Genomic DNA, 56,784 nt, shown 5'->3' on the forward strand with positions numbered 1-56,784 from the left:
GGCCAATGGCTGAAGTTCAGTTCTGACGGCGAGGCGGCACCGCCGCCGCGCGTTACATTGTCAATCGCCGACTGCGAGGCCTATTTCAAGGCCGCCGACGATTTCCATGCCCGAGTTGCTCAGTCCTTCGCGTCGACCGGNATGCTCGTGATCGAGTATGAAAGGCTACTTCACCAACCAAGCGCCTGCNTGGCAACGGTTTGGGCGTTCCTGGGGGTCCCAGCGCTTCAGCTGTCTGGTAGCGCCATGCTTCAGCGCCAAGAAACGCGACCGCTAGACCAAACCGTACAGAACTTTCATGAGCTGCGGCGGCACTTCGCAGACGGACCTTACGAACGATTCTTTGAGGTTGGTGAGGCCTGATTCGCGGTCAGTAGCGGCGAACGTCGGCGTAATTTGTCGTTTGTGAAGAACGTTTCTGAGCACCGTTTTTACGCAAGGTGTGGGTGCGATAGGTGGCGACAGAGTATCCATAACAGGCCACGTAAAAGTTCCGCGAGCCAGCGTCGGAGCAGGCTGAAGTTGTAGCCGGCGGCGGTGAGCACGGCGTTGATGCGGTCGCCGTCGCGGCCGTTGAGATGGTTACGGCGTATCCGGTGGTCGTCCTTGAGATGGCCGATCACAGGGCTTGACGGCGGCGCGACGCCGCATCTCGCGACGGATCGCTTTGGTGACACGGCGAACCTGGCCGCGGATCCAGACCTTGAACCGGTCGGGATAGTTGTAGCCGCGGTAGCTCCTTGTCGCCGTGGATGCGGCGCGCTGCAACACCTGTGAGCTTTTCGAGGTCGGCGATGACGGGACGGAGCGTGTGGCCGTCATAGGGATTGCCGTGCAGGGCCCTGGCATGGAGCACAAACTGCCTGCCTTTGGGCGCGGTGGCAGGCGTGGCAATCGAGACTTTGCAACCAATCTATGGACCACGCCCGCGTTGCAAGAGGAATCAACAAAAGGATGTAGCGATCTGCGCCAATCTATCCGGCTCCAATTTGAGGCTGTCGCCTCAAGCCAATATGGATATCCGCCCACTCCTGTCCTCAATAACTCGACGGCCTCGACAAGGGGCACATGGCTGCGAACCAGGCTTCAGAAGTGTCGGTGGAACCGTTTCTCCATTTGTCTTTTCCGTCTCGCAAACCTCGGCGGGATATTGTGCCTTTCCGATTGAGATCGTGGATCCTTCTTCCCTTCCCGGTCGTGTGTCCTAGGCGGTCTGGCCTAAGAAATTGGCGTCGTAGTCACGGCCCTTTGCGAGCATGCTCCAGGCCATGCGCGCGAGTTTTGTGGCCAAGGCGACAACCAGTACATTCGAGTGGAGCCGCTTGGACGCTGCTTCCAACCAGGCTCCAAACCCGTGCCTGGACCAAGTCTGGCGCCTCAGAAGCACGGCTCTGGCCCCTTGAATGAAGAGCGTTCGCAGGTACCGGTTGCCGCGCCTCGATATGCGGCCGAGAATGGTTCGATCGCCGGTCGAGAATTGTTTCGGTACCAGACCAAGCCATGCCGCAAAGTCGCGGCCCTTGCGAAAAGCATCGCCAGTCCCGATTGCGGCGAGCATCGCGCTTGAGATGATCGGTCCGACGCCCGGCGCAGTCATCAGCCGATGACAGTGTGCATCCTGCTCGGCGAGCTCGTTGATTTCTTTCGTAATTGATGTAACCCGCCGGTCGAGATAGCGCCAGTCCTCGACCAAGTCCTGAACGAGCTGAACTACTCGAGGCGACAGGTTATCCGAGAGCATCGAGAGAAGTTGAGGAAGCGCCAATCGGAGTGCTGCCGTTCCCTGCCGAACCGGCAGCCCTCGCTCGAGTAGAAAGCCCCGGATTTGATTGATGACCGCTGTTCGCTGCGTCACCAGTCGACTGCGAACTCTGTGGAGCGTCTGCAAATCGACGCGTGAGAGCCGTCCTCGGACACTTCATCTTCACCTTCATACATGCACTTCCCGACGGTAACGGTCGAACAGGACGCTTTCTCATGAATGTCATGATGGTATCGGGAGGACTGCCTTGGACCATCATCCCGGTCGACAGACGCGACGAATACATGAAGGCATTGGAGAGCGCGAGCGTACAAGGCAACATCGCTTCGTTCGCGGCTTTCCTGGCAGATTGCTGCCGGCTTGAACCACCTCCTCCGCGGCGGAGCCGTCCGGGAGAAGTTCAGGCACCGGCTAAACTCGACTAAGCAAGCGCGCGGGGATGCTCTGGTCTGTGGTTGCCGCGATGATCGCCGCGATCATCGCCCTGACCGGCGTCATCGGGATCAGGGAGCGCATCGCGATCATCATCAGGGGCATCGGCATGCTGATCATCGCCACCAGCAGCAGCAGCAGACGTCGCCCAAACTGAGTATTGGGCCACGATCGAATCGGGGTGGGAATCGAGTTCGCCTATGATCTCGCGATTGAGCGCGCTTAGGGAACCTCATGAGCTTCGGTCGCGCAATGGACGAGCAGTCACTAAAAAGATAGCCCACTTCCAGAGTAACCTTGGCCTCGATAAGCCCCGCCGGTCCCCGGCGGGGCTTATCGGTTGCCTGCATGGTTGATGCGCCCTTCAGAACCGCGATTTTTGCGCCCGAGAGTAGCTAGTGAACGCACTTCCACCGGGTTCGCTCCACTCGTTCGGCTCAACCTCGGCCTGTGCCGGATCCATCTTGATTATGTTGACTGAAGTCCGTCAAAGGGACGCGCTGTCGTCTTTGATCCGCCACCTTGCGACGTTCTGTTCTCGATGAGCACCTCGCCTTCATGCATGATCTGGCTAAGGCGCAAGTCAGCGGATGCGGTTGAGCGAGGGACGAGCCAGGAAGGCGCCGAGTTGGAGAATTTCCCAACACCCATCTTTCCGATCAAACTGAACGTGGGAATTGAGCTCAATGTTGAAAATTGTAGCGGTAGCGGCAATTTTCGTAGGAGAAGCCCTTTCAATAATCGCCGAATTGATCGCCTCAAAGAAATTTGGAACGGCGAGTGGGCCTCTGACAACACTTCTGCCGATGTTCCTGCTGGTAACGTTGGGCGGCATCCTGCTCGTCTCTGGATACGCCCTCGGCTACATGCATCTCAAAAACATTTGGATAATTGTCGCGATATCGGTGGGATCGATTTTAGTGGTGGAGCCGATCCTCACATTTCTGCTGTTCCGCGACGTGCCTACAACCGGCTCACTGATCGGGCTGGTTTGCGGCGCGGTGGGCACGCTCGCAGCGATTTTCTTATAAACGCTAGTTTGGTCGGAGTTCAATTGGCTGGCTTGGGCGAGATAGGTGATGGAACTGAAAAGGTCGGCGCGGCAGGCTCGGCACTCGCTGGGGAGGCTCGCGTTGGTCGAGAAGGTGGCGGCTTTGGACCGAACGGTGTCCGCCGTTACCCGCTTTAGATCGCGCGTCTTCGGCGCGCCTGTCTCGTGCGCCAACCACCTTGGTCTGACAACGCAGGTACCCGTTCGTCGGGTTTATCTGACCTCGGGTCCTTCTCGCGAACTCCGGCTCGGCATGCAAGTCGCCCTTTCTCCGTTGAGGGATGCGCTCGGCGCGCGCGCCTGATCGGGACTACAGCCCCCAGGCCGCCAAGCCTGTCGTAAAAAAAGCGGAAACGGTTGCCGCGCGTAGCCGCGCTGCGGCTCCGGTCCGCACCAATCCCGCCCATGTCCGGCCTGTGTCGGCCTACGCCGACACTGACCTGCGTCTCCGGCCGCGCATACGAGATGCTCGCCCTTTGTCCTACAGCGAAAAAATGATGGATCACCCCCGATACGCTACGCGCGGTCGCCTCGATTCCGACCGCGACCGACTGCACAATCGTGGCAAAGCGCACCGCCGTTTGGACCACCGCCGAGCTGATGCCGGCCTCCCGCAGCGTTTTCTCACGAGCGTCCATGCAGCCGCCGCAACCATTTGCCGGGAAGACTGCCTGCGACCACCACTTGAAATTGACCCTGTCCACGACGGGGTTTGCGACAACGTTCGCGCGTAACCGCACCGGCATCGCCTTGTATTCCGGATTGGATGCGAGGTGAACGAAGCGGTAGTAAACCTTGTTCACCGCCATCACGGCAGCCGCACATTTCGCTGCTGCGATCGCCGCTGGCGTGATTACGACGGCCGCCGCGGATTTCATCGCCTCTATGACACTGAGTTGCGGGTCGCAATCGCGCTCGCCAGCAACAGGCCGTATTTGCTTTGCGGTAAAAAGCGTCTCATCGGTCATCGTCGGCGCCGGAGTCTGACGTCCTTGGCACAATCCGGAATTTGATCCCTCAACTGCTCGAGATTGACATGTTGCCTCAGGCGACTTTCAGCGTCTCGCCGCCGATTTCGCGATTGCAGGGGCAGAGCGCATCGGTCTGCAGCGCGTCCAGAACCCGTAGCGTGTCGCCCGGGCTGCGGCCGACATTCAGGTTGGTCGCATAGACATGCTGGATCGTATTCTTCGGATCGACGATGAACGTGTAGCGATGGGCGACGCCCTCAGGCGAGCGCACGCCAAGGCCATCGACAAGGGCGCCTTTGGAGTCAGCAAATTGCCAGATCGGAAGGTGATGCAGGTCCTTGTGCTCGCGGCGCCAAGCGAGCTTGCAGAATTCGTTGTCGGTTGAGCCGCCAAGCACGATCGCATCGCGATCGGCGAAGTCCTTGGATAGCCGGGCAAACTCGGCGATTTCGGTCGGGCAGACGAAGGTGAAATCCTTGGGGTAGAAGAAAATGATTTTCCATTTTTCGGGAAAGCTCTCTTGAGTTAACGTCTCGAACGCGCTCTGCCCCTTCTCTTCCTGCAGGTGAAAGCCAGGCTTCACGCCCGTGACTTCGAACGACGGCAACTTACTTCCAATTCCAAGCATGTGTGTCCTCTCAGGGTTGCTTCGCGTGGAAGCAGTGGTCCGCCTTCATCGAAGCAATCGACATGCCACTCGATCTTGCGGTTTAGACCGGCGGAAATGCAACACAGGTTCTGATTGGTTTGAGAGTTCCGGAGAACCGATCGGGGAGGGACCAGCACTTCAATGCTGTGGGGCGAGCCGGGTTGGCGGCCTGACGAAGACCTGCACATTCGAGCGTCAACATCATCTGGTGAATGGAAGGCAGAGGACACCCCGAAACGCCGTTGCATTCCCATTCGGGCGCTTGATGGGTACACGGATTTGGCGGCCATGGCCTGTGGCATGTGTTTTCTCCTTAACCTGCTTTCGCTCCGGCAAAAGCGCTTGCTGCGATCGCCTGGACTTAGTCGAAACGACTTGCTCGGGTGGGGCGCGCCGAGCGATCACGCGAGCGATCCGCGAGAAAGAAACGTTCTGCGAGGCTGTCCTCGGCATCGGTGATCGAGTCGTCTCAGATTGGTGACGCTCGCGAGGGGACTTCAAGTGCGGCTGCAGGAGTGTAGCACGGAGTTGTATCCTACCAAAACAAGGAGGCGACAACATGCTACTTTGTGTAGCAAGATGCTTTGCGAGCGTTCGGAATGAAATAGTGTCCCACACCGCTCGTGATTCGGAGCAGTTGGATGATCACGCCGGTTCGACGGAACTGGAGTCCCAAGGTATTATTCAATGCTTTGACGCCGGCGATGTTCGCTGCCGAGCCATCTGTTGTGCGCGCGCGTTGGGACAAGTTGTGGCCGGATTTGTATACGGAATATGACGCGAGGCATTTGAAAGAAGAACTGTCCATTCGTAGCTTGATCGTTACCGACGAAGCTAAGGCATTCTTTGACGCCTGGGCCGCGGACGAAGAGCGTCACACTGATGGCTTCGTCCAAATCATAGAACTCGTCGCTGGCGGATCCGAAGAGAATCTCCGGGAGATGTTGAACGATCGATCGCATGATTTTAGTTCGATCAGTGAATACTTGAAAGACGAATTCTCTCTAATGGTTATGATCGCATTTGATGAAATGTGTACTTGCCACGCCTATGCTACGGAAAGGGAGTTTTATGTCAGACTTCGGAACGACAGATTCCTTCGCTGGCTGAGAGAAGTGATCGCCGACGAGGCGGTTCACTCGACGAATGCGGTTAACGTTATCCGCGCCCGCTACGACGACCGTATCCGCGAAGTCGGCCCAATCCTCGACAGTCTGATCAGTGGCTTCGCCGATGATCCTCCTTACGCCGGCACCTTCGTTCTGGATTACTTCGGCGGGTCCTATACGAAGGAGCTTTTTGCCAAGTGCCGCGCCACGATCCTGAGAAATATTACTAAGCCACTCACGACCGCAGAGCGAAACAGACCGAAGCGTCGGCCAATTTGACCTCAACGCCGTCGCGCCCCGCTTGCGGAGGTTTCCAACGCCGAGGCCCAGCTCGCCCCGTCGGCTTGTAGATGACCGGCTGCCGCACAGCAAATAGCGAATGTCGAATGGCGCCGTTGCTTATAGGATCGACGGAGTGCTGTCTCAGTCTTATTGCTGAGTTCGCAGACCCAATTTGTTCGCCAGACGTTGGATCTGCGATGAGCCTGCCCTTGGCGTTGCAGACGCTGGGAATTTTACCCAGCTGCCGATCCCCATTTCTTCGGTGATGACCGTGTACCGCAGTGAGCTCGTCCGCGCGTAACAGCTTGGCGAGGCTTACCGCATCGCGCCGGTTCGTCTTCACTCGATCGCCTGCCTTCTTCGGAATGAGCGAGGGGGCGACCACCAGGCAGTCATGGCCGAGGCTCTTGAGCAGTCTGTAGAGGCCATATCCTGTCGGCCCTGCTTCGTAGCATAACGTCAAACGACAGCATTTCGCTGCAAGCTTTGCCACCAGCTTTCGGATCGCCGCCTCCGTAGCAGGAAACTCCCCCAGATACCGGACCTCGCCGCCACGGCCGCTATCAGCAATTGCTACCGAATTACGCAATTTTGACGTATCGATTCCGACAAAGGCCTCGGTATGATGACCCACGACTCGCCCTCCTTGTTTGAGGCTCTGCCCGGTCCATCCGGGTAACCCTCGTCGCAACATCGAGGGTGAGTCGCCTCATTTTGTGGAGGGGACATACAGTCTAATGGTAGGGCCCGCGGGAAAGCGGAAAGCTGTCGCGCATCTTATGGTGGCTCACGGGACGAGCGAACGGCGGGCGTGTAGCCATCAGCTGTTGCCGCATGACCATCAGATTTCGCAGGAGGTCGCCGACATTCTGGCAAGTCTTGCGCGCGAGAATCGCGCTATTTCTCCGCCGCCTGCAAGAATATTTCGACAAGGCGCTCGCATCGGACATCCTTCTGCTGCACAATCCAGCGCGTCGGGCGAATTTCGAGGTGCTGCGATCCAGTGAAACGCGGAGCGTTCTCGTCGAAATGGGTTCATGTCGAATAAAGCCGACGAACTGCTGCTGCAATCAGATCATCATCGAGCCAGCGTCGTTGCGGCGCTTAGGATCGGTCTTGAGGTTTTGCGTACGACAGACCACGACGTTCTAAGTGCCGCAATTGCCGCGGCTCCGCCTCGCTGGATGTGGGGACGACTGTCCGCGAAGCGCCCAAGGCATTGGGGATAAACCGCAATCAGTAGCGTGACGCGCTTGAAAGCCGAGCCGGCTCGCGCTACCGAGATACAATGTTATAACATAACATTGCATCTCGGTAGCCCCATGGATCGTCATACCGCTCCGGTTGCTAGATGCGCAGGTGAGAACGGGATGTCAGTAGACGGTGCAGGATGGACCGACGAGCGTATTGAACGGCTGAAGTCTCTTTGGGCGGGAGGACTAAGCGCCAGTCAGATCGCTGCCGAGCTTGGCGGCGTCACGCGAAACGCCGTGATCGGGAAGGTTCACCGTCTCGGTCTTTCTCGCCGTGTGACCACCGCGACGAAACCGCGAGCCCCGCGTTCATCCCGTCTCCAGCAATCATCACGGTTTGGTCCCATGGCCAGCGTTCGGCATCGCGGCAATCTGGCCTTGGCCTCGCCCGAGATCGACTATGTCGATGAGCAGGTAGAGGTCACAGCAGAGATCGTGCCACTGGCCCGATATCTCACTCTGGCAGAGCTTGAGCCGAGTTCATGCCGCTGGCCCATCGGGGATCCGGCCTCGCCGGAGTTTCGGTTTTGCGGTGCGCCGGCGCTTCCGGGTGAAAGCTATTGCAGGGCGTGTGCGCGCAAGGCCTATCAAACAACGACCCCACGCTCATCCATCTCTGGACAGCGCTTCAAAACGGGGCGTGGGTTCAGGCCGTAAGTGGACGTTAATCCGCGCACCACGTCCCATACCATGGGTCGGGTACTGTGCGGAGAGTTCTGTAAAAAGCTGAGAGGCTGAAGCGGCCTTGAGTCCTTCGGCTTGCCGATTGGCGACGTCCCGAGCTTTAAGCGCGATATTCCAGGGGTCGTTGCGCGGATCAGCCGCGATCTGTTTTTGGCCGATCTTCCGGCGCACGCGGCACGCATTAATGGGCCGATCGCCAAGGATTTCGCTCTCTCTCTCTCTCTCTCTCTCTCTCTCTACGCGTCAGCGGTCTGGCACTCCCCGTACACTGTCGCGGCGGAATGGTGGAGATGACGTGGATCAAGGATCCTGCACAGAGCAGCTTGCGTTTCGCTGTTACCGCTTCCGCGAAAGAAGCTATTTCCCGCGCAGTTCAAACTTTGGAAGCTATTTCCGAAAGCCTTGCGTTAGCATCATCGAACTGAACACGAAGTTGCATTGAGGCGGCTTCGACTGGAACGACCCGGCAGACGCGATTGCCGCCAAAGCCCGGTGGCAGTCTAGCAAGAGGACCAATCAGAACCTCAATCGTCTTCACTCCGCCATCGCTTCCGCGATCGGCAAACGGCGGAGCCTTGTCCAAATTTGGGGTCGCGGTCTTGGGGAACATGACATGACGGACTCAATCGCCATCGACAACGTCATTCCGCGCGCTGACATTGTCAAGCGGTCGGCGCGCATTGGCGCCGAAATCCGGAACATCAAGCTTTCCGGGAATCTCCCGGACCAGACGATCGCGGCGATCAACCAGGTTCTGCTTGAACACAAGGTCATCTTCTTCCGCGATCAGGGCCACCTCGACGACGCCGAGCAGGAGCGCTTTGCCGTCCGACTCGGAAAACTTGTGCCGCATCCGACCGTCGGTGCCACCAAGGGAACCGCATCGATCCTCGAGCTCGACTCCGCCCGCGGCGGCGGCCGCGCCGACCAGTGGCACACGGACGTCACCTTCGTCGACGCCTATCCAAAAATCTCCGTCCTGCGCGGCGTCGTGATTCCCGAGTTCGGTGGCGACACGATCTGGTCGAACACGGCGGCGGCCTATCTCGATCTGCCGGCGCCGCTCCGCAAGCTCGCGGACGAGCTGTGGGCGGTGCATAGCAACGCCTACGACTACGCGGTCAAGACTCGCGCGAGCGAAGCCGACAGGAAGCATTTCGAGGAGGTCTTCACCGGCACGATCTACGAGACCGAGCATCCTGTCGTCCGCGTTCATCCCGAAACCGACGAGCGGACGCTGGTGCTCGGCAATTTCGTCCAGCGCTTCGTCGGCCTGTCGAAATACGACAGCCAGAAGCTGTTCGACCTGTTCCAGTCGCACGTTACCGCGCCGGAGAACACCGTGCGGTGGAGCTGGCGGCAAGGAGATGTGGTGATCTGGGACAACCGCGCCACCCAGCATTATGCCGTCAATGACTACGGCGACCAGCACCGCGTTGTGCGGCGTGCCACCTTCGACGGCGATGTGCCGGTCTCGATCGATGGCCGCAAAAGCGTGACCTGTATCAAGGCCACCAAGCCGCAGGCGAAGGCCGCCTAGACCATCAGCGACACGAGGGTGACAATCATGAGAATTCAATCGTTGCGCCGGATGACGTCCGGCGCACTCTCGAAGGCTCGTCGACTGGGCCTAGCCGGCATCGCGACGATGGGGCTGATGGGTGCTACCATGGCCGAGCCGCCGCTCGAAAAGACCGAGGTCCGGTACCAGGGCTGGGCCGGCCAGGTGACATTCGTCGAGCTGGCGGACGATCTTGGCTACCTCGCGCCGCTCAAGCTCAAATGGGTCGGCAACACCATCAGTGGACCGCAGGACATCCAGACCGTAGTCACCGGCGACATCGATATTGGCGGCGCGTTCTATGGTGCGATCATCAAGCTGATCGCGGCGAAGGCACCCATCAAGGCGGTAGTCGGCTACTATGGATCCGACGACAACACCTACAACGGCTACTACGTGAAGGAGGACAGCCCGATCAAGACCGCGCGCGATCTGATCGGCAAGAAGGTCGCGGTCAACACGCTCGGCGCTCACCTCGAGTTCGTGTTGCGGGAATATCTCGCCCGAAACGGCCTGACGCCCGCCGAGGCCAAGCAGGTGACGCTGGTCGCGATTCCTCCCGTTACCGGCGAACAGGCGCTAAGGCAAGGGCAGGTCGAAGTCACCACGCTGAGCGGAATCCTTCGCGACAAGGCGCTCGATCGCGGCGGCATTCGCAGACTGTTTGCCGACACTGATCTGTTCGACAATTTCACCGGCGGCTCCTACGTCCTGCGCGACAAGTTCATCAAGGACAATCCAACACCTCCGTAAACTGATCGAAGGTGTGTCGCGTGCCATCGCATGGGCGCAGATAACCCCGCCGGAGGAGGTCCGCGCCCGCTTCGAGCGCGTTATCGCCGAGCGCAAGCGCAACGAGGACTCAACGCCAATCAAATATTGGAAGAGCACCGGTGTCGCGACCAAGGGCGGAGTGATCGGCGACGCCGAGCTTCAGGTGTGGATCGACTGGCTGGTCAAGGACGGTCTGCTCAAGCAGGACCAGCTCAAGCCGTCCGATCTTTATACCAACGAGTTCAACTATTTCCGTTCGGGCAAGACCGCGGAGGCCAAATGACAAATGCCAAGATCCGCTTCGAGCATGTGCGGAAGGAGTTTTTGGTCCGCGGCAAGGATGGCGGGCCGGCGCAACGCTTCACTGCGCTGGACGACATCACGCTGGACGTTCGTGACGGCGAATTTCTGGCGCTGGTCGGTCCGAGCGGCTGCGGCAAGTCGACGTTGCTGGACCTGCTTGGCGGTCTGACACCACCAAGCAGCGGGCGCATCCTGCTCGATGGCAAGCCGATCGAAAGACCGGCGCGTGATCGCGGCATCGTCTTCCAGCAATATGCGCTGTTCCCCTGGCGCACGGCCGCCGAGAATGTCGCGTTTGGGCTCGACATTGCGGGGCTGAGGACGAGGGAGCGGCGCGAGAGAGCGCTGCATTATCTCGATCTGGTTGGGCTATCGGGGTTCGCGGACAGATATCCGCACGAGCTCTCCGGCGGCATGAAACAGCGCGTCGCGATCGCCCGGAGCCTCGCCTACGATCCCGAGGTGCTGCTGATGGACGAGCCGTTCGCAGCTCTCGATCCCCAGACGCGCGAAACGCTCCAGGGCGAGCTGCTGCGGATCTGGCGCAGAACGGGAAAGACGATCCTCTTCATAACGCACGGAATCGACGAGGCCGTCGTTCTTGGCCAGCGGGTTGCGGTGATGACCTCGCGTCCCGGCTGCATCAAGGAGGTCGTGGACGTTCCCGGCGAAATGCACAGCGAGACCGAGGACGTCCGCTCGTTTCCGCAATTCGGGCGCGTGCGCCACGACGTCTGGTCATTGCTGCGCGATGAGGTCCTGAAGGCGCAGGGATCGCAGCTTCCCGCAGCGGGCGAACGCGTACGAGCCAAGACTACAAAGGAGTTGGCGCATGTCTAATCTGGAGATGCTGACGCTTCTGGAGCTGGCGGAGGGGCGACCAAAAGACCATGCTGCGCAACGCGCGAGCTCGTTGGCTGACGCGTCCAGCGGCCTCGCGCAGCGGTTCGGAGCACTTGGTCAACGGTCCCTGCTGCTGGTGTTGTTACTGGCCGTCTGGGAAGCCGCGCCACGTCTGGGGCTCGTGGACGTGACGTTCCTGCCGCCGTTCTCCGAGGTGATCGCTGCAGGCTGGCAGCTCGCGCAGACCGGCGAGCTTTACGACGACGTCGGCGCGAGCCTGCTGCGGGCCCTCAGTGGATTCCTGATCGCCGTCGGCCTGATGGTGCCGCTGGGTCTGCTCACGGGATGGTACGCGCGGCTCGGTGAAGTCCTCAACCAGATCATCGAGATTGCGCGGAATACGGCACCTCTGGCGCTGTTGCCGGTGTTCATCCTGCTGCTTGGCATCGGCGAGCTGTCGAAGGTCAGTCATGGTGATCTATAGCTGCGCCTGGCCTTTGCTCCTGAACACGATCGCGGCCGTCCGGCAGGTCGATCCGCTTCTGGTCAGGTCGGCGCGGACGATGGGCGCGACGCCGAGCCAGCTGTTCCGCAAGGTGATCCTGCCGGCGTCCTTGCCGACGATCTTCGTCGGGATTCGCCTGGCCAGCGCCTCCGCGATGCTGGTGCTGGTGGCCTCCGAGATGGTCGGCGCGAAATCTGGGCTCGGCTATTCATCATCAACAGCCAATACAGCTTCCTGATCCCGCCGATGTATTTCGGGATCCTCGGGATCACCGTGATCGGCCTTGTCTTCAACGCCATCCTCGAGGCGCTGGAACGCCGGCTGATGCGCTGGAAGGCGCCGGCTGTCTAGACCTGCTTGTTGCGCGCCATGGCCTGCGTCACGATGCTGTTCGGCGGCACGTCCTGGGTCACCCAGACATTGCCGCCGATGGTCGAGCCCCGGCCGATCGTGATCCGGCCGAGGATGGTCGCGCCGGCATAGATCACGACGTCGTCCTCGACGATCGGATGCCGAGCGTCGCCCTTGATCAGATTGCCCTCATGGTCGGTGGGGAAGTGGCGCGCGCCCAGCGTCACGGCCTGGTAGATTCGGACGTTATTGCCGATGATCGCGGTCTCCCCGACGACGACGCCGGTACCGTGATCGATGAAGAAGCCGGAACCGATGCTCGCGCCGGGATGAATGTCGATGCCGGTCCTGGTGTGGGCGATTTCCGCGACGAGACGCGCAATCAACCGCGTGCCGAGCCGGTGGAGGATGTGCGCTAGGCGGTGGTGGATGATCGCGGTCATCCCGGGATAGCCGATCAGGATCTCAGGAAAATTCCTGGCCGCGGGATCGCCAACGAAGGCGGCGCGGAGGTCGCTGATGATCAGCCCGCGCACATCTGGAAGCTGCGAGGCAAAGCCGCGCGTCAGCTCGATCGCCTCGTCGCGCCGGAAGCCGGGCGTGAGTTTATCGCCGACGAAGAGCGCGGCGCGATGGATCTGGTCGCAAAGGTTGTCGAGGGCGATGCTGAGGCGGTTGCCGACGAAATAGTCGATATTCTCGCCGTCGAGATCGAATTGGCCATAGTGCCGCGGAAACAGTGCTTCGGTCAGGCCGTCGAGAATAGCCTGGAGCGCCTCGCGTGACGGGGCGCGGCGGGCCTCGCCATCCCGGCGGATGCTGTGGGTCTCCTCCCGCGAGGCGCGGAGCGCGGCGACGAGCCGATCGAGCTGCCAGCGCTTCTGCGCGGGATTGCCCGGGGTGAGCGTCGCCTCCTCGGAGGATTGCTGGGGAACCTCGTGCTTCATGCTGCCGTAACCCCATCGGTTGTGATGCCGGTGTATGGGGTCACCTCACGTGCGCCAAGGGAATGGTGTTCTCCCAGAGAAGATCCAGCTCGTGCTTGATCTCGATGTACTGGCCGTTCCAGTACACCAGTCCGGAAAGCTGCGGCGACAGGTCGAAGCTCAACAGGCTGCCGACGATGATCCCGTGTGAGTAGCGCTCGATGATCTCCTCGACGCGGCATTCGATGGTCGCGAGCGAGTTGCCAAGCAGCGGAACGCCGGACGTGCCCGCAGACCATGGAGCGCTGTCAAAACGTAGTGGGCCCTTGAGGCGGCCATTGCTGAACCGGCTCGCCAGCTCCTGCTGGTCGGAGCCCAGAATATTCACGCCGAATATCCCGTGGCGCTCGATCAGCGCAAAGGACGACGCCTGCCGGTTGACGCTGACCAGCAGGCGCGGCGGACTTGCGCTGAGCGAGGTCAGCGACGTGACCGTCATCCCCGTGATGTCCTCGTCGCGCCCGGCCGTGATGATGCTCACGCCGCCGGCGAGGCGACGCATCACCGCGCGAAACTGGTGCTCGATCTCGTCGTTGTCAGTAACGAGGTGAATGTCCGACTTTCCCATGTCTATCTCTCCTGCATCGGACGGTCGAATGCTGGCGTCCTTGATCCTAGAAGAAGCCCTTTGTCTGCAACGGCGTGCCGTTAATCTCGTATTGACTGATCGAGCGCGTCTTGTAGATGGTCGGATTGTGGGATGAGAGTGTCCTGGCATTGCGCCAGTGGCGATCGAAATTGGTGACCTTCTTGGTCGCCGATGCTCCGCCGACGTCGAACAGCAGGCTGCCGCCGCGAATGGCGAAATCGTCGGCAATGATCTTGGCTTTGGCCGAGAGCAGCGCCGCAGTGTGGGCGGCTTCGGCCGCGTTCGATGCACTTGCGTCAGAGGCGTCGGTCGCGACATCCAGCGCCTCGGCGGCCGTGAGCACCACGGTTTCGGCGGCGAAGGCGCCGCTGGCGATCTGGCCGACGGTCTGCTGGAGCAGGGGATCCTCGGTCGGGATTTCGTTCGGAGCGTAGAACGTCCGCTTGCGCGAGCGCACCAGGGCGGTGGCGTCGCGCAGTGTGGCGCGTGCGATCCCGGCGACGACGGCGATCAGGAAGAGCTGAGCGAATGTATTTGAGTAGGGCGCGCCATAGCCGACGTCGGGCGCGTCGAATACGATTTCCTGGCGCTTGACCTTGACGTTGCGGAAGTGCGTCGTGCCTGTCGCCGTCAGGCGCTGCCCAAGCCCGTCCCAGTCGTCGACCAGCTCGATGCCTTCGCGCTTGATCGGGACGATCGTCGCGCCGCTTGTGCCGGCGGGATCGGCGGCGCGCACCAGCACGTAGTCCGAATACAAGGTGCCAGTGCTGTAATATTTGATGCCGTTCAGGAGGTGATCGCCATTACCGTCGGGCGTGAGCGTCGTGCCGGGTGTGACATTGCCGACGCGCGGGCTCTCGAGCTCGGTGGTGGCAAGGCCGATGATGGCGCCATCGGCAACGGCCCTCTGCCATTCCCGGCTCTGTTCGTCCTTGGGCGTGCGAACGAGACGCTCGACCACGCTGAAATGATTGCGCAGGATATGGGCGACGTTGGCGTCGGCCTCGCCGAGGCGAATGACGAAGGCAAACAGCTCGCGAATCGAGATGCCGCCGCCGCCCGTCTCCGCGGGAAGACGCAATGCGCCGAGGCGCGCGCGACGGATGAGGTCGATCGCGTCAAACGGAAGCACGCGGTCGCGCTCCCGCGCGCCTGCGCCTTCGGCGATCTGGTTAAGCAGCGCGTCCAGTTCGGGGGACTGGGCTTTGAGTGGCTGTGACGTGTTCAGCGAGGAGGCGGCTACGGGTCTGTTCATTGTTGTTGCCTGTTCGTCCTAGAGCTGCGCGAGATGGTCGCTCACCTTGACCGGCTCCGGCAGAACCTTGCGCGCGACGAGCCAGTCCGCGGCCTTCTGCAGATCGGAGACGAACTGCTTGTCGTCGACGGAGAGGTACCGGTACCGCCGCTTCAGCGAGATGAATTGGTCGCGGACCTCGTCGCTGTATTTTCCGGCCTTCTGCGCGATGTACTCGGCTTCCTTGGCATTCTCCGAGACCCATTTGCCTTCGGCGCGGAACGCCTCGTTGACGGCACGAACCAGCGCGGGGTTGTCGGTCGCGAATTTGCGGGTGGTCAGGTAGGACGTGTAATCGATCTGGAAATCCAGGTCGCGGCCCTCCAGGAAGAGGTCGTGCGCCTTGTATTCGAGCCGGGCGATATCGACGCCGGGGCTCCACATCGACCAGGCATCAACCTTGCCCGAGGCAAGCGCAGGCGCGGCATCTGGCGGATTGAGGTAGACGAACTTGACCGCGGAGCGGTCGACCTTGTGCTTCTCGAGCGCCGCAACCAGCAGGAACTCGCCCAGACCCGAGCGGTTGACCGCGACCGACTTGCCGACGAGGTCCTCGATCTTGTCGATACCCGAGCCGTCCTTGGCGATGATCGCCGTGGTGCGCGGCTCGTACACCACGAATTGCGTGAACACTAGCGGCGGGCCGGCAATGATGGCGGCCAGCGCCGGTGTGGTGCTGCCGCCGAAGCTGAAATCGGCGCTGCCGCCGGTCACCGCCTGCAAGGTCGGCGCATGGTTCGAGAACGGGCCGAGCCACTCGACCTTGACGCCGTCCCTGGCCAGCACTTTCTCGAATTCGCCGCGCTCCTTGGCGATCAGGTTGAGGCCGCCGAGGCCCCAGGTCAGGCGCACCGTATCCGTGGTGCGCCCGGTACCGGCCTCGGCGAAATGGGAGAGGTTCAGACCGGCGAGCGCACCAATGCCGAAGGCCGCGGAGCCGAGAAAGCCGCGCCGGGATGGTTTGGCGGAGAAGTCAGACATGAACGGCCTTCCAAGTCACTCAATTCAAGGGGGGAGACGAGGTCACGCCAAGCTCGGCCAGGAGATCGATGCGCGAAATCGAAGTCGCGTCGGACGCGCGATGCTCGAAGGCGATCGCACCACTCCGCATCACCAGGATGCGATCGGCCAGCGTGATGGCTTCGTCGACATCATGGGTAACGAGCAAGACACCGGGGCGGTGACTGGCGATCAGCTCGCGGACGAGCTCATGCATACGGATGCGGGTAAGGGCGTCGAGTGCCGCGAAGGGCTCGTCCAGCAGCAGGAGTTCCGGCTGCTGGACCAGCGCACGCGCGAGCGCGACGCGCTGCGCCTGCCCGCCCGAGAGATTGCGCGGCCAATCGTCGAGCCCGACTTCCGCCAGCGCTTCGGCGGCGCGCTCGCGCGCATCCGGAATCTGCAAGCCAAGCGCGACGTTGCGCCACAGATTGTCCCACGGCAGCAGGCGATGCTCCTGGAAGACGACAGCAGGCCGGCGCGGCGCGTTGATCCGTCCGCCCTGGATCGGGTCACGGCCGGCGAGTACGCGCAGGAGCGTGGTCTTGCCGCAGCCGCTCTCGCCGAGCAGGGCAACGAATTCGCCGCGCTCGATGCGCAGGTTGAGCTTCTCGATGACGATCCGCTTGCCGTAGGCGCGCGTCAGATTGCTCACGACGACGGCCGGCCCGGAACCAGCGGCACTCGCGTGAGAAGGCGCGACGTGAACATTCATCGCGCGGCCCCATAGTTCGGGTGCCAGGCGAGCAGGCGCCGTTCGAGGACGCGGGCGATAGCGTCCGCTGCCACCCCGATCAGGGCGTAGATCACGATTGTCAGCACGATGACATCGGTACGCAGGAACTCGCGCGCGTCCATGGCAAGGAAGCCGATGCCGGATTGCGCGCCAATAGTTTCTGCAACGACCAGCGCCAGCCAGGCTGTCGCGAGTGCATAGCGAACGCCAGTCAGGATTGACGGCAATGCGCCCGGCAGAATGATCCGCCGGATCAATTTGAACGCACCAAGCCCCTGGATCCGGCCAAGTTCGATCAGCTTCGGATCGACTTGCCGGATTCCCAAGACGGTGTTGATGTAGATCGGGAAGGTGACGCCGAGCGCCACGAGGAAGATCTTCTCGGCTTCGCCGACGCCGAGCCAGACGATGACGAGGGGCAGCAAGGCCAGGAACGGAATCGCACGGATCATCTGCACGCTGCGATCGACCACAGCCTCGGCGATACGCGAGAACCCGACGAGCGTGAAGCCGACAGCACTGCCAATCGCAAAACCTGCCACCGCGCGCAAAAGGCTGATGCCCAGGTCATCCAACAGGCTGCCGGACGAAATAAGCTTGAACGCAGTTCTCATGATTTTGCTCGGCGCAGGTAGCACCTGCGGCGACAACCACCCGGCCTGTGCCAAAAGCTCCCACGCAATCACTAGCGTATTCGGAGCAAGCCAGGACAATAGTTGCAAGCCGTTCTGTCCAAGCCTACTGGGCGCACGCGTTGCGGACGGAGCGCCATTCTGCTGGCCCTGATCTGATGCGACGGCAGTTGCAGCCGGCTCGACGTTGCTCAACTCGATATTGCTCAAGACGGGTCGTCCTCGCTTGATCGCACATGCGACAAGCGCACAAGCTCGGGTCGGCAATGAGCTGCCGCCTCTTGCAAAATGTCCCACGAATTCGCGCGAACAGAAATAGAGCGGTTTTTCAATTGTGGTTCGTTGCAGAGTGTTCTGATCTCGCCGCGGCGAGACGCGCGACAAAGAAAATCTTTTGATGAGGGGCGTGCTTGATCTCGCGTCAGGCATGGTCAGAAACTGACAACGCTATCTCATGGTCCGCGCGCCGCGCATCAGGATCCCGAAGAACCCTATGATGCGTCGTGGGAGCGCAACAGGGATCTGGTGCTCGCCGCCGAAGAGCTCGGCTACGATTCGACACTGTTTGCTCAGCACACGATCGATCCGTACCAGGAGGATCTCGATCAGCTTGAAGCCTGGAGTGCGGCGGCTGCGATCGCTGCCCGACTTGCGGCTTCGACCAAGTCCGGCTCGCCTCGAAAGGCGTCGTTAGCAAGCTTCGCAAAGCGTGCGCGCGTCGCGGCGTTGCCACCAAGCCGGCGGCCGATCAGATCTGACAAGGCGGCCGCGAAATCGTGATGAGCCAGGATGGAATCGGAAATCGCCGCGCCAAAAACTGGATCGGCGGTCGCGCGCCGCGCCTCGTGGCCTATCTCCTGCCAGAGGCTGTCGCTCCCGATTATCGCAGGTCTTGCCATCCGAATCTCCGGTCTGCCGCACACGTGGGCTGTCGAATATAGAACGTGCCGTGCATGCACGCCAACTGACGCCGTACAAATGTCGAAGGCCCCGCCTCGCGGCGGACACCCAGTCGATGCTCTTTCCAATTCCGTCGGCGCCAGATTGCTGAGGCCGGCGCGTCCGCAGATCATCAGCGGCATCATTCTGCGCGGTAACGATCGCGTCGACAAAAGATGAACATCGAGCCTCGATATCTATCCTCGGACGGACGCTGCGGCGCTACTTCTGGAAAGAAGTGCCTGAGTGTCGAACGACAAGAGCCACGTCGCGTTTTTCGGATCGCGTAAAGATCCGAGGTGTTCCGATGAGCCTTGGCCAAGCCATAACGTTCCGTTCGTGTTCGACCGCGCCCAAGGCAGCTATTGAGCGTTTGGATCGGCGGTGCATTGATCGTTGGGGCCTCACTCTTCGGGATCTTGGAAAGGTCATGGTGACCGTTTCGGTTGCAATACCGGCGGTTGCCCGGTCGGTGTCGACCATGCGACGAAAGACAGCTTCTCCAATGATCGCGAGCCCTTTTTTCAAGGTCATCGAACCCCGCGAGAGGGTTCGATATCGTAGCCGGTGACACTCCGGAATGCCGCCGCTTTCGGCAGAGAATACACGACCGGATAGAGCATTACGATGGCATCGACCACAGCCCTCAATTGGGAAGCTACAACGTCGGCAAGATCGAATGGTGGCAATATGGAGTGATCGAAGAGAATCGAGGCAGAGGCGACCGTTGCCCGTTTATCTTCAAGGGAGCTCTGCTAGTCTCGGCCGGCAATGCATCGTCCCGAATATGGCTGGAGCGGGGCTGCCACCTTCTGGGGGAGCTGAGACACCTGCATCAGGTGTCGTCAGTCCTCCGAGGGCGGCTCAACCGGAACGGCAAAGCTCGCTTTCACACGGTCCATTATGACCATCGTTTTGAAGCCTTTGATAACCGGATTTTCTTCTAGGAAGCGACGGGTAAACCGTTTGTAATCGTCCATCGTCCGCGCGGTAACGTACAGAACAAAGTCGACTTCGCCCGTGACATAGAAGCCGTTAACGATTTGAGCCGAGGTTTTCACCGCCTTCTTGAACCTGTCAATGATCTCTGAGCTTTCCCGCTCAAGGCTCACGAACGCAAGCGCCTGGACTGGCCTGCCGACCGCCTTCGGCGAAACGATCGAGATGTCGGCCTCGATGAAGCCCTCCGAACGGAGCCTCTTCAGACGGCGCTGACACGCCGAAGAAGAAAGCCCAGCGAGTTCGCCGATAACTTCCGTCGTCAGACGGTTGTCTTCTGCAGAATCTCGAGGATGCGGGCGTCGATCCGGTCGTACCGCATGGAAGGGCTCAATGCCTTGACGGATTTCACCACGAAATGCCCATGCGGTGCAAAAATTCCTCCGGACGACAAAACAAGAAGCGGGAACAGCTCCGCTAAGGCGGTATCCGCGCCGCTGATCGGTATTTCTGGCTTGTACAGGAGCGACGATCACGCAGTTCGATCCCGCGTTGCAACTTCCATGCCGGAGCGGCCTCGGTCAGCATGCTGCGGCGAGTCTAGAGGGCTGAACCTCGTCTCTGGGCTCGGGGAGCGAGAGTGGGCCTGGCCAACTGCATCTCTAGATGATCCGCTCCACCCTCATCGTCAGGACAGACAGGGCGACAAAAATAGCGATACCGAAGACTGACAGGGAGACAGCGAGCATTTTTCCGATCGTGAATGTCGAGGCGGCCATAGCGTCCGATGCTTGCACGACACGGAGCCTGTCCATCAGTAAAAAGAGGACCATGTCCTCCGCCAGGTCAAATAAACCGTAGGGGGCGGACATCGTCACGCCAACCATCACGAGCCAGGGCGGGACCAGGACGTCGAGCACGCCAGGAAGAATCAGCCAAAGGGACGCGCTGGTTGCAGACAGTGAAATTGCAAAACCGATGTCTATTAGCAAGACGCGCGTGCGGTAGACATCCAAAGCGCTTCGGTTTGGCGAGATTTGTCAGCAAGCTTCTTGAGTCGACAAGGGCGCGCACCGAATAGCCAAACCGCCGCTCGGGTACTTTCAATGGATCGATTGCTGTATCAACCATGGAGCGGAATCTTCTGTTGATCGCGTAGATGAGGATCGTTAGCAGCAAAAGCGCCGTGACGACGATGATACTTGGGTCATACACGTGCAGGCATCCTACCTAGCAGGTCGTTGAAAAAGGGCGCTCGCCACCGGCCGGTGATCATGATTCACTGGCTCCGACGAGATTCGGAGATGGTGCGTGCGCGGCGGCGATAATCGAACGGGCAAACTGTTCAGCTACGTTGATCTGGAGGCGCGGGTCCGGCGAGATCATCCGCTGCGAGCGATCCGGACGATGGTGAACGAGGCGCTATCGGCGCTGGAGCGGGAGTTTGCCGCGCTCTATTCGCCGATTGGGCGGCCGTCGATCCCGCCGGAAAAGCTGCTGCGGGCTATGCTGTTGCAGGCGTTTTATTCGATCCGCTCGGAGCGGCTTCTGATGGAGCGGCTGGAGTACGATTTGCTGTTCCGCTGGTTCGTCGGGATCGGCGTTGACGACGCAGCCTGGGACCATTCGGTGTTCTCGAAGAACCGCGACCGGCTGCTGGAAGGCGATATCGCAGCCAAGTTCCTGGCGGCGGTGCTGGCGCAGCCCAAGGTGAAGAAGCTTCTGTCGAGCGATCACTTCTCAGTCGATGGCACGCTGATCGAGGCCTGGGCCTCGATGAAGAGCGTCAAGCCCAAGGATGGCTCGGGCGAGCCGCCGGCGCAAGGCGGCGGGCGCAATGCCGAGGCGGACTTCCACGGCCAGAAACGCTCGAACGACACCCATGCTTCGACCACTGATCCGGACGCCAGGCTCTACCGCAAGGGCAAAGGCAAGGAGACGAAGCTGTGCTTCATCGGGCACGGGCTGATGGAGAACCGCCACGGCCTGCTGGTCGACGCCTGCCTGACGCAGGCCGACGGGCATGCCGAACGGGTGGCCGCACTGCACATGATCGAGCCCCATGCCGATCGACCGACAGCGATCACGCTTGGCGCCGACAAAGCCTACGACGCAGAAGACTTCGTCAATGAGTTGCGCTCGATGAACGTGACGCCGCACGTTGCACAGAACACCAGCGGCCGCAGCTCTGCGATCGACGGGCGAACGACCCGGCACGGCGGCTATGCCGTCAGCCAGCGCATCCGTAAGCGCATCGAGGAGGCATTCGGCTGGATCAAGACGGTCGCCCGGCAAGAGAAGACGCGCTTCCATGGCCGCGATCGCGTCGCATGGGCCTTTACCTTTGCTGCCGCCGCCTACAATCTGGTGCGACTGCCCAAGCTGATCGCGGAGGCTGGATGATGGCCAAGGTGCCCGGCTCCGCCAAGGCCTTTGCTGGCCGCTGGCACATCGTCGAGATGGACAAGTGGGACAGCGACTTCCTCGATCTTGTCGAAGAGGCGTATCTCACGTTGGGCAAGTCCGACAGTGAAATTGCCTTTGGGGCTCTCAAGGGCTTCCTGGACGTGCGCTACGGCACCCGCGACGGCACAGCCTACGCGGAGTTCTCATGGGAAGGGCACGACGAGAATGACCCGGTCTGCGGTCGCGGATGGGCTATGATCAGCACCGCTGGCAGGCTCGTCGGCCACATCTACATACACAACGGCGACGATTCAGGCTTCGTTTGCGAACGCGGCTGAGTTCTTCAACGGCCTGCTAGATGGCTTGCAAGCCGTTTTCGATGATCTGACTCTTGAAGATCTTGTCATTGTACGCAGAGTCGAGGCCGTTTATGAGAGTGGCGGTCTCCGAGAGTGCGCGCGCAAGGTACAGAGACATACCAGCAACTCGAAATGCAAACGAAATTGCGAAGCGACCGGTAATGCGGTCACTCGATGGCCGCGGAGAAAGTTTTTGGCTCGTTATAGACCCGAAGCATCGCGCAAACGTAGATCTACGAAAGCGCAAACGAAAGATATGAAATGCTCCTAGTGAAGACTTGGGATGTCTTCCAAAAGATGCTTTTTCCCGTGCTCAATCATCCATGTGGCCCGTGCAAAATGACTGCTATAGGCCCGCCACGCGCGTTGCGGATCCTGCGCGGGATCGATGCGCAATACGACCCGGCTAACTTCTCGCCAGTCGGTGCCTTCCACGTCGGCGACTAGCAGGTTCAGATACGTGCCAAGGTGCACGTAGTCATAGGGCGTTAGCATTGAATCATCGGGAGCCAGATCGGCGACGCCCGGGGCGAGTGACTGTTTCGGCATGGGGTCTTCCGGGGCTGGAACAGTATGATAATCAGCCAAACGGTTCGGCACGAAGGTACGCTACCCGCAAGATCGTAAGCGCGGCCTGTCGCTCTCGAGACTCGCAGATCCAAGCTGACTTTCAAGCAAGCGTTCTCTAGACGATCCTTGAGCACGACAGCCGGATCGCGACTATCGAAAAGTCTCGAGGACAAACCTGTCGATGACGTCCAGATCATGTTGGTACGATTCGTACCAACGACGACCAGTGTATGACGGTTGAACGCTTATCGCGGAAGCGATTTAGTGATCATACTGCTGGTAGCGGCGAATTTGCGTCGAATTCTCCCCCATTGCCGAGGATTTCCTGCGTCGTTCGGCATTTACGCAATGCGCAGCGCCAGCTCAACAGTAACTTGCCGACTAAACGCCACATAGCGCAGTGGTGCCTATTCCCGTAACGATCCAATGGAGGAGCGGGGAGCCTCGTAAGGAGATTTTTGTCAGTTTTCTGACCCGCAATTTTTTTTGCGCATCTGTGATACGCGCGCTAACCATCAGGTAAATTGAAACTGTCGCAATTCCCTGTTCGATGTGACTCATGTGGATCGTTTACAGCGAATTAAGTCAAGCTGGCGTTGATAACGCCCCGGGGCAGAGAAACGAGATCCAGGGGACGCATGATGCGTGGTGCACAGAAGCAGGCCGCAAACATCGATACGAAGATGTTCGAGGACGTGCCCATTCTGCGGCGCAAGTGGCAGGCTGCGCTCAGGCCCGGCGAAGTCCTTGCGCGCTACGAAGACGTGATGCTGGGCGGCCTTGGACGCCCTGCCGACCATATGATGCTGCTCAAGCGCGACAACGGCGCATTCGCCGTGTCACGGACCGGCCGCTGCGCAGAAATGGCTGGGCGGCGAGGGCTGGGGCATTCCGATGGAGGCTCTGCCGCCGGATTGCGCCACGGCTCTGAGCGAAGCGGCGTCCAATGCGATGGCCAACAGCCGACCTTATCTCGCCATCGCCCATTCGTTGCGCGACGGCATGGTGCGAACTTATGAGGTGCTTGCGTTGCCGACCTACTGCCGCTGGAGCGGCACGCTTATCGGCATCTACGTCAATGAACAGGGAGCACAATACAATCTGCTGGATGCGATCTTTTCCACGACAGGCGATGGCGTGATCGCGCTCTTGACCATTCGCGATGCAGTAGGAAATCCAGTCGATTTTCAGATCGCGCACCACAACCAGGCCGCGGCGAAGCTGCTCAATGTGCCAGGACGAAGCCTGCAGTGGCAGCGTCTGAACACCTCAGGCTATCTGCTCGGCTCGGAAGCGGTCATGGAGCGCCTGCGAGCTGCGGCCGCGAAGCACCAGAGCGACCAGTTCGAGATCGAACATGAAGATCGCTGCCTGCGCCTGGCGGTGACGATCTTCAGCGGCATCCTTTCGCTGGTGATTTCCGATGTCACGCCCTTGAAGCGCCGCGAGGCCTCGTTCCGGCTGCTGTTCGACAGCAATCCGATGCCGATGTGGGTGTTCGACCTCGAGACAATGGCATTTCTGATGGTCAATGACGCGGCAGTGAATCACTACGGCTATGCTCGAGAGAATTTCCTGCAGATGAAAGTCCACGAGATCTGTCCAAAGGACGAGTGGGACAGCCATGCGCGGGCGCTCCAGGATCTCGACGAGACCTGCCAGTCCGAGCGGCACTGGCGGCATGTAGAAGCCGATGGCAGCGAGCTTTGTGTGCTCACCTACGGGCGACGGCTCGTGCTCGACCAGCGTGAGGGTTATCTGGTGGCGGTCGCCGACATCACCGAACGCCGCAAGGCCGAAGCCCGCGTCGCCCATATGGCCCACCACGACGGGTTGACCAACCTGGCCAATCGCGCTCTGCACAAAGCGCGGTTACGCGACGCGCTCGAGGCCGGCGGCCATGCGCCGGGCGAGCGCGTCGCGGTCCTATGCACTAATCTCGACCTGTTCAAGAACGCCAATGACTCCTTCGGCCATCCCATGGGCGATCAGCTGCTCCAGCAGGTGGCCGATCGGCTGCGATGCGAGATGAGTGGCAACAATCTGGCAGCACGGCTCGGCGGCGATGAATTTGCGGTAATCATGACCACTGATACCTCGCCCAAGGAGGCCAGCGATTTCGCTGTCCGACTGATTCGGACATTGAGTGTGCCTTACGAGATCGACGGCCATCAGGTCGTGATAGGCGCCTCAATCGGCATCGCACTCTGGCCGGGAGATGGCACGAGTAGCGAGGAGCTGATGCGCAACGCCGATATGGCGCTTTACCGCGCCAAAGAGGATGGCCGCGGGGTCCATCGCTTCTTCGAGCCCGAGATGGACCGCCAGGCGCAGCGACGTCGCGAGATGGAGTCCGATCTGCGCCGCGCGCTTGCCGATGGCGAGTTCGAGCTGAACTACCAGCCCGTGGTTGATCTCGCGAGCGATAGGATCTCGGGGTTCGAGGCGCTGCTGCGCTGGCGCCATCCGAAAAGGGGCATGATCTCGCCGGCCGACTTCATCCCGGTGGCGGAAGATATCGGACTGATTGGTTCGCTCGGAGAGTGGGTGCTGCTCGAAGCCTGCAGAGAGGCGGCGAGTTGGCCTTCCGAGGTCAAGATCGCGGTAAATCTGTCGCCGGTGCAATTCCGCAGCCGTAACCTGGTGCAGGTCGCGATTTCCGCGCTGGCCAATTCAGGCCTACCGCCCAAGCGGCTCGAACTCGAAATCACTGAGTCGGTGTTCCTGGCGGAGACAGAAGCCAACATCGCGATCTTGCATCAATTGCGCGAACTCGGCGTTTCCATTTCACTTGACGATTTTGGCACGGGTTATTCCAGCCTGAGCTACCTGCGCAGCTTTCCCTTCGACAAGATAAAGATCGGCCGCTCGTTTGTGAAGGATCTCGCAAAACGCTCCGACTGCGTCGCCATCGTGCGTGCGATTTCGGGTCTCGGGCGCAGTCTCAACATCACTACGCCCGCCGAAGGCGTGGAGACCACCGATCAGCTCGATCGGCTGCGCGCGGAGGGCTGCAACGAAGTGCAGGGATTCCTGTTCAGCGCCGCCAAGCCGGCCGCTGAGGTTGAGCAGCTCTTGCTTCGTTTTGGCGCGAGCGCGTCGAGGGCCGCGTGAATTTTGCATCGGAGTTTTTCAGTCGAAGAACGTCGGCCCGCTTAGTGCGCTACACGAAGTGGACCTAGTCCAGCCCTGGACCGATATGCTTTGATGTTTGGGGTGTAACCGGCACGCGTGGTATTCCAATGTACATGATTATTCGCAAGTACACCAAAGTTCGTTCGGTAGCAGATGCCGCTCGCCGCGCGAAAAGCGGCGTCGGTCAGATCTTAAAGGGATCACACGGATTCAGATCGTATTATGTGCTGGATGGAGGCGAAGAGGTCGGTGTCGCCGTGATGATCTTCGAGGATCGCGAGAGCGCCGATGCGGCCAATTCAAAGATCTTGGAGTTTGTTCAAGCTAGTCTGCATGATCTTCATCTTGGAGACCCCGAGATCGTAGCCGGGGACGTTTTGGTGAGTATACAAGCTGATGCGTGATCGTTCGCAAATGCCCCTCTTCAAGCATGGCTACTGCGGGGCAAGGTACCACGTCTAAGCTAACTCGTGCGTTTCCGACCAACATCCCGACCAACTCGGCTTACGGCATTCTTGGATGTTCAAAGGTGGCGAGATAAAGCGAACAATGTCGCTGGACGGGGGAGGAGTTCTGCCTCCGCAGGTTAGGATTGACGCTCCCATGCAGATTGCTCCAGCAGAGATAATGGTCGACTACATTCCACCCGGCCAGACGTTGGCTACTCTCGAAGCCACACCCTACAGGCCTAGATCAGCTTGACGGCGCCGTTATCGAAGCAACGTCGTTGACAAACAGCTAGTCTATCCGACGACGCGGCCGGATGATTTCGGTCATAGCCATCATCTCGTCAATTCTGGTCGCGGTCGATGCGGCAAAGCTAGATCGCAGTGGTAAGCGGCAGACGTTGATGGGCGTGGCGAGGATGGGTCCCAGAGACGGGACCTGTCCTTGCAGTTTTTGTCTGGAAACACCGGACCGGCCAATTCCTCTCGTTGGATCAGCGCGTCGAGCCGCGCATCGAACGACCGCTCAAGCTACTTCGTCGGACAGCCCGCTTCTGCGGAGCTGCTCAAGCGCAAGTCGTTGGCCGTCGGATTGTGGATGAGGTGATGGCGGTGCTGCGCCGGGCCGCAGACGGTTCGACGCGCCCACAAATCGTGCAGCCGGCGAACGGCTGGAAGCATCTGTACCATGGAGTCGGAGAATTCCGTGTTGACGGCTGGACGATGGAGGCATTCAAGCGCAGCTTCGGAATGAAGTATGTGCAGGAGGCGCGCGCCCCGGACGGACGAACCGGCAGTTACGAGTCGTTTGCGGCTCGCTAAGGTGACCCATTCAGCCTTCTCGAAGACAACGAGCAGGACGCCATCAGCGAGATCCTGGAAAGGCTGAAGGGTCAATAGGAGGTCGGCGGTTACCTGCTGGGTCGCGCTTCCGTTCGTCCCGAGTGACGACGGCATCGCGCCCAGGAGAGCCGCACCGACGCAACCGGCATTCCAGCTTGCGATCAAGACGTCGCACCCGCCTATTTAGTTGACATCAATACCGCATCCTCGAAGATCACTTCGCCATCGATCATGGTAAGCAAGCTCGTCGTCGTCGGGATTTGCGGCGTCGGCACCGTCAGGACATCCTGCGAAAGCACCGCAAGGTCGGCGGCAAAGCCGGGCGCCAGCCGGCCCTTTCGCTTTTCTTGCCCTTCTGCGTAAGCGCCTCCCGACGTATAGGCCGTCAGCGCCTGCTCGCGCGTCAACGCTTCCGAGGGGTCGTTTGGCACCAGTACGGCCAGCATCAAATTGAGAAACGGGTTCTGCTCCTTTACGCCACCATCGGAACCAAGCGCCAGCGGAATGCCCGCGGTGACGAAGCCCTGCAACACTCTGGAGTGATCGGGGATTTTTTGTCCCCCGGTCGGCGGAAGGGCAAGGTGGGTTGGATTCTGGATCACGACCAGGCCCAGTTGCGCCACCTTCTCGAATGCGTCGGGGCCGATGCCGTCGCCATGCTCGATGCGAACGCGTTTTTCGCGCCAGGTTGCGGCAGACGCGAGCTCGGTCATCATCTTCAGCACACGGTCGGTTTCGGCGTCGCCGACGACGTGAAGCGCGAGCTGCGTCGGCCGCGTCAATCCAAGCTGCAGGATCTCACGCAATTGCGCGTCGGTGAAGTCAGACCGCCCGCGCCATCCGGGACGACCGACATAGTCTGCGCGCTGCACGGAATTCTGTTCGATCGGCGTGCCGTCCAGCACCCATTTCGGACCTTCGACGCGGACTTTCGGCAATCTTTGGTCGGCCACCCGGTCAATCGCCGCCCATGCGTAGGGAACGCTGCGGGTATTGAAGGCGCCCCAGGAGTAGATCGTCCATTTCTGCAGCGGTTTTGCGATGGCAAGCCCGCCCAGCGTGACCTCGAGCGACTTGTTATCGTTCATTAGGTGGATCGAGGTAACGCCCCAGCGGGCGTAGCGTTGTTGCGCTTCACCCAGCAGGGCGGCGAGGCGCTCCGGATTCGCGGGCTGGATGCGCCGCATGATCGTCTCGGCCTCGTAGCCTCCGCCATCGAGGCGTCCGCTTTCGTCGCGGCCCCACCAGCCGCCCAAGGGGTCGGCGATGTCGTCGGTAATGCCGAGCCGGCGAAAGCCCTCGCTGTTGGTGATATTGACATGTCCCCAGAACGCCCTGAGCAGCACCGGCGTGTTGGGCGCGACGGCATCGAGCGCCTCGCGCCAGTTGCGATGATCGCGCGCGATCTGAGGGCCGATTGTGGCGCTGACCCAGTCGGTGCGGGTCTTCGCCGCCTGTTCGATCACCGCGAGCAATTGCTCTGCGGTCGGCCCGGGATAAGGCAGGCCCGGCATGGGCACCGGTGGCGTTGGAAAAGCTTCGCCGAGGTGAACATGGGCTTCGGTCAGCCCCGGTGTCACCAGCCGTCCGCCAGCGTCGATGATTCGGGTGTTCGGTCCGGCCAACGCGCGGACCTGCTCGTTGGACCCAACCGTGAGAATCCGACCATCCTCGATCGCGACGGCCTGGGTATAGGGTAGTGCCGGATCGGCGGTAAAAATTTTGGCGTTGACCAGGACCGCCTGAGGGGCGGCAAGGGCGGCCGAGCCGACCAGAAGGAGCGACAACGCTCCGACGCCGAGGCGCCCGATTGATCCGCCAACAGATATAACTCCCATGACATCCTCCCGCTGTGATCCCCGGGTTTCGTCCTAGCCCGGATCGGGACAGGCACCGGCCGTCGTTCGCGGCGGCAAGCTTGGCCCTCGCGGGTCTTGCGCGTCATGAAGGAACGCTGAAGAATTGCTGAAACTCTACCGAAGTGGCCGGATTTCCCGCCTCTTCGGCCGGCCAGCTCGGAAGGAGGACATCCGCATGTCGGCGGAGCGGTACCTGATCGGCGACGCCACGCTCGATCTGTCGCAGGGCTGCCTGCGCCGCAACGGAGCTGACGTGGCCTTGCGTCCCAAGAGTTTTGCGCTGCTGCATTATCTGGTGACCCATGCGGGCCGGCTCGTGACCAAGGACGAACTGCTGTCGAAGATCTGGCCCGGCGTGATTGTCACGGAAGATTCGCTGACACGCTGCATCAGCGAAGTGCGTGCGGCGCTGGAAGACACTGGCCAGACTGTGGTCAAGACGGTTTCGAAAAGGGGCTATATCTTCGCCGGGCCGGTTACGTTGTTGGACGACGACGCCGTCAGGGAGCAGGCCGCCGGGCCGATGCCGGCTGCTCGGCGCGACGTTCGACGCGCGGGCTGGATGCTGCCGCTGTTCGGACTTGCCGGTGTGCTCGCGATTGCCGGCCTGATCTGGTCCACGATGTCCTGGCAGCATGCGCCGGTGCGACCGCGCCTATCGCTGATCGTCCTGCCATTCTCGAATTTGAGCGCGGACCCTGCACAGGATTATCTTGGCGACATCATCACCGATGAGTTGACGACGGCCTTGTCGCGGCTGCGCGACTCGACTGTGATTTCCGTCCGCAGCGCTTTCACCCTCAAGGACAAGCCGGTCCAGATCAAGCAACTCGGCGCCGATTTCGGCGTCAATTACGCGCTAGAGGGCAGCGTACTGCGCAGCGACGGGTCGGTGCGCATTAATGCGAGGCTGGTCGACGCGCAGAGCGCGAAAACGCTATGGTCCGACCAGTTCGATGTGCGGCGCGCCGAGCTTCTGCAGACCCAGGACGACATCGTCACGCGGTTGGCAAGCGCGCTCCATGTCGAACTCGTTCGGGCCGAAACCGGGCGCGTGACCGCTGTCGCAAATCTGGATGCCGAGGACCTTGCGATGCGGTGCGAGGCGGCCTCGTACCGCCTCGGCGCGGCCGCGGCCTCGACCTACGAGCTCTGCGAACGGGCGCTGGACATCGACCCCCGTAACGTACGGGCGCTGATTCGGCTCGCGTCCTACTACGCCTCGCGCGTCTCGCGGGTTCAGAGTCCGAACCGCGCCGCGGACCTGCAGCGGGCCGACAGCCTCGTCAGCCGCGCGCTCGAAATCGACCCCGGTTATTATGCGGCTCACTGCCTGAAGGCCATCGTGCTGGAAGGAACCCATCATGTGCGGGATGCGGTCGTTGCCGCCGAACGTTGCCTGGCGCTCAATCCAAGTTATGCGGGCGCCTACCGGACCTTGGCTCTAGAATATTTCTTCCTCGCCGAGCCGGACAAAGTGCTTGAATATGCCGATCACGGCATCCGTCTCAGTCCACGCGATCCCGAAACCGGGATTTTCCTGCTGCTCAAGGGCTGGGCGTATTTCATCATGGAGAAGGACGACGAGGCCCTGGTGTGGCTGCGCCGCGCGGCGGCGGCCTCGCCCGGGATCCCGACAATCCTTGCCGGGCTCGCCTCTTCGCTGGCGCTGACGGGACGCGACGCCGAGGCCCGCGCGACGCTGGCGCTATATTTTGCGCTCCCCGCGACGCAGACGCGGACGATCGCGCAGTGGGATTACGTCCCGGACGACAATCCCGCTTTCATGAAATTTCACCTTCGGTTCAGGGAAGGCCTGCGCAAGGCGGGAATGCCGGAGCGCTAGGCGAAATACATCGGTCAAGCCTGAAGGATTCTTGTGCCTGGACGGCGGCTTTGGCCCTTAGCAATGTATCGCGTTGCCCGCGCGAACCTGGTCACTATCGGGACAAAGTGGACCTAGCCTTCGTCGGCGTCACGCCGACGGGTCTATGGATACACAGCCTTAGCGAAGACGCGATTTGCGGCGTCGATATCCGTCGGCAAATTCAGCAACCTACACCAGGTCGTCTGAGTCCCTGGGAATGAGAAAGGTTATCGCCCTCAAGCGCTACTCCCTTCGTCTTTCGGGGCCAAAGCCGTCCTAAGCTGCGCCTACTGTGGCGAGGAATTTCTGCACTTCCAGCTTCAGACGATTGCTATCCCCCGATAAGGACCTGGCGGCGGTAAGGACCTGCGTGGATGCGGTGCCAGTCTCGCCCGCACCGCGGTTTACTTCTGCAATGTTCGAGGCAACCTCATTTGTACCAATTGCCGCCTGTTGCCCGTTCCGGGCGATCTCCTGATTTGCCGCGCCTTGTTCTTCCACCGCAGAAGCGATGGCCGAACAAATTTCCGAGATTCGGCTGATGACGCTGCTGACTTCTTTGATGCTTGCTACCGACTCCTGGGTGGACGATTGGATTCCGGTGATCTTTTGGCTGATCTCCTTCGTTGCCTTGGCGGTCTGCTCCGCCAATATTTTCACCTCGGAGGCAACCACCGCAAAACCTCGCCCTGCTTCTCCGGCGCGGGCCGCTTCGATCGTCGCGTTCAAGGCAAGAAGATTTGTTTGACCCGCGATTGTGTTGATGAGCTCGATGACGTTACCGATCCTGCCCGCGGCCTCAGAGAGCGAGAGTACGCGTTGATCTGCGTTGTGGGCTTGTCGTACGGCTTCACTGGCGATACGAGCTGATTCCTGAACCTGCCGGCTAATCTCGTTCACCGAAGCTGACATTTCTTCAGTTGCCGACGCGACAGTTTGAACATTAGCGGAAGCCTGTTCAGAGGCCGATGCTACGGCGGTCGAGAGTCGCTGGGTCGATTCCGCAGTCTTCGTCAGTGAGCCAGCCGACGCTTCCAGCTCGGTAGACGCGGAGGAAACGGTCTCAGACAATTTCCCCGATGGTCGCTTCGAATGCATCGGCAAGCCTTCGCATGTCGGACTTTCGTTGCTCGGCAGCGATACGATCCTGGGCTGCTTTGCCTTCGGCTTCCGCCTCCGCCTTCTCGGCCGCTTTCACTTTAAACCTTTCGACCGCGCCCGCAATTTCGCCAATTTCGTCGTTGCGGCCAAGGCCGGGGAGTACAACATCGAAATTGCCCTCGGCCAAGTCCAGCATCGACGCTGTCAGCTCCCGAATCGGCTTGCTTATGCTGCGCGATGTAAGCACCGAGAGGACGACACCAAGGACCATGCTGAGAGCACCAAGAACCAGGGCAATCGTCACCCCCAATCCAAGGTCTTCCTCTGCCTTCAACACGGTCGCTTTCGAAGCCTTCTCATAATCGTTTGCAAGCGGTTCTGCGAGTCCGTCGACCCGACCTCCGGCCGCGAGCGCACAACTTACGGCGGATTTCGCTTCAACGGTGTCCAGAGCACCGTTTCTCCCTCTATAATCCTTCAGTCTTAGCGCCTTCGCTTCATCGTCCGAGACAGCTACCTTCAAATCCCGCACTTGAGCCTGGCGACCCAAGTCCCTGGTGTCAGCAGCAAGCTCATCAAGCTGCGCGAAGGCTTTTTTGTAGTCGTCTGCCGCCTTGTCCCAATGCGATTGATCGTCAGTTGCCAAGGCCATCCAGACATGCATCCGCGCTTCAAACACAAGTTTTTCGATGCGCTCGTCTTCGACCACGTGATTTTCTTTGGCGAACGACAGTTGCCAACGATCCGCTGGCGCTCCGGGAAGCATGGATCGGGTAACCGCCGATTGTAGCGGTCATCAGAAGGAGCAGTCCGAAGCCGATCATCAGCCGACCGGCGATTTTGATGTCTGCAAGCACGTGCTATGGCTTTCTGCTAGTAGGAGGTCGTCTTACTTCGAATGTTCTCACGCAGCGGCCCGATCGCGCGGTGGGAATGTCAGCTAAAGGCTGGAAGATTTCAGTTTGGCGAGCTCGAGGTCTTGCTCGATCCGATTGAGACCCGTTTCTAGTGTGGCCCTCGCTGAAGCGTCAGCAATCTTTTGTATCATCACTCGTAACTGACGATGGATCTGCTCCAGCGTGGCGATCGCGTGATCAATCGTGAGCTTGGAGCTCGTTTGAATGTCTTTAAGCCGCTGAATTGCGCGTCGATCGGGATCGCATGCCATCGGCGCCGGCAACTGCACTATCCGCGTGCCGCGTTGACCGATAGCCGTCGTTTGTGTTCGCTCAAGATTGATCCGCACCGGTGCACCCGGACGACGAAACTCCGCAACATTGAGCATTTCGAATCTCGGTCAATCTGCATCTAAGACTGCGCGCGTGCAGCTACGCGAATGGACCCCGCGTATGAGTCGAAACACATAGGTAGCGACTGCTTGTTGGTTCGGTTGGTAAGGCGGCCCCAGCTAACAAATTTCTTTAAATGCGGGTGATCTACCGCGCGCTACACACGATCGACTGCTTCGTCCTCCGAGATCCGTGAACTGCGACTTGCATCACGAATCTGGATTTCTGCGCCGCATGGTCAGGCAGCGCAGAAATCCATCAGGATGGAAGAGGAAACGCACGAAGAAAGCAGTTAGGATCTCGAGCACACTCCACTTGGCATATTTTAAGGGGTGGATCCGGCCGCAAAAGATCACACAAAAAAATACATTCCTGGTGGCAGTCCACGAGGCCCGCACGTCCACCTACGCCTTCAGGTTCATAGTCGGCGACTTGTAAGCGGCTCGCAGGTCCGGCACACGAGCCTCTCGCATACGCGCTGGTTCACTTCTTGCTCGCGCGCAATGAGCCCCCAGCAGACCAAAGATCTCCCAGCTTCCGATGCGATCCTTTTGAACGCGATGTGGCCATGGCTCACGCGCCTTCTTCAGAGCAAGCTCTCTGAGCCAGTGGGCGTTATAGCCACGGTCTGCAAGCAGCATTGAGCCGGCTGAAACCGCAGTTTTCCAGCAAGTCGAACGTCGTGGGCCTCGCCGGCGCTCAACGCCAGCAGTGCCAGCAGACCATTGCCATCGACCACCGCATGATTTTGCTTGTCAAGCCGCCGCGTAGCACGCGGACAATGGACGTATCGGTCATCTGGACAGCGGCATCTTGGCAGCGGCCAGCGCGTCTGTGATGCGGCCCCAGACACCAGCCCGCTGCTTAACGAAGCGGTTGTAGCACGCGCTGTATGGGCCAAACGCCTCCGGTAGATCGTGCCAGGGTGCTCCGGTCGCAAGTCCCAGAAAATTGCCATTGAGGATACGGCGATCGTTCACCCGAGAAGCGCCACGCGGCTTGTTCGCAGCGTCGGCTTGATGGCAGTCCATTCATGATCCGCGAATTCGTAGTGCATGATTCGTGCCCCGGATTGGGGACTTGAATAGGGGGCTGGCCGAGCGCGATGTTCCTGGCCCTGCTCCTAGGTTCGACGCTTTTGGACAGAAGCGGACGTCAACTATCCGGCAAAGTCCGCCGAAATTGTCGAGGTGACACAGAGCGGTCCTGCGTACACACGCCGCACTTGCGTTGCAGCATCGCGCTGGATGCGACTGCCATCGAGACGTGTTACTCTCCGCCGGTCGTCCTCAAACCTTGATGAGGATCGAATGAAGCGCCGAGAGTTCATTGCTGCCAGTGCGGCGTTGCTCGTTTCGCCATGGCGTTCGTGGGCACAGGGGACGCCTCGGCGGATCGGCTATCTTGATCCCTTCCTTAATTTCCCGCTCTACAAGGTGTGGCTAGACAGCTTACGCGATCATGGCTGGATCGAAGGGAAGAACCTGATAATTGATTTCCGAAATGCTGAAGGGCATCCCCAGCGCCTGCCGCCTCTGGCAACCGAGCTTGTTGCCCTCAAGCCCGATCTGCTGGTTGGCCCGAGCCCTCAGGTAGCCGTTGCCCTGAAATCGGCAACAGCTACCATTCCGATCGTATTCGTGGCTGTCGCCGATCCCGTGGGGCTCGGCCTCGTGCAAAGCCTGTCGCGACCGGGAGGCAATATCACGGGCCTTTCGACCTTGGTACCCGAAGACTTCCTCGAGAAACGCCTCGAAATCCTCCGCGAACTCGTTCCCGGCGCCTCGAAAATCGCGCTCTTGGTCAATCCGAACAACCCAATGCATAGGCTGATACTTGCTGAGTATGTGCCTCGCACAGCACGGAACACGGGCGTGACTCTGACGATAGTTGAGGCGACCACCGCCGAGGAACTCGATATCGCCTTTGCCTCGGCCGCTGCCCAACACGCCGATGCTATAATTGATATTGGCGATCCTCTCACCATCGTCCAAGAGGCTCCGCGAGTGATCGCGCTCGCGGCGAAGCATCATCTCCCGGCAAATTACCAGTTCCGAAGTCAAGCTGCCGCAGGCGGATTGATCGTGTACGGCCCCGATTTCGCCGATCTGCTCCGCCGTGCAGGCGACTACGTCGATAAAATTCTCAGAGGCGCCAAGCCTGCCGATCTGCCGGTCGAGCAGCCGACCAAATTCGAGCTAATCATCAACATGAAGGCTGCCAAAGCGCTCGGTCTCACCGTGCCGCCCTCGTTGCTCGTCCGGGCCGACGAGGTTATCGAATAGAGATGCGAGATGCCGGTTGCTGCAGGCGCATGAGTCAGGTAATGGCCCATCTGTATGGACCGGCCGCGCGTTGCAAGCCAAAAGTGATGATCTGGAGGTCATGGGTCTTGCGCTTCTGTATCCGGCCCGTGAGCGGAACTGTTGTGTTCCTGGCCATCATGGATATCCCCGCGCGCTCGATCTCATTCGCGTCTCGGCCCCGAAGGCCATATGGGCCACCTGATCACGAACGCGCAGGCGAGACCTTTTCTCCATCTCCTCATTCCGACTCGCAGACCTCGGCGGGAAAGCCAAACTCTGGCTTTGGGATCAGCTAAAGCCGTCCCCTCGGAGCCACTGTCGCTCGCTCGCCCGATCTGGCGAGCGACGGGGGCGATAGGGGGCGGCGGCCATCCCCTTGGTGAACCTGAACGTGTTCATTTCAGGCTGCTGCCTTTGTGATGCGCGCCTCATAGCTGCGGAACGCCATGCCGAAGTCGCAGGAGCATTACGACCAAGAAGATTTTCGACTGCACCAAGCGCGGGTCCAGTTGATCTGAGGGTCAGCAAGAATCACCTCTCGCCGGTCGCCCTCTTGACGGCTTCGCTAATCTCGATCACCCGGTGAGCGGGATCGTTCGAAGGTCCGTGGAGAGTCAGATCGCCCATCCCAAGATCGAGCACTGAGGTCTTTCCTCCATAGTCAATCGAGATTTGGCGTGAAAAAATTGCACGTCCCGCGCGATCACCTCGAGCCAAGGCGAAACGGTGGTGCGCTTGCTTCTAACCACTTTCGGCCAATGATTGTCCATATCGGCTTGTGTCTTTAATCTCACGTGAGCGACGATGCTTTGATCTCAATTATTCGGGTTTTGATCGGGATAGTCGGGGCTGATTTGCGCGCTTGCCTCAGGAATCATATGTGTCGATTGCCGACCACCGGGTATCCAAGCTAAGATTTGGCAATCCTATTTTCAACCAGACAGTTTTCGAGCATGACTGAGGTCACCAGCGCCACACCAGGGGTTTCTAAACACTCTTCGGCTACTTCGTGGCTTAAACCACACGTGTGGATTTTGACGCGAGAAAATGGTGCCGCCGATCGAGGCACTTCCGGTCAGGCACCATCAACGGAAATCCTGAGCTCTGAGGCACTGAAGAAGACCCTCCTTGCGGCACGAGCTATCAGCTATAGCAACCCGGCGGCCGGCGGGGCGAATGGTATGCACTTTGCCAAAGTGCTCGATCAGTTTGGCATCAGCCAGGAAATGCAGCCGAAAACCAAATTGCCGCCTCCAGGTGGAATGACCGGCACCTGCTGGTGCGCGGCGAAGTAGATTTAGCAATTCAACAGATCCCGGAACTGCGTTCCGTTGAGGGCATCGAACTTGTCGGGCCGCTGCCAAGCGATCTCCAAGCCCACAGTGTTTTCGGAGCGGGGATTCCCATCACCACAAGAGCGCCCGATGCCGCACGAGCCTTCTGGGCTAAGGTGCTCCTCGCCGGGGGCACTCGCAGGAGGGGCTCGCCTTCGGCGATCGCTATCACTGCCCATCCAGTCGGGTGCCCTTTTATAATCCGACAAGCGGCCGTCGAACGATCTTTAGAAAGATCCGCAACCGCATCGGCGATAGCGGCGTCATGCTCAGCCTGCGCCGCCCGGACAGCGAGCGAAGCGGGCAACGGCCCGCCATTGGTTGCGAACTCACGGTAGATCGCAAAATCCCGAGCGAGTGTGAAGCGGGTCCAACGGGTTGAAGCCTCCCAGCAAGTCTTGAGCGGTATACAGTGAAGTGGGCACAGTGACGCCCATCGCAAAATCGCCAGCTGCAATATGACAAAGTATACGGCGCGGAACGTTTCGACGGGCGTTATACACCCTGTGCACGTATTGCGCGAGCAGCATATTCGTGCATGATGCCCGTCCAGATGGGGGAGCGGTCATGGTCACGGCGGTGGCGGTCAGAGCTTATGCAAGTCCGAGCTGCGTGCTCCTTACCTTCGATTGGAGGGATGGTGCAGAACATCAGGATTTCCTAGGGTTCGCCATCCAGCGCAATCCGGGCTACGGGCGCGATGGAAAACCGCAATTCCTGTTCAATAAGCTCGATTTTGTCCCTCTGGCGGAGGATGCCCGTCCGAAGGGCAGCGATGAAGCGCCAATCCAGAAGTTCAATTGGTGGGACGGCGGTATCAATATCGATGATCAGGGCAAAACCTTCGAATACACGGTCGTTCCTGTCCTTGGTACGGGGCCGGACGATTTGAAGCTACAGCATGCGGCGGCCGGGAAGAGGTCGGTTACCGTGCCGCCGCAGCTCGAGGGGCAGATCGCGACCTACTTCAACCGCGCTGTCGTGAGCGCGCAGAGTTTCGCCAAGCAAAAAGACAAGCCGCTCGACAAGCAGATGGACTGGTTGGCCAACGGCTTACAAAACGCCGTTCCCCAAATTCTGAGCGAAAGCGACGCGTTTGAATGCGCCATTTATCATCTGTCGGACAACCGGTGGATCATTCCGGCTTTCGAAGCCTTCAAGGGACGCGGCTCGATTATCTATTTCGACAAGGCGGAGGACACGAAGTCCCGCGCGGCCGCCCATTTGATAGCGGAGCAGCGGCCCAATATTTCGATCCATAAGCGTGATGCTATCTCCAAGCTCATGCACGACAAGTTCATCATTTCGTACCGGAAGAAGCATGAGCAAGCGGTGCTGATGGGCTCGACTAACTTTACGCCCGAAGCTCAAACGGTGCAGGCCAATCTACTACATATTATCCATTCGCGCGAGCTCGCCGCGCTTTATGCCGAACGCGCGAACCTTCTCGCCAAGAACGTTGGCAAGAAAGATATGGACGCGCCAGACTGGAATGAGGTGACTGACGTTGATGGCACGGAAATGCGGGTCTTCTTTCTGCCCGAACCGGGAGACAGCCGGAAGTTCCTTGATACGGTCACGGCCGCTGTCAAGAAGGCCAAATCGTCCGTCTTGTTCTGCATGTATACGGCCTCCGACAAAGAACTCATGGAGGCGATCTTCGCTAAGGGAGACTCGCCCAAGCATCTCATCTACGGGTTGCTCAACAGCATCGATGACCCCGACAAGCCGACCAAGAAGGGCGAGAAGCGCAAGCTTCCCGAGATTGCCGCGACCATCTTCCACCGCTCGCAAACCAACCCGGACACGCTTCCCTATGCGGCTTTCGGCGCGAATGCGCCGCGAGGCTTCCTGCCCGAACTGAAGACGATTGATACGACGTCCTATGACGCGTCGGCAGCTAAAGGAAAACCAAAGCCTGCACAGAAAGCCGCCAAGAAAAAATCGAGCGGCCCGCCCCCCATCCTTGTGCACCACAAATTCATTGTGATTGATGGTGATACAGAGGCGCCAACCATCTACACAGGATCGCCCAATTTCAGCAAGTCGTCAGAAAATTCGAACGACGAAAACGTACTTGAGATCAAGGGCAATACTAGGCTCGCTCAAGCGTATGTCGCCGAACTCATGCGTCTCTACAATCATTACCGTGCCCGAGCGATCTGGAACAAGACGCACGAGCAGAAGGGGAAAAAGCCAGAGGTCGGTTCAGAGGCTGATCCGCTTGTGCTCAAGCGAACGCGGGACGCGTGGGTAAAGGATGCCTACAAGGGCGGCACGAAGGCCTCGCTTGCGAGGGAGCGCGGCCTTTAGGTCGGGCGCCCATGCGCCGAAGCCTACCAGTTTGTTTGACGTTGCTGTACTTTAGCTTTTGCACTTGTTTGGTGGATGATCATTGGGTTCGAGCATCCAACCCCGATTGAAAGTATGCGATTGCAGCCATGGCCCAAACCACACGATCTTCCACCCTTCTCCGTCTTTCCAAACGCTATACGGTGATCGCTGTTGCGGCGTGGACCGTCGCTGGCGCCGCAATCGCCGGGGTCTGGAAAGTCTACGAGTTTCAGACCGAGCAGGCCCGTCTCCTCAGTGAATCGCTTGCCAAGCAAGCTGAGACCGTAGTGGAGCGCGATGAAGCGCGGAGCCAGGCGGCACTTACCCGAAGGATCGAAGCGCAAAAACCATTCTTGCAGAAAAAGCTCGACCTGTTTTTCGAGACCATTCAACAGGCCCAGCGCCTTACCGAATGGGAGATCGACCCGAAGGGCGAAACCTGGAAGCAAGCGACAAAGCGATTTTGGGAGTTGCGTTGGGGCGAGTTGGAGATGGTCGGCGATGCCGGCGTCCGCAATGCCGCGCGTCTCGTCGGCCAGCAGATCACCGAGACGGAAGAATTCCCGAACCGCGACAGGCATGATCTTCGTTGGGCGGTCGAATGCTTAGCCGATGAGCTTCGCTTTGCAATCGAACACGCGTGGGGTATCGATACGAAGGCGACGCGCGAAAGCGTCCTGCGCGGGGAGGGAGCCATAGGCAAGCTTCCCAATGGCTGTGTGGCAGGAAACCAGGACCCCATTCGCCCGGCTGGCATGCAGCCCCTCAAGGCGAAGGGAAACCTTCATCAAGCTCGATCATCGCAATCCGACTAACGGTCCGTTTGCCGGCAAACCCTCTGGAGCATTGCATGAGTGTCCGTCGATTTGTCCTGCTCGCCCTCATCCTCCTGCTTGGAACAGCGCAAGCTGTGGAGGCGCGGGAGATCAAGATCACAACATGGAATCTCGGGTGGCACTTGAGCCAAGCCGAAGCAAAGGATTGGATCCGTGATTGCAGCCAACCATTCGCGCTCAATCCCGCCAGTGGCCTGTTCGAACCGTCGACAACTGGGGCAACCAAGCCCGGCTGGGAGCTCAAGTGGGGCCGTAATGCCAAGATCAAATGGGACATCGCCGTAAAGCCCCCATGCGACGTTTATCAGGCCAACTTCAAGATCGTGCCGGTCACCGAATCTGCCTATCAGAAGCGCGCCCAGCAACTCCAGAACTTCATCGGGACGAACCTCGATCCGGATATTATCGCGTTTCAGGAAGTGAGCGGCGCCACCGCAGTGCGCGAAGTTCTGCCCAACAACGGTGCCGATTACGAGATCTGCTCGTTTGATAACTTCAAGGTCCAGCGGCTCGCGATTGCTTGGAAGCGGAGCTTAGGGACGGGCTCCGACTGTGCCGTCGCTGCTCCCTTGTCGGTTCCGGACCTCGCTGCCACGGATCAGGTGCGCCCCGGGCTATCGGTGACGCTTCAGATCGACGGTAAGCCCCTGCGTGTCATGACCGTGCACCTTAAATCGTCCTGCGTCAGCCCGCTCGAAGACCGTGGCAAGCTCGATGGCGGCGGCGACGCATGCCCGATCCTCCAGCGGCAAGTGCGTCCGCTCGAGGATTGGCTGGAAACCAGCTCCGCAGGCATGCCGGTCGTTCTGATGGGCGATTTCAACCGCAATCTTTCGCATGAGAAAAACTCCATCGCAAAATCCGCCGTGCGCTCCGATGGGAGCGATCCCGCTTCGTCTCTATCCACGGGCGTCCTCGTTCGCAGCCTGTACGGCGAGGTAAATGATGGTGCTCCCGCTTCCAGTGCCCTTTCACACCTGGAGCCTCAATGCCCGGTCAACGCTGTCGCAAAGCAACTCTGCGAGCGCTCCAAGCGTGAGCTGTTCGATCAGGACGCCCTCAAGCCTTTGACACGCGCGGATAGCCTTGGGTGCCGTAATCCGATCGGGTTGGACCAGATGCTCGTCAGCATAAGCCTTTCGGTTCCTGATCCCGCCATCAAGGTTGCGATCGGCCGATTCGGGGGAACGCGTCCGGCCGGCCAAGGCCATCCCGATCCGTTGCTGGCGATCTCGGACCATTGTCCTTCGATGGCGACCCTTCGCTTCTAGCGAGACAGTGAACAGTGCGAGCCTGACGATCTTCGTATCCCGTGAGTGCGAGGGTGTTGCCGCGCGCGTACCGCCGGCCATGACCGTTTCGCGCAACAACGGCCAGGAGCCCCTTTGGGAGCCGCTTTGCGCGCGTTTCCTCTTCGGTCCAGATCTCCCTGCGCCTCAGCAGTACTCCCGCTCCAGAAATCCGGCCATGAAGTCGACCTGGTCGACGCACGTGGTCAGGAAGAATTTGCAGAAATCGACAAGCCCTGCCATCGTGAGGTTGCCGCGGCCATCGAGATCGCCGTAGCGCGGTTCGTCTGCGGCCTGCAGGTTGGCTTTATAGTAGGCGACGCACCGCGCAAGTCCTCGCGAGACGGCCCAGAGCTCAGAGCCGATGTCTAGTTCGCCCAAGAGCGCGTGCGAGAACATGCGCGTCACGCGGCCGTTGCCGTCCAGAAACGGGTGAATCCAAGTCAGGCGATGGTGGGATGCGGCAACGCCGATAATTTTGCTTAGCTTGGAAAGGTGCGTCGAGGAATAGCCCTCGGCGAACCGCTTGAGGAACGCGGGAAGATTTTCAGGTGGCGGAGGAATATGAAGACTAACCTTGACATGCTCTTTCCGCAGTTCGCCGGGGACAATCTTGATTTTCTCTTTCGTGGTGGGGAGCTCGACGATAAGCAGCTCTTCCGGCAAGCGTTCGCAAAAGTGTTTATGCCTCCAGATCATAAAATCGCCGCCTGCGCTGCTGCGCCTATGGCGACGGCCGAGGCGTATCGGCGCTCGCACATGAGGCGATCAAAGTTTCTTCTGATCGGCGCTCGTTCTGGAACGACGATTGTCGTCGAATATCGATCTCGTCTGGAAATCCGATCAAATCGTCGGACTGGGGTGGTTTTGCCGGCGGCGTGACTGGAGCGATGGCCTTGATCGCCGGAGTGATCGCAACGCAGCGTTATGACAAAAATATGCAGCGGGGTCAGGACGTGCGGCTTCTCAGCTGGGCCGCCAAGAGCTCCCGTTGCGCCCTCTGGTTCGTCCCGGTGAGGGACGGCGAAACATTACTCAGTTCGTCTCTGGATCAGCCGAGAGGTTCGGATAGCGCTCGCGAAGACAGCTTAAGCAGTTCCGGTGCCGGGCCGTGCTGTGACAACATTGTAGTTCCCGAAGATCGAGCGGTGCAGTTCGCGGCGTATCGGTGAGCTGTCCAGTGGGGCGGAATTCTAGGATCGTGGCGACGATATCGAGCACTCCTCGAACATGACGGCCGATATCGCTAAGCTGGGGTCACCGCCTTCGGCTCTGTCGACAAACGCGCAACGGTTGCGCATTTGCCCCTCGGCTCTCCAGAGCGCCTTGCGCGTAGGGTGCCCAGATTTCCTTTGAACGGGTATTCTGAATTGAGGCAGAAGGCTTCTTTGATGCTGCCCCGGCGCTCGCCGATCGCCTCATCAGCGCGGCGTTCGGTCAATGCACACCTAGTTCTCACGACGCGCTCCGATGGCTCGACTTCGGTGGATGACATAATGCGGTGAGCGCCGCCGCAAGCCGCGCATGTGGCGTTACTGCAATCCATGACACGTTAAGGTGTTGACATTTGCACTACTATAGCAGAGATTGTATTACCAACTTTGTTGATGGCGTACGCGCCGCGACGTTGCATCTCTATATCCACGCAAACGAGCCGTCGATGAGATCAATTTGGATGGCTGCCTAGGAAGTGGGTTCGTGTTCCAGCGAACGATTTCCTCAAGCAGTTGCGAGCAACGTTACTGGCAACGGAATATAAGGGGTCGATCATGCCGACGAGCAATGCCCTTATGATTGATGCCTTGCTGACGCTGGGTTTTGGGGTCCAACACTCCTTGATCGCGACGCTCGCGGTCAAGAAGCAGGCCGGCAAGTGGTTTACGATCGATCCGTTGGCATGGCGATCCGTAGAGTCCCTCGTCAATGTTCTCTATATTCTGGTTGCAGCGATGCTGTGGCAGCCGGTTGACGTGGTCGTCTGGCGCCTGGAGGGGCTTCCGGCGACCATCATGCTGGTGGCGTGTTGCCTGTCCTGGATCTGGTACTGGCAGCTCCATCTGTTCGAATACGATTGCGGCCTGGCATTCGGCTCGACGACGTTCGTGAGCTGGCTGAGTGGCCCTGCGTCGAGGCCAAAGCTAACGCCCTGGAAGGTCGGAAGCCGACGTTGGGTCCGCTTCCCGGTGCACACCGCCTTCTTCGGAATGTTCTTTCTGCTTCCAACCATGACGCTGGACCTCTTGGTCCTCGCAGTCGTTCTCAACATCTACAACGTGATCGGCAGCGTTCTCTATGACAAGCGGCTGGAGAAGGTCGGCGGCAGTGCCTATGCCGACTATCAGGCGGTGACTGGGCTGATCTGGCCGCCGCTCTATCGCGCTCCCTTCGGCGCTTTGAATATCAGAATGCCTGAGCCGCAGCATTGGCGTCGGCCGCAAATGCATTGGATGGGCGTAGTTGGGGGAATAGGCTTGGCCGCTCTCTATTACTTCGGTCTCGGCGCGACACATCTCTCACCGCTCGCCATGGTGAAAGTCGGCCTGTTCGGTCTGCTCGGTGCGATCCTGGTCGGATTGGTGCTGGGGCTCGCCTGCAAGCCCGAGGCTGACGACTGGGGGCAGCAGCAGACAGATCTGTCGACGACCGTCGCCTTGTCTGCGGCTCTAGGAGTCATCCTCTGGGCTGGTGCGATCTGGCTGAAAACGGGCGCTCCGCCGACCTTCGCGGCTTATCTTCCGCTCTGGTTTACCGTCCAATATGTCGGCCACGTCTTTGCCGTTTTGGCCGACCGGAGGAAATGGGCCTATGGCAGCGCAGCCATCTATAGCGAGGCGAAGGCGACGGGAAGCAGCTGACACGAGATCCGCCCGCACAGGAGATGATTGTCATGAACCGCTTTTGGCCCCCGCGGCCTAGTCACACGGTTCTCTCCGTCTCATTGCCTGCGGCGAGCCCGCTGCTCGGCTCGTTCGCGGCGAATTCGCTCAGGCGGGTTGCTCAGATTGCGGAGATCATCCGCGGCTATCAGGACCTCGCGCCCGACGAGCGCAACGACCGGGCGAAAGAGATCGTCCAGCTACGCCATGCCGAGGCTGCCGCCATGGAGGCCTGCGCAGATGTGCTGGATTGCGACGCATCGGCGACATGTCTGCGCCTGCGCGCCGAAGCGTTGCGCGGCGGTTCCTGGCCTGAACGGGTCGAACGGTGCATCGGACTCGACGAGACGAGATTGATCTCCTTGAGCGGGGACCTGCACACTTGGCACAACAAGTCGCGTGAGGTCTTTCATTCGGCTCTCTTTGCCGCCGTGGACCGCCGTTACGACCGGCTCGTGGAGGATCTCGATGGTCAGATCGATGCGCTGACCTGCTACATCCAGACGACCCTCAATCCGCGACTGATCGTGCGGCCTCCAGCCCTCTTCAAGGTGGGCAACCTCATCTTCTGCGGCGGCGAAGCCAATCGCTATCCGAAGCACTTTGCGTACTTCCTGCCGGAAGATGAAGGGATCAAGCGCGCCCGGATGAAGAAGACGGTGGTCTTCGCCAACGTCTACTCCGCAATCTATCATGGCATCAGTGCGCCGTTCGGCTCGTCGGCCCTGGTGCTCGAGGGGGACGATGATCAGACGGCCGCTCCGTCGGTCAAGGATTATCTCATCTGCTGGTTTCGTGGCCATGACATCGGCCACGGGGTGGTGCTGCCAGAAACGGATTTCCGGGTATTGGGCCAGCAGGGACGCGCAGCGTCCATGATGCTTCAGGAGGTCATGGCCGACCTGTTCGGTCTGCTGCTGGTAAGCGGCGGGCCCTGGTCGGGCTTGGCCAATCTGCGCAGCGATGTCGCCGTCAAAGTCTTCCTGAACGAGATGCTCCGCTACCTGCGTCGCGGGGAAACCTATTTCCCCGACGCGGAAGCCGCGTTTCTGGAGCTGTCGTTCCTCGAACTCAACGGCTTCGTCCACGTCGATTTCGACCGGCGAAAGATCATGACCTCCGTCGAGCGCGTCCTGTCCGGCGTCACGCAGATGCTGACGCTCCTGGCCGGAACCGCGCTTGCAAATGATGTGGAGGGTACGAAGGCGGTCATCGACCGATACGGCAGCGGGGCGCGAGCGCAGTTCTCGTCGAAATTCCGCGCGTCCTTCGGACAATCCACCGAAGTGCTCGATTATGTGCAGACGGTCTAAACCGACGAATTGGAAGGGCGAGGGGTGCTGAGCTTGTCAGTTTCGAGAGGTCCCACGTGACGCCGAGATATCCGGAGCTCCGCGGCCGACGCGTTCTCGTGACCGGCGCAGCCAGCGGGATCGGCTATGCCACCGCGTGCCGTTTCGTCGCCGAAGGTGCGCGCGTGATTGCGCTCGACGTCGATACAAGGGCTCTCGCCGCGAGCTTCCCGAGATCCTCTGAGAGCGTCCATCCGATCGTTGTCGACGTAGCCGACTATGGCGCTATGAAAAAGGCGTTCGGCGAGATCGAAGCGCGCTTCGGCGGCCTGGATGCGGCGTTTGCCAATGCCGGCATTAGCATCAGGCATGCGTTCCTCGACATCACGATCGAGGAGTGGCGACGCGTGGTCGACGTCAACCTGCACGGTGTCTTTCATACCGCGCAGCTTGCGGCGCGTTCCATGGTCGCCTCCGACGGCGGGGTCGTGATCCTCATGGGATCCACCAACGGAATGAGCGCGCATCCCTACTACGCGGACTACAACGCGACCAAGGCAGGCGTGATCCTGCTGGCCCGCACGATGGCGCTCGAATTGGCGCCGAAGGTGAGAGTGAACGCGTTGTGCCCTGGCTACGTGCTGACGCCGATGCAGCGCGCCGAATACACCGATGACATGCTCGCCGCCGTCAATGCGAGGATTCCGCTGCGGCGGCACGCTGCGCCGGAAGAAGTGGCCGCGCTGGTCGCGTTTCTGGCGTCCGACGAGGCTGCCTACATCACGGGACAGCACATTCCGATCGACGGAGGCGAAACCGCGTGAATTGGCGGTGAGGGGGTGTGACTGACGCGGCGTCGAAACGAAAAAAGAGAGAGCATGGGAGGTTGTCGCACATGACGAACAGCACCTTGATGACGAGATTGCCCGGCGCGGAAGAGCTGTTCTCGCGAAGCAGAGACAGTGTGAGAACCTTCGATCTGCCGGAGAATCTTCGAGGATATTCCGTGCTCGATCCGGGCGCCGTGCTGGACCGCGGAACACAGGAGGAAATCTATTCCGTGCTGGTGCCGGTCACGACATCGTCGTTCGGGGCAGACATGACGCCCTATTGGGCGGGGCGCCGGGACCAGGGCTATTTCAGCCGGCTGGCCGAGTTCATCTTCGTTGCCGATGCGGAAGACCAGATCGTCGGCTGGACCGGATACTCGGTTCTGAAGTTCGAGGGCTACCAGAACATCTACATCGATTCCTCGGGCATGATCCCGTCAAGGCAGTCCCGGGGGATCATGCGGGCGCTGTGGGCCAAGAGGCTGGTCAACATTGCCTTCGCGCACAACAGGTCGCCGCGACTGTTCGTTTCGGCGCGAAGCGAGAGCCCGATCCTGTACAAGCTGTTCTGCGGCCTGGTCGGACGAGACCGCGTCTACCCGAACGTGGGCGGGGCATTGCCGGAACACATCGTCCGTTGCGGGGCGGATCTCGCAGCCTGGCTCGGCCAGAGCGCGATTCTGGAGCGGGAGCGCCTCATTGTTCGTGGCGCCTATGCGAACCTCGACGCCCTCTACGATGAGCTTCCGTCCACCGGGGACCAGGCGCTCGATCGCCTCTTCCGGGAGGAGCTTGGGCCGCTTGATGCGTATCTGCTGGTCGGCGAGGTGGCTTCGCCGGGAAAGCCTTCGTGAGCATGCGTGATCGTGTGACGTGATCGGGCAAGGATACTGACCGTGGAAAGCGCTCTGCCGAAAGTGTCGTCGATATGCTATTCGGTCGGTGAGATCCGGCCGATCGAAGCGCTGGTCGCGCTCGGCATGGCCGACCAGAACACGATCGAGTCGCTGGCCGCGCGGGGAATCCAGAATTTTTGCGAGGACTGCCGCCCGGCGCACGACATGTGCACGTCATGCATTGCGGGCACGCTGGCGGAGTCCGGGCTGCAACCCGCCGACATCGGCGCCGTCGTGCTCGGGCACTCGATGGCGAAGTGGGATCTCAAGGAAGAGCAGGCGTTCCTGTCCGCGCTTGCCGCGATGGGGTTTTCTCGGAGTCAGATCTTCGGCGTCTCGATGCAGGCCTGCACCGTCGCGAATGCCGCGCTCGATCTCGCGCGATTGCTCGTCTCATCGACCTCCGGACCGAAGAACGCGCTGGTCATCATCTTCGGGAAGGATAGCGAGGGAAATCGCCTGGCGCCGCAGGCGGCGACGCTGTTCAGCGACGGCGCGGTGTCCTGCATCGTCTCGCCCGGCTCCGGCACGCTCGAGATCGTCGGCGCCGCGAGCCTCACGGATCCTGCGCTCGCGGCGCTGGAATGGTCGGAGCCCAACTTTCCGAAATATCTTGTTTCGGGCGTGATGTCCCTGCGCAAGGTCTGCGAAAGCGTCTACGCGCAGGGCCGGATTTCGGCACGCGACATTGCGGCCGTGTTCGCGACCAACGGCAGCTCGATCTATCTGCAGATGATCGGCTCCGCGTCCGGTGTCGCCGACAAGCAGGTCTACCGGGAGAACCTGCCGCGCTATGCCCACGTCTACGGCTGCGACAATCTGATCGGGATGCGCGATCGGATGCTCGCCCAGGACTTCAAATCTGGCGAGTACGTCATCTCTGTCGCCTGGGCTCCCAATGTTGCCAGTGCCTGCCTGCTGCGCCGCGTCTAGCAGGTATGATGGTGAAGCGAACATGAAACACTGGACCGAGAAGGAAGAGCTGATGGCATCCATCTGGACCTCGGTCTTGGGACAGGCCATTCGGTCGCCCGAGGCCCAGTTCCTCGCGCTGGGTGGGTCCTCGCTTCTCGCCATGCAGGTCGCCGCCGAAGCCGCCGACAAGTTCGGACGACCCGTCAGTGTTGCGGACGTGCTGATGAGCACCACGCTGAGGGAACTCGTGTCCGTGATCGAGATCGGCAAATGAGGCAAATGAGGGTGTGCCTAGCCGCAGGATAAAATGTTCTTCGCAGATGCGTTTGGTGGAGCTTCGACATGTTGGATCCAGAGCTCGTTTTGGCCGCGTCAGTTCAGCCCAGATACGACTTTTCGGATCCCGTGAAGGTCCGGCAGCAGATCGCCAAGCTATCCGCGGCGTTGAAGGCTCAAGGCTATTGGCGCGTCGAAGAGCAGGGCATCGGTTGCGAGGATGTCTCCGTCGCGCACCCGGACGGAACGACGTTCGCGGTGCGAATTTACAAACCGAACGCTAGGAGCCGCGCGGCGCCCGCAATCGTGTTCTTTCACGGCGGCGGCTTCATGGTGGGCGATCTCGACTTCGAGCACTGGCGCTGCCTGAAGTGGGCGGCAGGCACCTCGAGCGTCGTCGTCTCCTGCGACTATCGCCTCAGCCCGGAGCACCGCTATCCGGCCGCCGTTGAGGACTGCTACGCATGCCTGCTGTGGACCGCGGATCGTGCGAGCGACATCGGCATCGATGCCGGCCGTATCGCTGTGGCCGGCAGCAGCTGCGGCGGAGGGCTTGCCGCCGCCACGGCTCTGCGCGCCCGCGACGAAGGCGGTCCGCCCATTCTGTGCCAGACGCTGATCTACCCGGTGCTGGACGATCAGATGCAGACCGCTTCGATGCTGGCCTTCGTCGATACGCCGGGCTGGGACAGCAGGAGTTCGGTGCACATGTGGAATCACTATCTGCCTGAAGCACGCGTCGCTGGCGTGCCGCCCTATGCGGCGCCTGCGCGCGCCAGCGATCTGTCGGGCCTGCCGCGGACCTATCTCATGACGGCGCAGATGGATCCACTGCGCGACGAGGGGCTCACCTATGGCGTGAGATTGCTGCAGGCGGGCGTGCCGACCGAGATTCACAATTTCGCGGGCGCCTTCCACGCGTTTGACGCCATCGCATCCTCGTCGCTGGCTCGGCGCGCCCTCGACGAGCAGATCTCCTTCTTCCAACGCGCATTCCATCGCGAGCCGGCCAATTCGCAGCCCCGAGGGTAGGTCATGGATCTGGAGCCGCTGATCTCGCTTGCCGAACGTCCGAACCAGGCTCTCGCGCGGCAGGTCAATGGCGGCATCATCGTCGTCGACGGAAACAATGTTCGCGAGCACAGCGTGGGTGAGCTCGCGCGGGACGTCGATCATGTCATGGCGTATCTGAGCAGGGGCGGGCTCGAAGCTGGAGACCGGGTCGGAATCAGGGGACCCAACTCCTATGAATGGCTGGTGCTGGATCTGGCTCTCGTCTCGCTTGGCTGCATTTCCGTCTGTCTGCCGAGCGAAGCGCCCGAGTTCGACGCAGTGCCCATGGCCTCGCTGATCGAGACGCTGCATCTCGCGGTGATGTTCCAGGCCCCCGACGGCACGACCGCGTTGTCGCAGCCCCGTGTCGTCGATCTGTCCAAGATCCTGGGGGCCCATCCGCCGGAGCTGGGGATCGGCGACAAGACCGGATGCCAGACCGTCTCGCCGACGCGGGATGTGTTTACGGTCGCCTTCTCCTCGGGCTCGACCGGCAGGCTGAAGCGGCTCCCGATCTCGTGGACGACCAATCTCAAGCACATAGAGGCGTTCAGCAAGGCGTTCGATCTCGACGAGAAGGACCGAATTCTCGTGGTCCTGCCGTTCTCCGCCTTCCAGCAGCGGCACCTAATCCACTGCGCCATCTGGTATGGATGCAAGGTCGTGTTGGCGCGGCTGGAAAACTTCCTGAACGCGCTGCGGCACGGCAGGCCGACCTTCATGCTGGGAACGCCGAGCTTCTACGAAATCGTCGAGCAGCGTTTCAAGCTGCTGCCGGCCTGGCGTCGCCTCGGCCTTCTGGGGTTATCTCGCGCTGGAAGCATTCTCCCCGACGGGCTGCGCCGGTTATGGCGCGCGAGGTTGTTCGACGCCTTTCACCGGCTCTATGGCGGCGACATGCGGATCATGTTGGTTGGCTCTGCACCCGTGAAACGCTCCACCCTTGACCTGTTCAGGCTGGCTGGCTTTCCCCTGTTCGAGATCTACGGCATGACCGAGGCCGGCTGGATTGCCTGGAATCGCCCGGGCGCCAACAAAATAGGAACCGTTGGCACAGCAGCCTTTCCCAAAGCCATTCGCATCGCCGGCGACGGCGAGGTCCTGGTGTCGTGCCGCTGGAATCAATGCACCTCGTATGAGGTGTTCGAGGGGGAGACCGTCGAAAGCAGCATTTTCGTTGGCGCCGACACCTTGGCGACAGGAGACGTCGGGGCCCTCGATGGGGATGGTTACCTGACCATATCGGGCCGCAAGAAGAACGTAATCGTGACGGCCGGGGGTGTGAAGGTCTCGCCGGAGGAAATCGAGGAAAAAATCGCGGCCTTGCCCACGGTGCGGCACGCAATCGTGTTCGATCATCCGAACATGCCGTCGCTCGCGGCGGCGATCTGGACGGTCGGTGACAACAGAGATGATCAGAGGCTCGCGGTGCAGGCGCTCACGGGCCTCAATGCCGCGGCGCTGCGGAAGACGCCGGTGCTCGGAATCGTATTTCCGACAATGGCGCTCTCGCTCGAAAGCGGTCTGCTCACCCGAAATCTCAAGGTCGATCGGACCGCCGTGCGACGAAAGTTTTGCGATGATTTGCGCTCGCTCGGTACGGCGCTGAATGCGCCGTGAAAGTGGCGGCGCATTTTGTTTATCGCCTTCGGGTGTTATCTGGTGTGCATTCTATCTAAGATAGAATCATCCCGACGCTGGGATGAAGCGCTGGATGTGCGCCAATCGTTGAGGACATCGCAGCACGATGAAAATAGCCATCATAAACACCGGCGGGACGATAAGCTGCGTCGGCACACCGCTCGCCCCCATGTCGGCGCAGGCGTTCGCCAAGGCCTGCAAGACGCTGATCGATGAAACCATCATCGTCCAGGATTACCCGAACACGGAACTGCACTACGCCGTGGACGTGAAGTTCCCGGAGTCGTCGACCGGGACGCTGGACAGCACAAATCTTCAGCCGACGGACTGGTGCATCATCGCGAGCTACATCCTCGATCACTATGCCGATTTCGACGGCTGGGTGGTCCTCCATGGCACCGACAGCATGGATTTCACCGGCACGGCGCTGCCGTTCCTGCTGTCGGTCTTCACCGATCGCGGCGTCACCACCGCGCAATTGAGCAAGCCGGTCATCATCACCGGCTCGCAACTGCCGATGTTCTATCAGGGGCCGAACGAGAAGGAGCCGTCGGCGCTCGCCTACAACACAGACGCATTTCAGAACTTCTGCGGCGCGATCGCCGCCGCCCAAAGTGGTATACCCGAGGTCTGCGTCTATTTTCAGAACCAGCTTTACCGGGGAAACCGCGTGCTCAAGACCAATGCCAGCGAGTTCAACGCCTTCTCGTCGCCGAACTATCCGTCGCTCGGCGAATATGGCATTCAGTTCGAAATCCTGTTCGAGAACATCCTGCCGCCGCCGGTCTCGAACGGCGTCAGCCTCGATGATGCGACGGCGCGAAACTCGGCCATCCAGCAGCTCAACTACGTCGCAGCAAACATCAACAATTTTCCGGTGATGCAGTTCAACGCGTTTCCGGCCTGGTACGCGTTCAACGACAGCACCAAGACCTGTTCGGGCCTGATCGCGAACCTCCTCAACGCCTGCGTAACAAGCGGCATCAAGGGATTAATCCTCGAATCCTACGGCGAGGGCAACTTTCCTTCGGGCAACCCCGACAATCCCTCCGGCGGCGCCGCCTATCAGGCACTCGCGGCGGCCAATGCCGGCGGCGTGGTGATCGTCGACTGCACACAGGTGATTGCCGGCGTCGTCAACGACAATGCCTACGCGGCCGGCGCCTGGCTGCCCGCGGTCGGCGCGCTCAATCCCGCCGACATGACGCCGATGGCTGCCTTCGCCAAGCTGATGATCCTGCTCACCACAGCCGGCCATTGGAAGTGGACGGCCGCCCAGGTCAAGATCTTGATGCAGACCAACCTGCTCGGCGAGATGATGAGCGTCAACAAGCTGGACAGCCGCGTCAATCCGTTGCTGCTGGCCAATCAGACCCTCGCCGCCCTCGACGGCAGCGCGACGCTCAGCAACGATCCGGTGGCCGGGCCGGTGCTGTGCGACTCCACTGGCACGCAATTGTGGGCGGCGATATCGCCGGCTCCTCCGGCCGACCAGTTGCCGGGACGTCTCATCATGCAGAACGACGGCAATTTGGTGTTCTACAGCCGCTACAACGCGCCGATGTGGGCGACCAACACCGGCGTGAGCACCGGAGCCTCGTCGATGCTGGTGTTGAGCGGATCGGCAGGCAAGCCAGCCGATCTTGCTCTCCTGGTCTACGACTACGACCACAACGCTGTGACCAAGACCTTGTACCAGCAGAAATAGGCTTGTCCCTCACAACCGGGTTCGGAGGAAACCGATGACCAGCAGACCTTTCGTTCGGCGGTTCAAGCTCAGCGGCCGGATCGCCGCGGAGGACCAGTTCCATAAGATCAGATTGTCGGGGCGCGCGCTCGAAGCGCCCGACGAGCATTTGATCCCGCCCACGATCGTCAATGTGAACATCACCGTGCCGCCGGGGACCGGCACCATCGGTGTCCCGCAATACGGTCCCACGGTCGTCGGCGGACCGGCGGCCGGCTACGATCCGCCCGGCGATTGCGGCGGCAACTACATGTCGTACAAGTTCCAGGCCAACAACAACTGCTACGCCTATGGCTGCAACATCTCCACCAACACCTTTCCGCAACCCGGTCGCCAAAGCGGATTCTTGCTGACGGCGGCGAACTTCCAGACGTCGGTGGCGGCGCTGGGCCAGACCGTGAGCTCCTACGCCGTGAAGGACGGGCTCGTCTTCGTCGGGACGGCAACGACGGATCTCACCGGCTTCAAGTCGTCCCGCCAAGGCGCGGCCCTCAATGGTCATTTCGTGGCGCTGATGGTCTCGCCGGCTGGCGATCAGAACTGGCCGGGCGACTATCATTGGGCCCGCTGCGACAATTCCTCTGGTCCTTGCGATTCATGGTCGCAGAAGGACGGCGGCGACCAGGTCACCAATTTCGACTTCGCCGGCCAGCCGATCACGAACCCCGCGACAGCCAACTGGACGGTCAACCAGGGACCGCTCTCGCAGGCTCCGAACAACAACCAGGATCTGGTGGTGGACTACCAGTTCTATTGTTTCATGTTCGTGCCGGCCAGCGGCGTGAACATCATCTGATGATAAGAAGGATGCCTTGGGCCGGTCCGGGCGAATTGAACTGGCGATAGTTGACGCGTGGGCCGATCGCGTCGTCTGGTGAACGAGCCGGCGTTCTTCGCAACGTCGTCTCGCTCCTTTTTTATTCTGCCGTGCCGGCGCGACCTGAAAGCCCAAAGCCGGCCTGTTGCCCCAACAAAGTTGCTTCGGCCTTCGTCTCACGATGCATGCCGGAGCAAGGATTCCTCGAGCTTGGTGACGAGCACCTCGCTCTGCGCGGCTTTGATGCGCTCCGCAATCTGCTCGACGATCGTGCTTGCGAACTGCCGCACCGTGGGCGCGGAGAAGAGGCTGCGCACGGGGACGCGTAGGCCCAATTCGCTGTAGACGCGCGCGATGATGCGCGTCGCCATCAGGGAGTGCCCTCCCAGCCGGAAGAGGTCGTCGTCGACGCCCACGTGCTCGAGGCCCAAGAGCTCCGACCAGTACGCGGCAAGCATTTGCTCGAGCGGCGTCGCTGCTGCCTCGCGATCGTCATCCTCGCGATAGCCCGCCATCGGTGCGCGCATCAGCGCTTCCCGGTCGAGCTTGCCGCTTGGCGTCAGCGGCAGTCGGTCGATACAGATGATGGTGGCCGGTATCATGTGCTCCGGAAGCCGCGCGACCAGCCGGTCGCGGATCCGGCTGGTCTCGCTCATCGGCGGGTCCGTGACGATGAATGCAACGAGACGCTTGGTGTCCGCTGATCCTCCGACCACGACCACGGCGGCCTCGACGACGTTGTCGATGTCCGTTAGCACCAGCTCGATCTCGCCGGGCTCGATGCGGTAACCCCTGATCTTGATCTGGTGATCGTTGCGTCCGTGGAATTCGATGCTGCCGTCGGCGAGACGTCGCGCGAGGTCGCCCGTGCGGTACATCTTTGCGTCCTCGTGCCCGCTCCAAGGATCCGGCAGGAAGCGCTCCGCCGTCTGCTCGTCGCGGTCGAGATAGCCGGACGCCAGGCAGGCGCCGGACACGTAGAGCTCGCCCATGACCCCGATCGGAACGGCCTGCCGGAAACGATCCAGCACGTGAACGGCCACATTGGCGATCGGCGCTCCGATCGGCGGCAGCGGCGGCCAGGACCGCGGCGGTCCCTTTAGCACATGCTCGCTGACGACGTGGGTTTCGGTCGGGCCGTACTGGTTGCGCAACGCGCAGTCGCCGAGCCGATCGAAGAGCTGGACGATCGCGAGCGTAATGCGGAGCTGCTCGCCCGCGGTGATGATCTCGCGCAGGGGCGGCAGCGCCCCGTGGCCCATGCGCGATGCTTCGGCGAGCTGCTGAAGCGCGACGTAGGGCAGGAAGAGCCGCTGCACCTGGTGCGCGCGCAGACAATCGAGGAGCTGGTTCGGGTCGGCGCGCACTGCATCATCGACGAGGACCAGCGCGCCGCCGCTCGTCCATGTCGAGAAGATCTCCTGAAACGAGACGTCGAAGCTGAGCGAGGAGAACTGCAGCGTGCGGGTCCCGGCGAGGCATCCGGTGTTCGCATTCTGCCACTGGATCAAATTCGTCATCGCCCGATGGGGCATCATCACCCCCTTGGGACGTCCGGTCGAGCCGGAGGTATAGATGATGTAGGCCTTGGATTCTGGAGACAAACGTATCCGGAGATCCCTGGGCGACTCCTTGAGCCGGGCGGGATCGCCGGCCGCCAGCTTGAGCACGGGCGTCGCCCCTGCCGGATCGGAGGCGCCGGGTTGGCGGATCAGGAGCGATGCACGCGAGTCTGACAGCATGAATGCGCGGCGGGCCGCCGGATAGGACGGATCGATCGGAACATAAGCCGCGCCGGCCTTCAAGACCGCGAGCACGGCAATGAGCATCTCCGGACTGCGCGGCATCGAAATCGCCACGTGATCATCCCTGGCCACGCCGAGATGCGCCAGATGCCGCGCCAGCCGGTTTGCGCTGTGATTGAGCTCGGCGTAGTCGATGACGCGGTCGGCGGTGATGATCGCGGGTTGCTCCGGCGTGCTGCGTGCCTGGGCCGCAACCCACTCGACCACCGTCGCATAGGGCGAGTCTGCCGTCGCGGTGCCGCGCGAAGCCGCCGCGAGGTTGGCCTGCTCGACTGCCGTCAGGATCTGCAGCTGCCAGATCCGGCAATGCGGATCGGCCGCCGCGTGTTCCAGTAGCGCGCGCAGCTGATGGATCATGCGATCGATCGTCTCGGGCTCGAACAGCTCGGCGCTGTACTCGATACCGCCGGTCAGGCCGACGCCGGTTTCGATCAACGTCAGCGTGAGGTCGAACTTCGAGGTCCCGACCGATGGCGTCGTCGTCGGATCGGGCTGGGTCGGCTCCATACGCTGCCAGGCTTCGGCGTAGTCTCGCAAGCTGTCTTCGGTGCCCGGAATGTTCTGCAGGACCAGCATGACCTGAAACAGCGGATTATGATTGAGACTGCGCGCTGGCTGCAGCTCCTGGACAATCTTCTCGAACGGCACGTCCTGGTGCTCGGCGGCTTCCATCAGGACCCGGTGCGCGCTCGCGACCAGCTCGGAGAATGTCGGGTTGCCAGACAGGTTGTTTCGCAACACCATGGTATTGGCGAAGAAGCCGACCAGCGCTTCGGTCTCGACCTGTGTGCGGTTTGCGATCGGCGAGCCGACGACGATGTCCTCCTGCCCCGACAGGCGCATGAGCAGGACGTTGAAGGCGGCAAGGAGAACGCAGAAGAGCGTGGTGTTGGCCTGGCGGGCGAGCGCGCGCAGGCTGTCTCCGAGCGGCTGCGGCAGCGAGAACCAGCGGCCGCTGCCGCGATGGGTTTCGACCGCCGGGCGCGGATGGTCGGTCGGCAGGTTCAGAAGCTCAGGT

Annotated in this window: 47 protein-coding genes and 13 pseudogenes (1 of these 60 only partly in view); 39 read left to right on the forward strand and 21 right to left on the reverse strand. The window is 60.7% G+C overall.

The window, feature by feature from the left end:
• Window positions 1–363: pseudogene (locus YUU_RS60875) on the forward strand (sulfotransferase); the annotation flags it as partial.
• Window positions 364–431: 68 nt separating this feature from the next.
• Here the strand turns inward: YUU_RS60875 and YUU_RS57100 are convergent.
• Together YUU_RS57100 and YUU_RS52825 are read right to left on the reverse strand one after the other, a co-directional pair.
• A pseudogene (locus YUU_RS57100) lies at window positions 432–910 on the reverse strand (IS5/IS1182 family transposase); the annotation flags it as partial.
• A 294-nt stretch (window positions 911–1,204) separates the two neighbouring features.
• Window positions 1,205–1,897, reverse strand: a pseudogene (locus YUU_RS52825) (IS110 family transposase); the annotation flags it as partial.
• On the opposite strand from YUU_RS52825, the gene YUU_RS57105 reads away from it, so the two are divergent.
• From YUU_RS57105 to YUU_RS61620, 4 genes and pseudogenes are all read left to right on the forward strand, one after another.
• Window positions 1,897–2,187 (forward strand): Fic family protein, encoded by a 291-nt coding sequence (locus tag YUU_RS57105; RefSeq protein ID WP_371260540.1) that lies wholly within the window; start codon window positions 1,897–1,899, stop codon window positions 2,185–2,187. The pseudogene YUU_RS52825 and the gene YUU_RS57105 overlap by 1 nt on opposite strands.
• Before the next feature lie 38 nt (window positions 2,188–2,225).
• Window positions 2,226–2,351 (forward strand): hypothetical protein, encoded by a 126-nt coding sequence (locus YUU_RS62460; protein WP_256375323.1) that lies wholly within the window; start codon window positions 2,226–2,228, stop codon window positions 2,349–2,351.
• 529 nt (window positions 2,352–2,880) lie between these two features.
• Window positions 2,881–3,225: a hypothetical protein gene (locus YUU_RS0136115; protein WP_245288200.1), complete on the forward strand. Its 345-nt coding sequence runs from the start codon at window positions 2,881–2,883 to the stop codon at window positions 3,223–3,225.
• A gap of 183 nt (window positions 3,226–3,408) precedes the next feature.
• A pseudogene (locus tag YUU_RS61620) lies at window positions 3,409–3,507 on the forward strand (DUF6088 family protein); the annotation flags it as partial.
• A gap of 265 nt (window positions 3,508–3,772) precedes the next feature.
• On the opposite strand, the pseudogene YUU_RS57115 reads toward YUU_RS61620, so the two are convergent.
• Both YUU_RS57115 and YUU_RS0136125 read right to left on the reverse strand, forming a co-directional pair.
• Window positions 3,773–4,293 (reverse strand): annotated as a pseudogene (locus tag YUU_RS57115) (alkyl hydroperoxide reductase); the annotation flags it as partial.
• Entirely contained in the window at window positions 4,290–4,844 is a 555-nt protein-coding gene (locus YUU_RS0136125; RefSeq protein ID WP_027526709.1) for a peroxiredoxin, read from the reverse strand. The gene YUU_RS0136125 and the pseudogene YUU_RS57115, both read right to left, overlap by 4 nt.
• A 662-nt stretch (window positions 4,845–5,506) precedes the next feature.
• On the opposite strand from YUU_RS0136125, the gene YUU_RS52835 reads away from it, so the two are divergent.
• On the forward strand, window positions 5,507–6,253 hold the full coding sequence (locus YUU_RS52835; protein ID WP_245288201.1) for a ferritin-like domain-containing protein: 747 nt from the start codon (window positions 5,507–5,509) through the stop codon (window positions 6,251–6,253).
• A 274-nt stretch (window positions 6,254–6,527) separates the two neighbouring features.
• Here the strand turns inward: YUU_RS52835 and YUU_RS57120 are convergent.
• A pseudogene (locus YUU_RS57120) lies at window positions 6,528–6,890 on the reverse strand (transposase); the annotation flags it as partial.
• A 103-nt stretch (window positions 6,891–6,993) separates the two neighbouring features.
• Between YUU_RS57120 and YUU_RS62885 the strand changes: the two are divergent.
• The 9 genes and pseudogenes from YUU_RS62885 to YUU_RS61635 form a co-directional block, all read left to right on the forward strand.
• Window positions 6,994–7,114, forward strand: a pseudogene (locus YUU_RS62885) (IS3 family transposase); the annotation flags it as partial.
• Between the two features lie 512 nt (window positions 7,115–7,626).
• On the forward strand, window positions 7,627–8,166 hold the full coding sequence (locus YUU_RS57125) for a GcrA family cell cycle regulator (RefSeq protein ID WP_084801707.1): 540 nt from the start codon (window positions 7,627–7,629) through the stop codon (window positions 8,164–8,166).
• A gap of 317 nt (window positions 8,167–8,483) precedes the next feature.
• On the forward strand, window positions 8,484–8,618 hold the full coding sequence (locus YUU_RS62465; RefSeq protein WP_256375324.1) for a hypothetical protein: 135 nt from the start codon (window positions 8,484–8,486) through the stop codon (window positions 8,616–8,618).
• Window positions 8,619–8,806: 188 nt separating this feature from the next.
• Window positions 8,807–9,733 (forward strand): TauD/TfdA family dioxygenase, encoded by a 927-nt coding sequence (locus YUU_RS0136140; protein WP_027526711.1) that lies wholly within the window; start codon window positions 8,807–8,809, stop codon window positions 9,731–9,733.
• A gap of 27 nt (window positions 9,734–9,760) precedes the next feature.
• Window positions 9,761–10,507 carry an ABC transporter substrate-binding protein gene (locus tag YUU_RS52840; protein WP_245288202.1) on the forward strand — a complete coding sequence of 249 codons (747 nt, stop codon included), beginning with the start codon at window positions 9,761–9,763 and terminating at the stop codon, window positions 10,505–10,507.
• A 13-nt stretch (window positions 10,508–10,520) separates the two neighbouring features.
• On the forward strand, window positions 10,521–10,811 hold the full coding sequence (locus YUU_RS61625) for a hypothetical protein (RefSeq protein ID WP_245288203.1): 291 nt from the start codon (window positions 10,521–10,523) through the stop codon (window positions 10,809–10,811).
• Entirely contained in the window at window positions 10,808–11,671 is an 864-nt protein-coding gene (locus tag YUU_RS0136150; protein ID WP_027526712.1) for an ABC transporter ATP-binding protein, read from the forward strand. Before YUU_RS61625 ends, YUU_RS0136150 begins: the two co-directional genes overlap by 4 nt.
• A complete protein-coding gene (locus YUU_RS61630) occupies window positions 11,664–12,158 on the forward strand; it encodes an ABC transporter permease (RefSeq protein ID WP_245288204.1) in 495 nt (164 codons plus the stop codon). The genes YUU_RS0136150 and YUU_RS61630 overlap by 8 nt, the downstream gene beginning before the upstream one ends.
• Window positions 12,145–12,417 (forward strand): ABC transporter permease, encoded by a 273-nt coding sequence (locus YUU_RS61635; protein ID WP_245288205.1) that lies wholly within the window; start codon window positions 12,145–12,147, stop codon window positions 12,415–12,417. Before YUU_RS61630 ends, YUU_RS61635 begins: the two co-directional genes overlap by 14 nt.
• 109 nt (window positions 12,418–12,526) lie before the next feature.
• On the opposite strand, the gene epsC is transcribed toward YUU_RS61635, so the two are convergent.
• Genes epsC through YUU_RS0136185 form a run of 6 tightly spaced genes read right to left on the reverse strand, consistent with a single transcriptional unit; the run spans window position 12,527 to window position 17,961 of the window.
• Window positions 12,527–13,477 carry a serine O-acetyltransferase EpsC gene (gene epsC / locus YUU_RS0136160; protein ID WP_027526713.1) on the reverse strand — a complete coding sequence of 317 codons (951 nt, stop codon included), beginning with the start codon at window positions 13,475–13,477 and terminating at the stop codon, window positions 12,527–12,529.
• Between the two features lie 40 nt (window positions 13,478–13,517).
• Window positions 13,518–14,084, reverse strand: coding sequence for a flavin reductase family protein (locus YUU_RS0136165; RefSeq protein WP_027526714.1), 567 nt, complete (start codon window positions 14,082–14,084; stop codon window positions 13,518–13,520).
• A 46-nt stretch (window positions 14,085–14,130) separates the two neighbouring features.
• Complete coding sequence (locus tag YUU_RS0136170; RefSeq protein ID WP_027526715.1) at window positions 14,131–15,360, reverse strand: acyl-CoA dehydrogenase family protein; 1,230 nt, start codon at window positions 15,358–15,360, stop codon at window positions 14,131–14,133.
• 18 nt (window positions 15,361–15,378) lie between these two features.
• Window positions 15,379–16,380, reverse strand: coding sequence for an NrtA/SsuA/CpmA family ABC transporter substrate-binding protein (locus tag YUU_RS0136175; RefSeq protein WP_027526716.1), 1,002 nt, complete (start codon window positions 16,378–16,380; stop codon window positions 15,379–15,381).
• Window positions 16,381–16,399: 19 nt separating this feature from the next.
• Complete coding sequence (locus YUU_RS0136180) at window positions 16,400–17,113, reverse strand: ABC transporter ATP-binding protein (RefSeq protein ID WP_027526717.1); 714 nt, start codon at window positions 17,111–17,113, stop codon at window positions 16,400–16,402.
• Complete coding sequence (locus tag YUU_RS0136185) at window positions 17,110–17,961, reverse strand: ABC transporter permease subunit (RefSeq protein WP_027526718.1); 852 nt, start codon at window positions 17,959–17,961, stop codon at window positions 17,110–17,112. The genes YUU_RS0136180 and YUU_RS0136185 overlap by 4 nt, the downstream gene beginning before the upstream one ends.
• Before the next feature lie 243 nt (window positions 17,962–18,204).
• On the opposite strand from YUU_RS0136185, the pseudogene YUU_RS57135 reads away from it, so the two are divergent.
• Window positions 18,205–18,411: pseudogene (locus YUU_RS57135) on the forward strand (LLM class flavin-dependent oxidoreductase); the annotation flags it as partial.
• Here the strand turns inward: YUU_RS57135 and YUU_RS62890 are convergent.
• Window positions 18,372–18,851 carry a hypothetical protein gene (locus tag YUU_RS62890; RefSeq protein ID WP_371260541.1) on the reverse strand — a complete coding sequence of 160 codons (480 nt, stop codon included), beginning with the start codon at window positions 18,849–18,851 and terminating at the stop codon, window positions 18,372–18,374. The pseudogene YUU_RS57135 and the gene YUU_RS62890 overlap by 40 nt on opposite strands.
• 402 nt (window positions 18,852–19,253) lie before the next feature.
• On the opposite strand from YUU_RS62890, the pseudogene YUU_RS62895 reads away from it, so the two are divergent.
• Window positions 19,254–19,652: pseudogene (locus YUU_RS62895) on the forward strand (YqcI/YcgG family protein); the annotation flags it as partial.
• Here the strand turns inward: YUU_RS62895 and YUU_RS52850 are convergent.
• Together YUU_RS52850 and YUU_RS0136210 are read right to left on the reverse strand one after the other, a co-directional pair.
• Window positions 19,551–20,026, reverse strand: a pseudogene (locus tag YUU_RS52850) (Lrp/AsnC family transcriptional regulator). The pseudogenes YUU_RS62895 and YUU_RS52850 sit on opposite strands and share 102 nt — an antisense overlap.
• Window positions 20,027–20,306: 280 nt before the next feature.
• Window positions 20,307–20,660 (reverse strand): hypothetical protein, encoded by a 354-nt coding sequence (locus YUU_RS0136210; protein ID WP_027526720.1) that lies wholly within the window; start codon window positions 20,658–20,660, stop codon window positions 20,307–20,309.
• A 295-nt stretch (window positions 20,661–20,955) separates the two neighbouring features.
• Between YUU_RS0136210 and YUU_RS0136215 the strand changes: the two genes are divergently transcribed.
• Both YUU_RS0136215 and YUU_RS0136220 read left to right on the forward strand, forming a co-directional pair.
• Window positions 20,956–22,047 carry an IS5 family transposase gene (locus YUU_RS0136215; protein WP_027526721.1) on the forward strand — a complete coding sequence of 364 codons (1,092 nt, stop codon included), beginning with the start codon at window positions 20,956–20,958 and terminating at the stop codon, window positions 22,045–22,047.
• On the forward strand, window positions 22,047–22,388 hold the full coding sequence (locus YUU_RS0136220) for a hypothetical protein (protein ID WP_027526722.1): 342 nt from the start codon (window positions 22,047–22,049) through the stop codon (window positions 22,386–22,388). The genes YUU_RS0136215 and YUU_RS0136220 overlap by 1 nt, the downstream gene beginning before the upstream one ends.
• Before the next feature lie 288 nt (window positions 22,389–22,676).
• On the opposite strand, the gene YUU_RS0136230 is transcribed toward YUU_RS0136220, so the two are convergent.
• The gene (locus YUU_RS0136230; RefSeq protein ID WP_027526723.1) at window positions 22,677–22,958 is read right to left on the reverse strand and encodes a hypothetical protein; all 282 of its coding nucleotides are present in this window, start codon (window positions 22,956–22,958) and stop codon (window positions 22,677–22,679) included.
• 662 nt (window positions 22,959–23,620) lie between these two features.
• Between YUU_RS0136230 and YUU_RS52855 the strand changes: the two are divergent.
• From YUU_RS52855 to YUU_RS0136245, 3 genes and pseudogenes are all read left to right on the forward strand, one after another.
• Window positions 23,621–26,093, forward strand: a pseudogene (locus YUU_RS52855) (putative bifunctional diguanylate cyclase/phosphodiesterase).
• A gap of 128 nt (window positions 26,094–26,221) precedes the next feature.
• Window positions 26,222–26,518: a hypothetical protein gene (locus YUU_RS0136240; protein ID WP_027526724.1), complete on the forward strand. Its 297-nt coding sequence runs from the start codon at window positions 26,222–26,224 to the stop codon at window positions 26,516–26,518.
• A gap of 648 nt (window positions 26,519–27,166) precedes the next feature.
• Window positions 27,167–27,382, forward strand: a complete 216-nt coding sequence (locus YUU_RS0136245; RefSeq protein WP_027526725.1) for a hypothetical protein — start codon at window positions 27,167–27,169, stop codon at window positions 27,380–27,382.
• A gap of 200 nt (window positions 27,383–27,582) precedes the next feature.
• Here the strand turns inward: YUU_RS0136245 and YUU_RS0136250 are convergent, their stop codons facing one another.
• Window positions 27,583–29,241 carry an amidohydrolase gene (locus YUU_RS0136250; RefSeq protein ID WP_084801709.1) on the reverse strand — a complete coding sequence of 553 codons (1,659 nt, stop codon included), beginning with the start codon at window positions 29,239–29,241 and terminating at the stop codon, window positions 27,583–27,585.
• A gap of 196 nt (window positions 29,242–29,437) precedes the next feature.
• Here YUU_RS0136250 and YUU_RS0136255 point away from each other — a divergent pair, with 196 nt between their 5' ends.
• Window positions 29,438–31,108 (forward strand): winged helix-turn-helix domain-containing tetratricopeptide repeat protein, encoded by a 1,671-nt coding sequence (locus YUU_RS0136255; RefSeq protein WP_027526727.1) that lies wholly within the window; start codon window positions 29,438–29,440, stop codon window positions 31,106–31,108.
• Between the two features lie 297 nt (window positions 31,109–31,405).
• On the opposite strand, the pseudogene YUU_RS57145 reads toward YUU_RS0136255, so the two are convergent.
• From YUU_RS57145 to YUU_RS52865, 3 genes and pseudogenes are all read right to left on the reverse strand, one after another.
• A pseudogene (locus YUU_RS57145) lies at window positions 31,406–32,459 on the reverse strand (methyl-accepting chemotaxis protein); the annotation flags it as partial.
• A gap of 711 nt (window positions 32,460–33,170) precedes the next feature.
• On the reverse strand, window positions 33,171–33,515 hold the full coding sequence (locus YUU_RS0136270) for a hypothetical protein (protein ID WP_027526728.1): 345 nt from the start codon (window positions 33,513–33,515) through the stop codon (window positions 33,171–33,173).
• 585 nt (window positions 33,516–34,100) lie between these two features.
• Window positions 34,101–34,576: pseudogene (locus YUU_RS52865) on the reverse strand (transposase); the annotation flags it as partial.
• Between the two features lie 253 nt (window positions 34,577–34,829).
• Between YUU_RS52865 and YUU_RS52870 the strand changes: the two are divergent.
• The 6 genes from YUU_RS52870 (at window position 34,830) to YUU_RS0136320 (ending at window position 41,600) form a co-directional block, all read left to right on the forward strand.
• Window positions 34,830–35,804 carry an ABC transporter substrate-binding protein gene (locus tag YUU_RS52870; protein WP_035664339.1) on the forward strand — a complete coding sequence of 325 codons (975 nt, stop codon included), beginning with the start codon at window positions 34,830–34,832 and terminating at the stop codon, window positions 35,802–35,804.
• Window positions 35,805–36,778: 974 nt separating this feature from the next.
• Complete coding sequence (locus YUU_RS59235) at window positions 36,779–37,120, forward strand: hypothetical protein (protein WP_156944702.1); 342 nt, start codon at window positions 36,779–36,781, stop codon at window positions 37,118–37,120.
• Complete coding sequence (locus YUU_RS62900) at window positions 37,105–37,497, forward strand: substrate-binding domain-containing protein (protein ID WP_371260542.1); 393 nt, start codon at window positions 37,105–37,107, stop codon at window positions 37,495–37,497. The genes YUU_RS59235 and YUU_RS62900 overlap by 16 nt, the downstream gene beginning before the upstream one ends.
• Window positions 37,498–37,726: 229 nt before the next feature.
• On the forward strand, window positions 37,727–39,472 hold the full coding sequence (locus tag YUU_RS0136310; protein WP_027526732.1) for a phospholipase D-like domain-containing protein: 1,746 nt from the start codon (window positions 37,727–37,729) through the stop codon (window positions 39,470–39,472).
• A 128-nt stretch (window positions 39,473–39,600) separates the two neighbouring features.
• Window positions 39,601–40,308, forward strand: coding sequence for a hypothetical protein (locus YUU_RS0136315; protein ID WP_027526733.1), 708 nt, complete (start codon window positions 39,601–39,603; stop codon window positions 40,306–40,308).
• 35 nt (window positions 40,309–40,343) lie between these two features.
• Window positions 40,344–41,600: an endonuclease/exonuclease/phosphatase family protein gene (locus YUU_RS0136320; protein ID WP_035664341.1), complete on the forward strand. Its 1,257-nt coding sequence runs from the start codon at window positions 40,344–40,346 to the stop codon at window positions 41,598–41,600.
• Window positions 41,601–41,765: 165 nt separating this feature from the next.
• Here YUU_RS0136320 and YUU_RS57150 read toward each other — a convergent pair whose 3' ends face one another.
• Complete coding sequence (locus tag YUU_RS57150) at window positions 41,766–42,317, reverse strand: Fic family protein (protein ID WP_245288206.1); 552 nt, start codon at window positions 42,315–42,317, stop codon at window positions 41,766–41,768.
• A gap of 1,091 nt (window positions 42,318–43,408) precedes the next feature.
• On the opposite strand from YUU_RS57150, the gene YUU_RS52880 reads away from it, so the two are divergent.
• From YUU_RS52880 to YUU_RS0136380, 10 genes are all read left to right on the forward strand, one after another.
• On the forward strand, window positions 43,409–44,473 hold the full coding sequence (locus tag YUU_RS52880) for a hypothetical protein (protein WP_051390078.1): 1,065 nt from the start codon (window positions 43,409–43,411) through the stop codon (window positions 44,471–44,473).
• Between the two features lie 245 nt (window positions 44,474–44,718).
• Window positions 44,719–45,807: a hypothetical protein gene (locus YUU_RS0136340; protein ID WP_156944703.1), complete on the forward strand. Its 1,089-nt coding sequence runs from the start codon at window positions 44,719–44,721 to the stop codon at window positions 45,805–45,807.
• Window positions 45,808–45,863: 56 nt separating this feature from the next.
• Window positions 45,864–46,610 (forward strand): SDR family NAD(P)-dependent oxidoreductase, encoded by a 747-nt coding sequence (locus YUU_RS0136345; protein WP_027526737.1) that lies wholly within the window; start codon window positions 45,864–45,866, stop codon window positions 46,608–46,610.
• A 71-nt stretch (window positions 46,611–46,681) separates the two neighbouring features.
• On the forward strand, window positions 46,682–47,470 hold the full coding sequence (locus tag YUU_RS0136350; protein WP_051390079.1) for a GNAT family N-acetyltransferase: 789 nt from the start codon (window positions 46,682–46,684) through the stop codon (window positions 47,468–47,470).
• A gap of 42 nt (window positions 47,471–47,512) precedes the next feature.
• Window positions 47,513–48,445, forward strand: a complete 933-nt coding sequence (locus YUU_RS55400; protein ID WP_027526739.1) for a hypothetical protein — start codon at window positions 47,513–47,515, stop codon at window positions 48,443–48,445.
• A 22-nt stretch (window positions 48,446–48,467) separates the two neighbouring features.
• Window positions 48,468–48,701, forward strand: coding sequence for a phosphopantetheine-binding protein (locus YUU_RS0136360; RefSeq protein WP_027526740.1), 234 nt, complete (start codon window positions 48,468–48,470; stop codon window positions 48,699–48,701).
• Window positions 48,702–48,769: 68 nt separating this feature from the next.
• Complete coding sequence (locus YUU_RS52895; protein ID WP_051390080.1) at window positions 48,770–49,735, forward strand: alpha/beta hydrolase; 966 nt, start codon at window positions 48,770–48,772, stop codon at window positions 49,733–49,735.
• Window positions 49,736–49,738: 3 nt separating this feature from the next.
• Window positions 49,739–51,376, forward strand: coding sequence for an AMP-binding protein (locus tag YUU_RS52900; RefSeq protein WP_035664348.1), 1,638 nt, complete (start codon window positions 49,739–49,741; stop codon window positions 51,374–51,376).
• Between the two features lie 127 nt (window positions 51,377–51,503).
• Window positions 51,504–53,105 (forward strand): asparaginase domain-containing protein, encoded by a 1,602-nt coding sequence (locus tag YUU_RS0136375; protein WP_084801711.1) that lies wholly within the window; start codon window positions 51,504–51,506, stop codon window positions 53,103–53,105.
• Window positions 53,106–53,139: 34 nt separating this feature from the next.
• Window positions 53,140–53,940, forward strand: a complete 801-nt coding sequence (locus tag YUU_RS0136380; RefSeq protein WP_027526742.1) for a hypothetical protein — start codon at window positions 53,140–53,142, stop codon at window positions 53,938–53,940.
• A 197-nt stretch (window positions 53,941–54,137) separates the two neighbouring features.
• Here the strand turns inward: YUU_RS0136380 and YUU_RS52905 are convergent, their stop codons facing one another.
• Window positions 54,138–56,784: the 3' portion of a non-ribosomal peptide synthetase gene (locus tag YUU_RS52905; RefSeq protein ID WP_051390081.1), read on the reverse strand. Its footprint extends 2,627 nt past the window's final position; the window shows 2,647 of its 5,274 coding nt (coding positions 2,628–5,274); the start codon falls outside the window, past its right edge; its stop codon occupies window positions 54,138–54,140.

The organism is Bradyrhizobium sp. Ec3.3, from assembly GCF_000472925.1.
In the GTDB taxonomy this organism is placed as follows: Bacteria; Pseudomonadota; Alphaproteobacteria; order Rhizobiales; family Xanthobacteraceae; genus Bradyrhizobium.

What these genes read in the sequence shown, in the direction of transcription:
- YUU_RS0136315 (WP_027526733.1), top strand. Translation starts at nt 39,601, where the DNA reads ATGGCCCAAACCACACGATCTTCCACCCTTCTCCGTCTTTCCAAACGC.
- YUU_RS62890 (WP_371260541.1), bottom strand. Translation starts at nt 18,851, where the DNA reads ATGATGCCGCTGATGATCTGCGGACGCGCCGGCCTCAGCAATCTGGCG.
- YUU_RS62460 (WP_256375323.1), top strand. Translation starts at nt 2,226, where the DNA reads ATGATCGCCGCGATCATCGCCCTGACCGGCGTCATCGGGATCAGGGAG.
- YUU_RS52895 (WP_051390080.1), top strand. Translation starts at nt 48,770, where the DNA reads ATGTTGGATCCAGAGCTCGTTTTGGCCGCGTCAGTTCAGCCCAGATAC.
- YUU_RS0136380 (WP_027526742.1), top strand. Translation starts at nt 53,140, where the DNA reads ATGACCAGCAGACCTTTCGTTCGGCGGTTCAAGCTCAGCGGCCGGATC.
- YUU_RS0136220 (WP_027526722.1), top strand. Translation starts at nt 22,047, where the DNA reads ATGGCCAAGGTGCCCGGCTCCGCCAAGGCCTTTGCTGGCCGCTGGCAC.
- YUU_RS0136375 (WP_084801711.1), top strand. Translation starts at nt 51,504, where the DNA reads ATGAAAATAGCCATCATAAACACCGGCGGGACGATAAGCTGCGTCGGC.
- YUU_RS0136115 (WP_245288200.1), top strand. Translation starts at nt 2,881, where the DNA reads ATGTTGAAAATTGTAGCGGTAGCGGCAATTTTCGTAGGAGAAGCCCTT.
- YUU_RS52900 (WP_035664348.1), top strand. Translation starts at nt 49,739, where the DNA reads ATGGATCTGGAGCCGCTGATCTCGCTTGCCGAACGTCCGAACCAGGCT.
- YUU_RS0136340 (WP_156944703.1), top strand. Translation starts at nt 44,719, where the DNA reads ATGGAGGCCTGCGCAGATGTGCTGGATTGCGACGCATCGGCGACATGT.
- YUU_RS52880 (WP_051390078.1), top strand. Translation starts at nt 43,409, where the DNA reads ATGATTGATGCCTTGCTGACGCTGGGTTTTGGGGTCCAACACTCCTTG.
- YUU_RS0136140 (WP_027526711.1), top strand. Translation starts at nt 8,807, where the DNA reads ATGACGGACTCAATCGCCATCGACAACGTCATTCCGCGCGCTGACATT.
- YUU_RS0136320 (WP_035664341.1), top strand. Translation starts at nt 40,344, where the DNA reads ATGAGTGTCCGTCGATTTGTCCTGCTCGCCCTCATCCTCCTGCTTGGA.
- YUU_RS57150 (WP_245288206.1), bottom strand. Translation starts at nt 42,317, where the DNA reads ATGATCTGGAGGCATAAACACTTTTGCGAACGCTTGCCGGAAGAGCTG.
- YUU_RS0136240 (WP_027526724.1), top strand. Translation starts at nt 26,222, where the DNA reads ATGTACATGATTATTCGCAAGTACACCAAAGTTCGTTCGGTAGCAGAT.
- YUU_RS52835 (WP_245288201.1), top strand. Translation starts at nt 5,507, where the DNA reads ATGATCACGCCGGTTCGACGGAACTGGAGTCCCAAGGTATTATTCAAT.
- YUU_RS0136170 (WP_027526715.1), bottom strand. Translation starts at nt 15,360, where the DNA reads ATGAACAGACCCGTAGCCGCCTCCTCGCTGAACACGTCACAGCCACTC.
- YUU_RS0136245 (WP_027526725.1), top strand. Translation starts at nt 27,167, where the DNA reads ATGGCGGTGCTGCGCCGGGCCGCAGACGGTTCGACGCGCCCACAAATC.
- YUU_RS0136255 (WP_027526727.1), top strand. Translation starts at nt 29,438, where the DNA reads ATGTCGGCGGAGCGGTACCTGATCGGCGACGCCACGCTCGATCTGTCG.
- YUU_RS0136360 (WP_027526740.1), top strand. Translation starts at nt 48,468, where the DNA reads ATGAAACACTGGACCGAGAAGGAAGAGCTGATGGCATCCATCTGGACC.
- YUU_RS0136270 (WP_027526728.1), bottom strand. Translation starts at nt 33,515, where the DNA reads ATGCTCAATGTTGCGGAGTTTCGTCGTCCGGGTGCACCGGTGCGGATC.
- YUU_RS0136230 (WP_027526723.1), bottom strand. Translation starts at nt 22,958, where the DNA reads ATGCCGAAACAGTCACTCGCCCCGGGCGTCGCCGATCTGGCTCCCGAT.
- YUU_RS61635 (WP_245288205.1), top strand. Translation starts at nt 12,145, where the DNA reads ATGGTGATCTATAGCTGCGCCTGGCCTTTGCTCCTGAACACGATCGCG.
- YUU_RS0136175 (WP_027526716.1), bottom strand. Translation starts at nt 16,380, where the DNA reads ATGTCTGACTTCTCCGCCAAACCATCCCGGCGCGGCTTTCTCGGCTCC.
- YUU_RS0136250 (WP_084801709.1), bottom strand. Translation starts at nt 29,241, where the DNA reads ATGGGAGTTATATCTGTTGGCGGATCAATCGGGCGCCTCGGCGTCGGA.
- YUU_RS0136180 (WP_027526717.1), bottom strand. Translation starts at nt 17,113, where the DNA reads ATGAATGTTCACGTCGCGCCTTCTCACGCGAGTGCCGCTGGTTCCGGG.
- YUU_RS52840 (WP_245288202.1), top strand. Translation starts at nt 9,761, where the DNA reads ATGAGAATTCAATCGTTGCGCCGGATGACGTCCGGCGCACTCTCGAAG.
- YUU_RS52870 (WP_035664339.1), top strand. Translation starts at nt 34,830, where the DNA reads ATGAAGCGCCGAGAGTTCATTGCTGCCAGTGCGGCGTTGCTCGTTTCG.
- YUU_RS62465 (WP_256375324.1), top strand. Translation starts at nt 8,484, where the DNA reads ATGACGTGGATCAAGGATCCTGCACAGAGCAGCTTGCGTTTCGCTGTT.
- epsC (WP_027526713.1), bottom strand. Translation starts at nt 13,477, where the DNA reads ATGAAGCACGAGGTTCCCCAGCAATCCTCCGAGGAGGCGACGCTCACC.
- YUU_RS61630 (WP_245288204.1), top strand. Translation starts at nt 11,664, where the DNA reads ATGTCTAATCTGGAGATGCTGACGCTTCTGGAGCTGGCGGAGGGGCGA.
- YUU_RS0136150 (WP_027526712.1), top strand. Translation starts at nt 10,808, where the DNA reads ATGACAAATGCCAAGATCCGCTTCGAGCATGTGCGGAAGGAGTTTTTG.
- YUU_RS0136310 (WP_027526732.1), top strand. Translation starts at nt 37,727, where the DNA reads ATGGTCACGGCGGTGGCGGTCAGAGCTTATGCAAGTCCGAGCTGCGTG.
- YUU_RS0136350 (WP_051390079.1), top strand. Translation starts at nt 46,682, where the DNA reads ATGACGAACAGCACCTTGATGACGAGATTGCCCGGCGCGGAAGAGCTG.
- YUU_RS59235 (WP_156944702.1), top strand. Translation starts at nt 36,779, where the DNA reads ATGACTGAGGTCACCAGCGCCACACCAGGGGTTTCTAAACACTCTTCG.
- YUU_RS0136125 (WP_027526709.1), bottom strand. Translation starts at nt 4,844, where the DNA reads ATGCTTGGAATTGGAAGTAAGTTGCCGTCGTTCGAAGTCACGGGCGTG.
- YUU_RS0136165 (WP_027526714.1), bottom strand. Translation starts at nt 14,084, where the DNA reads ATGGGAAAGTCGGACATTCACCTCGTTACTGACAACGACGAGATCGAG.
- YUU_RS57125 (WP_084801707.1), top strand. Translation starts at nt 7,627, where the DNA reads ATGTCAGTAGACGGTGCAGGATGGACCGACGAGCGTATTGAACGGCTG.